The sequence below is a fragment of the Pantoea sp. ICBG 828 genome, from assembly GCF_002928355.1.
GTDB classification, from domain to species: Bacteria; Pseudomonadota; Gammaproteobacteria; order Enterobacterales; family Enterobacteriaceae; genus Pantoea; species Pantoea dispersa.
The window spans coordinates 1-57,671 of the sequence record NZ_POWN01000005.1 but is presented as its reverse complement, the minus strand read 5'-3'; the positions used below and the strand labels follow the sequence as shown (position 1 = coordinate 57,671).

At 58.7% G+C, this 57,671-nt stretch carries 42 protein-coding genes, 1 tRNA gene, 1 pseudogene and 1 riboswitch (1 of these 45 running past the window's edge); of the genes and pseudogenes, 24 read left to right on the top strand and 20 right to left on the bottom strand.

Annotated features, from left to right (window positions below; all coding sequences use genetic code 11):
• Window positions 1-994 carry the 3' portion of an alkyl hydroperoxide reductase subunit F gene (gene ahpF / locus C1Y43_RS13095; RefSeq protein WP_104188488.1) on the top strand. It extends 575 nt beyond the left edge of the window, so only the last 994 of its 1,569 coding nucleotides appear in the window; its start codon lies beyond the left edge, outside the window; it ends in the stop codon at window positions 992-994.
• A 52-nt stretch (window positions 995-1,046) separates the two neighbouring features.
• Here the strand turns inward: ahpF and C1Y43_RS13090 are convergent, their stop codons facing one another.
• Entirely contained in the window at window positions 1,047-1,244 is a 198-nt protein-coding gene (locus tag C1Y43_RS13090; RefSeq protein ID WP_021509295.1) for a hypothetical protein, read from the bottom strand.
• Between the two features lie 345 nt (window positions 1,245-1,589).
• Window positions 1,590-1,686: riboswitch (TPP riboswitch) on the top strand.
• A gap of 33 nt (window positions 1,687-1,719) precedes the next feature.
• Here C1Y43_RS13090 and thiM point away from each other — a divergent pair.
• The 3 genes from thiM (at window position 1,720) to fbaB (ending at window position 4,501) form a co-directional block, all read left to right on the top strand.
• Window positions 1,720-2,505, top strand: coding sequence for a hydroxyethylthiazole kinase (thiM, locus tag C1Y43_RS13085; protein WP_104188487.1), 786 nt, complete (start codon window positions 1,720-1,722; stop codon window positions 2,503-2,505).
• On the top strand, window positions 2,502-3,302 hold the full coding sequence (gene thiD / locus C1Y43_RS13080; RefSeq protein ID WP_104188485.1) for a bifunctional hydroxymethylpyrimidine kinase/phosphomethylpyrimidine kinase: 801 nt from the start codon (window positions 2,502-2,504) through the stop codon (window positions 3,300-3,302). Before thiM ends, thiD begins: the two co-directional genes overlap by 4 nt.
• A 146-nt stretch (window positions 3,303-3,448) precedes the next feature.
• Complete coding sequence (gene fbaB / locus C1Y43_RS13075) at window positions 3,449-4,501, top strand: class I fructose-bisphosphate aldolase (protein WP_058757271.1); 1,053 nt, start codon at window positions 3,449-3,451, stop codon at window positions 4,499-4,501.
• Window positions 4,502-4,719: 218 nt separating this feature from the next.
• Here the strand turns inward: fbaB and C1Y43_RS13070 are convergent, their stop codons facing one another.
• From C1Y43_RS13070 to C1Y43_RS13050, 5 genes are all read right to left on the bottom strand, one after another.
• Complete coding sequence (locus C1Y43_RS13070) at window positions 4,720-5,406, bottom strand: GntR family transcriptional regulator (RefSeq protein ID WP_021509299.1); 687 nt, start codon at window positions 5,404-5,406, stop codon at window positions 4,720-4,722.
• 99 nt (window positions 5,407-5,505) lie between these two features.
• Complete coding sequence (locus C1Y43_RS13065) at window positions 5,506-6,966, bottom strand: mannitol dehydrogenase family protein (RefSeq protein ID WP_104188483.1); 1,461 nt, start codon at window positions 6,964-6,966, stop codon at window positions 5,506-5,508.
• 52 nt (window positions 6,967-7,018) lie between these two features.
• Window positions 7,019-8,302: an MFS transporter gene (locus C1Y43_RS13060; protein ID WP_021509301.1), complete on the bottom strand. Its 1,284-nt coding sequence runs from the start codon at window positions 8,300-8,302 to the stop codon at window positions 7,019-7,021.
• Window positions 8,303-8,453: 151 nt separating this feature from the next.
• The gene (locus tag C1Y43_RS13055; RefSeq protein WP_104188481.1) at window positions 8,454-9,464 is read right to left on the bottom strand and encodes a Zn-dependent oxidoreductase; all 1,011 of its coding nucleotides are present in this window, start codon (window positions 9,462-9,464) and stop codon (window positions 8,454-8,456) included.
• Between the two features lie 297 nt (window positions 9,465-9,761).
• The gene (locus C1Y43_RS13050; protein ID WP_058757275.1) at window positions 9,762-10,307 is read right to left on the bottom strand and encodes a chorismate mutase; all 546 of its coding nucleotides are present in this window, start codon (window positions 10,305-10,307) and stop codon (window positions 9,762-9,764) included.
• Window positions 10,308-10,537: 230 nt separating this feature from the next.
• Here C1Y43_RS13050 and C1Y43_RS13045 point away from each other — a divergent pair, with 230 nt between their 5' ends.
• Genes C1Y43_RS13045 through C1Y43_RS13035 form a run of 3 tightly spaced genes read left to right on the top strand, consistent with a single transcriptional unit; the run spans window position 10,538 to window position 12,815 of the window.
• On the top strand, window positions 10,538-11,173 hold the full coding sequence (locus C1Y43_RS13045; RefSeq protein ID WP_104188479.1) for a hypothetical protein: 636 nt from the start codon (window positions 10,538-10,540) through the stop codon (window positions 11,171-11,173).
• 41 nt (window positions 11,174-11,214) lie between these two features.
• A complete protein-coding gene (locus C1Y43_RS13040) occupies window positions 11,215-12,045 on the top strand; it encodes a cytochrome b/b6 domain-containing protein (RefSeq protein WP_104188477.1) in 831 nt (276 codons plus the stop codon).
• Window positions 12,042-12,815, top strand: a complete 774-nt coding sequence (locus C1Y43_RS13035; protein ID WP_021509306.1) for a molybdopterin-binding protein — start codon at window positions 12,042-12,044, stop codon at window positions 12,813-12,815. Before C1Y43_RS13040 ends, C1Y43_RS13035 begins: the two co-directional genes overlap by 4 nt.
• 55 nt (window positions 12,816-12,870) lie before the next feature.
• Here the strand turns inward: C1Y43_RS13035 and C1Y43_RS13030 are convergent.
• A tRNA-Asn gene (locus C1Y43_RS13030) sits at window positions 12,871-12,946 on the bottom strand.
• A gap of 308 nt (window positions 12,947-13,254) precedes the next feature.
• Here C1Y43_RS13030 and C1Y43_RS13025 point away from each other — a divergent pair.
• The gene (locus tag C1Y43_RS13025; protein WP_104188475.1) at window positions 13,255-14,376 is read left to right on the top strand and encodes a Gfo/Idh/MocA family protein; all 1,122 of its coding nucleotides are present in this window, start codon (window positions 13,255-13,257) and stop codon (window positions 14,374-14,376) included.
• Between the two features lie 117 nt (window positions 14,377-14,493).
• Here C1Y43_RS13025 and yegS read toward each other — a convergent pair whose 3' ends face one another.
• The 8 genes from yegS to C1Y43_RS12985 all read right to left on the bottom strand — a co-directional run bounded on the left by yegS (window position 14,494) and on the right by C1Y43_RS12985 (window position 28,158).
• On the bottom strand, window positions 14,494-15,393 hold the full coding sequence (gene yegS, locus C1Y43_RS13020; RefSeq protein ID WP_058757280.1) for a lipid kinase YegS: 900 nt from the start codon (window positions 15,391-15,393) through the stop codon (window positions 14,494-14,496).
• Between the two features lie 228 nt (window positions 15,394-15,621).
• Complete coding sequence (gene yegQ / locus C1Y43_RS13015; protein WP_104188473.1) at window positions 15,622-16,992, bottom strand: tRNA 5-hydroxyuridine modification protein YegQ; 1,371 nt, start codon at window positions 16,990-16,992, stop codon at window positions 15,622-15,624.
• Window positions 16,993-17,131: 139 nt separating this feature from the next.
• A complete protein-coding gene (baeR, locus tag C1Y43_RS13010) occupies window positions 17,132-17,839 on the bottom strand; it encodes a two-component system response regulator BaeR (protein ID WP_031280058.1) in 708 nt (235 codons plus the stop codon).
• Between the two features lie 9 nt (window positions 17,840-17,848).
• Window positions 17,849-19,234, bottom strand: a complete 1,386-nt coding sequence (gene baeS, locus C1Y43_RS13005; protein WP_058757282.1) for a two-component system sensor histidine kinase BaeS — start codon at window positions 19,232-19,234, stop codon at window positions 17,849-17,851.
• Entirely contained in the window at window positions 19,231-20,637 is a 1,407-nt protein-coding gene (mdtD, locus tag C1Y43_RS13000; RefSeq protein ID WP_104188782.1) for a multidrug transporter subunit MdtD, read from the bottom strand. Before mdtD ends, baeS begins: the two co-directional genes overlap by 4 nt.
• A gap of 98 nt (window positions 20,638-20,735) precedes the next feature.
• The gene (gene mdtC, locus C1Y43_RS12995; RefSeq protein ID WP_021509313.1) at window positions 20,736-23,810 is read right to left on the bottom strand and encodes a multidrug efflux RND transporter permease subunit MdtC; all 3,075 of its coding nucleotides are present in this window, start codon (window positions 23,808-23,810) and stop codon (window positions 20,736-20,738) included.
• The gene (locus C1Y43_RS12990) at window positions 23,807-26,929 is read right to left on the bottom strand and encodes an MdtB/MuxB family multidrug efflux RND transporter permease subunit (protein WP_104188471.1); all 3,123 of its coding nucleotides are present in this window, start codon (window positions 26,927-26,929) and stop codon (window positions 23,807-23,809) included. Before C1Y43_RS12990 ends, mdtC begins: the two co-directional genes overlap by 4 nt.
• On the bottom strand, window positions 26,929-28,158 hold the full coding sequence (locus tag C1Y43_RS12985) for an MdtA/MuxA family multidrug efflux RND transporter periplasmic adaptor subunit (protein WP_058780348.1): 1,230 nt from the start codon (window positions 28,156-28,158) through the stop codon (window positions 26,929-26,931). The genes C1Y43_RS12990 and C1Y43_RS12985 overlap by 1 nt, the downstream gene beginning before the upstream one ends.
• Before the next feature lie 240 nt (window positions 28,159-28,398).
• Between C1Y43_RS12985 and C1Y43_RS12980 the strand changes: the two genes are divergently transcribed.
• Window positions 28,399-29,361 carry an aldo/keto reductase gene (locus C1Y43_RS12980; RefSeq protein WP_104188470.1) on the top strand — a complete coding sequence of 321 codons (963 nt, stop codon included), beginning with the start codon at window positions 28,399-28,401 and terminating at the stop codon, window positions 29,359-29,361.
• Window positions 29,362-29,582: 221 nt separating this feature from the next.
• Entirely contained in the window at window positions 29,583-30,917 is a 1,335-nt protein-coding gene (locus tag C1Y43_RS12975) for a carbohydrate porin (RefSeq protein WP_021509317.1), read from the top strand.
• A 115-nt stretch (window positions 30,918-31,032) separates the two neighbouring features.
• On the opposite strand, the gene yegD is transcribed toward C1Y43_RS12975, so the two are convergent.
• From yegD to C1Y43_RS12960, 3 genes are all read right to left on the bottom strand, one after another.
• Complete coding sequence (gene yegD, locus C1Y43_RS12970) at window positions 31,033-32,385, bottom strand: molecular chaperone (protein WP_104188468.1); 1,353 nt, start codon at window positions 32,383-32,385, stop codon at window positions 31,033-31,035.
• 75 nt (window positions 32,386-32,460) lie between these two features.
• Window positions 32,461-35,025, bottom strand: coding sequence for a diguanylate cyclase (locus C1Y43_RS12965; protein ID WP_104188466.1), 2,565 nt, complete (start codon window positions 35,023-35,025; stop codon window positions 32,461-32,463).
• A 343-nt stretch (window positions 35,026-35,368) separates the two neighbouring features.
• On the bottom strand, window positions 35,369-35,980 hold the full coding sequence (locus C1Y43_RS12960) for a phosphatase PAP2 family protein (protein ID WP_021509320.1): 612 nt from the start codon (window positions 35,978-35,980) through the stop codon (window positions 35,369-35,371).
• A gap of 229 nt (window positions 35,981-36,209) precedes the next feature.
• Here C1Y43_RS12960 and udk point away from each other — a divergent pair, with 229 nt between their 5' ends.
• The 3 genes from udk to asmA all read left to right on the top strand — a co-directional run bounded on the left by udk (window position 36,210) and on the right by asmA (window position 39,409).
• The gene (udk, locus tag C1Y43_RS12955) at window positions 36,210-36,848 is read left to right on the top strand and encodes a uridine kinase (protein ID WP_010615887.1); all 639 of its coding nucleotides are present in this window, start codon (window positions 36,210-36,212) and stop codon (window positions 36,846-36,848) included.
• A 120-nt stretch (window positions 36,849-36,968) separates the two neighbouring features.
• On the top strand, window positions 36,969-37,550 hold the full coding sequence (gene dcd / locus C1Y43_RS12950) for a dCTP deaminase (protein ID WP_021509321.1): 582 nt from the start codon (window positions 36,969-36,971) through the stop codon (window positions 37,548-37,550).
• Window positions 37,551-37,609: 59 nt separating this feature from the next.
• Entirely contained in the window at window positions 37,610-39,409 is a 1,800-nt protein-coding gene (gene asmA / locus C1Y43_RS12945) for an outer membrane assembly protein AsmA (protein WP_104188465.1), read from the top strand.
• Between the two features lie 199 nt (window positions 39,410-39,608).
• Here the strand turns inward: asmA and C1Y43_RS12940 are convergent, their stop codons facing one another.
• Entirely contained in the window at window positions 39,609-41,177 is a 1,569-nt protein-coding gene (locus C1Y43_RS12940) for a TerC family protein (protein WP_058769963.1), read from the bottom strand.
• 789 nt (window positions 41,178-41,966) lie between these two features.
• Here C1Y43_RS12940 and wbaP point away from each other — a divergent pair.
• The 11 genes from wbaP (at window position 41,967) to C1Y43_RS12885 (ending at window position 57,208) form a co-directional block, all read left to right on the top strand.
• Complete coding sequence (wbaP, locus tag C1Y43_RS12935; protein ID WP_058757291.1) at window positions 41,967-43,400, top strand: undecaprenyl-phosphate galactose phosphotransferase WbaP; 1,434 nt, start codon at window positions 41,967-41,969, stop codon at window positions 43,398-43,400.
• 299 nt (window positions 43,401-43,699) lie between these two features.
• A complete protein-coding gene (locus tag C1Y43_RS12930; protein ID WP_031280061.1) occupies window positions 43,700-44,830 on the top strand; it encodes a polysaccharide export protein in 1,131 nt (376 codons plus the stop codon).
• Between the two features lie 9 nt (window positions 44,831-44,839).
• Complete coding sequence (locus C1Y43_RS12925; RefSeq protein ID WP_021509326.1) at window positions 44,840-45,274, top strand: protein-tyrosine-phosphatase; 435 nt, start codon at window positions 44,840-44,842, stop codon at window positions 45,272-45,274.
• A gap of 12 nt (window positions 45,275-45,286) precedes the next feature.
• Window positions 45,287-47,464 (top strand): tyrosine-protein kinase Wzc, encoded by a 2,178-nt coding sequence (gene wzc, locus C1Y43_RS12920; RefSeq protein WP_021509327.1) that lies wholly within the window; start codon window positions 45,287-45,289, stop codon window positions 47,462-47,464.
• A gap of 397 nt (window positions 47,465-47,861) precedes the next feature.
• Window positions 47,862-48,779, top strand: a complete 918-nt coding sequence (locus C1Y43_RS12915; protein WP_058757292.1) for a glycosyltransferase family 2 protein — start codon at window positions 47,862-47,864, stop codon at window positions 48,777-48,779.
• Between the two features lie 70 nt (window positions 48,780-48,849).
• Complete coding sequence (locus C1Y43_RS12910) at window positions 48,850-49,602, top strand: glycosyltransferase family 2 protein (RefSeq protein WP_058769966.1); 753 nt, start codon at window positions 48,850-48,852, stop codon at window positions 49,600-49,602.
• A gap of 155 nt (window positions 49,603-49,757) precedes the next feature.
• On the top strand, window positions 49,758-50,792 hold the full coding sequence (locus tag C1Y43_RS12905) for a glycosyltransferase (protein ID WP_021509330.1): 1,035 nt from the start codon (window positions 49,758-49,760) through the stop codon (window positions 50,790-50,792).
• A gap of 69 nt (window positions 50,793-50,861) precedes the next feature.
• A complete protein-coding gene (locus C1Y43_RS12900; protein WP_104188463.1) occupies window positions 50,862-53,072 on the top strand; it encodes a phage tailspike protein in 2,211 nt (736 codons plus the stop codon).
• Window positions 53,073-53,381: 309 nt separating this feature from the next.
• Window positions 53,382-54,644 (top strand): colanic acid biosynthesis pyruvyl transferase WcaK, encoded by a 1,263-nt coding sequence (wcaK, locus tag C1Y43_RS12895; protein ID WP_058757295.1) that lies wholly within the window; start codon window positions 53,382-53,384, stop codon window positions 54,642-54,644.
• 3 nt (window positions 54,645-54,647) lie between these two features.
• Complete coding sequence (locus tag C1Y43_RS12890) at window positions 54,648-55,871, top strand: glycosyltransferase (protein ID WP_058769967.1); 1,224 nt, start codon at window positions 54,648-54,650, stop codon at window positions 55,869-55,871.
• Complete coding sequence (locus C1Y43_RS12885) at window positions 55,868-57,208, top strand: MOP flippase family protein (RefSeq protein ID WP_021509334.1); 1,341 nt, start codon at window positions 55,868-55,870, stop codon at window positions 57,206-57,208. The genes C1Y43_RS12890 and C1Y43_RS12885 overlap by 4 nt, the downstream gene beginning before the upstream one ends.
• Before the next feature lie 357 nt (window positions 57,209-57,565).
• Here C1Y43_RS12885 and C1Y43_RS12880 read toward each other — a convergent pair.
• Window positions 57,566-57,671, bottom strand: a pseudogene (locus C1Y43_RS12880) (IS110 family transposase); the annotation flags it as partial.

Below are 57,671 nucleotides of genomic sequence, written 5' to 3'. Positions count from 1 at the left end.
CGGTAAGGTAGACACCAACGCGGATAAGCGTGCGGCTGAAGAGCTGAACAAGCGTGATGCCTATGAAGTGCTGATCGTCGGCAGCGGCCCGGCGGGCGCTGCGGCGGCCATCTACTCGGCGCGTAAAGGCATCCGTACCGGCCTGATGGGCGAGCGCTTTGGCGGCCAGGTGCTGGACACCGTTGACATTGAAAACTACATCTCCGTGCCGAAAACCGAAGGGGCCAAGCTCGCCGGTTCCCTGCGTGCGCACGTTGATGACTATGACGTGGACGTGATCGACACCCAGAGCGCCATCAAGCTGATTCCGGCAGCCAAAGAGGGTGGCCTGCACGCCATCGAAACCGCTTCCGGCGCAGTGCTGAAATCACGCAGCATCATCATTGCTACCGGCGCACGCTGGCGCAACATGGGCGTTCCGGGCGAAGAGCAGTATCGCACCAAAGGTGTAACCTACTGCCCGCACTGTGACGGCCCGCTGTTTAAAGGCAAACGCACGGCGGTGATCGGCGGCGGTAACTCCGGCGTTGAAGCGGCCATCGATCTGGCCGGTATTGTCGAGCACGTCACGCTGCTGGAGTTCGCCAGCGAAATGCGCGCCGATAAAGTGCTGCAGGATAAACTGCGCAGCCTGAAAAACGTCGATGTGATCCTCAACGCGCAGACCACCGAAGTGAAAGGCGACGGCAGTAAAGTTACCGGTCTGACCTACATCGACCGCAATAACCAGACCAGCCACGAACTGGCGCTGAGCGGTATCTTCGTCCAGATTGGTCTGCTGCCTAACACCAACTGGCTGGAAGGCGCGGTAGAGCGCAACCGCATGGGCGAGATCCTGATCGACGCCAAAGGCGAAACCAGCCTGAAAGGCGTATTTGCCGCCGGCGACTGCACCACGGTGCCGTACAAGCAGATCATCATTGCCAGCGGGGAAGGGGCCAAAGCGTCACTGAGCGCGTTTGATTACCTGATCCGCACCAAACCGGCTGAATAAGTTTTGCGATAGCCACGCAAGCGCCCTGCAACCTGTGTTGCGGGGCTTTTTTTTATCCCAGCCAGCGACGCGCCTGTTCATCGCTGATATCGCGATAATAAATTTTATGGATGCGCTCGCCGCAGCGTTTGCATTCGGCTTCGAGGTACGTGGAGTACCGGTAACGGCCGCCGGGGGCAACGGCGCCTTGACGGGAAATGGTGATATTGTGCCAGTGGTGCGCGTGCGGAAGAAAACTGAATAAAGTCATTAGCGATTCCGGGTGAAGGTGAAACAGCGGTCTTCAAATCCGGAAGGGAATTAGGCCGTGTTACGCCGCCGGCCGGTTTGATATTAATCAAGTTGCGCGCTTTCTCCTCTTTATTTCCCGCCTACTGCCCCGGCAGATTAAATTAACTATCCTGATGAATTTTCGGTATTTTGGGGAAATTGATCTCCATCGATTTGTTTGTATTTTCCTGATGATCAAAAAATCATGAAAATTGATGGCGCACGTATTTTTGCTCATCGTTGTCCGGCAAATAAAGCGCACCTGCCGCAGGATTTACAACTTTAAGCTGACCCTTTATGCTGTGAAGGCACGTCTGACACGGACGTGCATGACTCGGGGTGCCCTTCTTTGTGAAGGCTGAGAAATACCCGTAATACCTGATCTGGATAATGCCAGCGTAGGGAAGTCAGATGCCTGACCGCATTCGCCTTCCTGATTGCCGGTTGGGAGCCTTATGACACAGCCTGACCCTCTTTCCCCGGCGCAACTCGCGCACTCTCTGCAACTGCTGCGGCAGCAGGCACCGCTGGTGCACTGTATGACCAACGACGTGGTGCAAACTTTTACCGCCAACGTGCTGCTGGCACTGCAGGCTTCGCCCGCGATGGTGATTGATGGCGATGAAGCGGCGCAGTTTGCCGGTTTTGCCGATGCGCTGCTGATTAACGTCGGCACCTTAACCCATGATCGCCGCGATGCGATGCTGGCGGCGGTACAGGCCGCTAACCAGGCCGGCACACCGTGGACGCTCGATCCGGTGGCGGTAGGCGCGCTAACCCTGCGTACGGAATTCTGTCAGCAGCTGCTGAGCCTGCGACCGGCGGCCATTCGCGGCAACGCTTCAGAGATTCTCGCCTTAGCCCACCAGGCCACGGGCGGACGCGGCGTGGATAGCGTGCACCAGGCCGATGCCGCACTGAACGCCGCGCAGCAGCTGGCGCAACGCTGCACGACTATCGTTGCGGTAACCGGCGAAGTCGATTACGTCACCGATGGCCGCCATACGCTGGCGATTCCCGGCGGCAGCCCGCTGATGACGCGCGTGGTCGGCACCGGTTGTGCGCTATCCGCCGTAGTCGCGGCGTGCAGCAGCCTGCCGGGCGAGCGTATCCAGCACGTGGCAGCGGCCTGCCGCTTGATGTCGCTGGCCGGTGAGCAGGCCGCGCGCAGCGTGGCAGGGCCGGGCAGCTTCGTCGCCGCTTTTCTCGATGCGCTGTGGACGCTGGAGGTGGCGGCATGAAACGCATCAATGCATTGACCATTGCCGGCACCGATCCCAGCGGTGGCGCGGGTATCCAGGCGGATCTGAAAGCCTTTTCCGCGCTCGGCGCGTACGGCACCAGCGTGATTACCGCGCTGGTGGCACAGAACACCCGCGGCGTGCAGTCGGTGTATCGCATCGAACCGGCATTTGTTGCGGCGCAGCTCGACTCGGTGCTGAACGACGTGCGCATTGACGCCGCGAAAATCGGTATGCTGGCGGAGACGGCGATCGTCGAGGTGGTGGCAGAGAAGCTGAAACGCGCCAGCCTGCCGTTTGTGGTGCTGGATACGGTGATGATTGCCAAAAGCGGCGATGCGCTGCTGTCGCCCGATGCGGTAGCCAGCATTCGTGAACGGCTGCTGCCGCAGGTATCGCTGATCACACCCAACCTGCCGGAAGCCGCGGCGCTGCTGGGTTGCCGCATGGCGCAGGACGAGGCGAGTATGCTGCAGCAGGGCGATGCGCTGCTGGAACTGGGCTGCGAAGCGGTGCTGATGAAGGGCGGTCATCTCAGCGATGCGGAAAGCCCGGACTGGCTGATCACCCGTGCCGGCCGCCAGCGCTTTACCGCACCGCGCGTTAACACCCGTCATACGCACGGCACCGGCTGTACGCTGTCGGCGGCGCTGGCGGCATTGCGACCGCGCCATGCGGACTGGGCGGGCACCGTAGCGGAGGCCAAGGCCTGGCTGCAGCAGGCGCTGCTGCACGCCGATTCGCTGGAGGTCGGCCACGGCATTGGGCCGGTGCATCATTTCCATCAGTGGTGGTAGGGCGTAACGCCAGATTGCCGTTTTTTCACTGCGTATCCGTCTGAAAAATGGAGTCAGCAATTTGCCAGCCTGGCGCGTTTCGGTCCAGGCTGTGGGGGCGAATCGGCAGGTGCCGGTTCTTTTCCAGCCATTTATCAGGAGCGAACATGACGGACATCGTACAGTTATTGGGTAAAGAGGCGGATACGCTTCTTCAACATCGCTGCATGACCATTCCAGCGGACAGCCTTTATTTGCCGGGCGCGGATTATGTCGATCGCGTGATGATTGATAACAATCGTTCTCCTGCGGTACTGCGCAATATGCAGACGCTCTACAACACCGGCCGTCTGGCGGGTACTGGCTATCTGTCGATTCTGCCGGTGGATCAGGGCGTGGAACACTCTGCTGGCGCCTCGTTCGCTGCCAATCCGGCCTATTTCGACCCGAAGAATATCGTCGAGCTGGCGATTGAAGCCGGCTGTAACTGTGTGGCATCAACCTATGGCGTGCTGGCCTCCGTGTCACGTCGCTACGCGCACCGCATCCCGTTTATGGTCAAGCTGAACCATAACGAAACCCTGAGCTATCCCACGCAGTATGACCAGACGCTCTACGCCAGCGTCGAGCAGGCGTTCAACATGGGCGCGGTTGCGGTCGGCGCCACCATCTATTTTGGTTCTGAGCAGTCGCGCCGGCAGATCGAGGAAATTGCAGCGGCCTTCGAGCGTGCGCACGAGCTGGGCATGGTGACGGTGCTGTGGGCCTATCTGCGCAACAACGATTTCAAGAAGGATGGGGTGGATTATCACGCCAGCGCCGATTTAACCGGTCAGGCTAACCATCTGGCGGCCACCATTGGTGCCGACATTGTGAAGCAGAAAATGGCGGAGAATAACGGCGGTTATAACGCGGTGAAGTTTGGCCACACCGATGAGCGCGTCTACAGCAAGCTGACCAGTGAGAATCCGATCGATCTGGTGCGCTACCAGCTGGCCAACTGCTACATGGGCCGCGCCGGGCTGATCAACTCCGGCGGTGCTTCAGCCGGTGCGACCGATGTGGCGGAGTCGGTGCGTACGGCGGTAATCAATAAACGCGCCGGCGGCATGGGGCTGATTCTCGGGCGCAAGGCGTTTAAGAAGTCGCTGAAAGAGGGCGTGGCGCTGATTAATGCGGTGCAGGATGTGTATCTGGCAAAGGATGTGACGATTGCCTGATGGTGTGAGGGGCGTTTTTTCACCTTCACCCTTACCCTCACCCTAACCCTCTCCCGCGAGCGGGAGAGGGGACTGTTTTGTGCGGTTTTTTAATGCGTTAATTCTCTGACAGCTTACTGGAACAGCTCCCTCTCCCGGTGGGAGAGGGCCGGGGTGAGGGCATCACACCGCACCGCATCAAACCGCACCGCACCCCACCGCAAGCTCACCCCACAGCACTACGGCCCTTCAAACCATTCGCTGTTGCGCTCGGCAATCGGCGTAATGGTCAGAATCATCTCCTGCAGATGTCGCCGCATCGCCTTCTCCGCCGCATCGGCATCTTGCGCTTTCAGCGCGGCAAATATCTCTTCGTGCTGCTGAATCAGGCTCTCCGGTGGCGACACTTCGCTCAGCGTCAGAAAGCGCACGCGGTCCATCGTCGCTTTAATGTTCTCCACCGTTTCCCACGCCAGCAGACAGTCAATGCCTTCGGCAATCAACCGGTGAAACTCATCGTCGAGCGCCAGAAACGCCTGGCTGTCGTGGCGTTCGGCTGCCAGACGCTGCAGCTGCAGATTGTGTTCCAGCGCCATCAGTCCGGTGGCAGCGATCTCCAGCGCGGCGCGACGAACCACGGCGATCTCCACCGCTTCACGGATGAAACGGCCGTCGGCCACGCGCTGGGCGGAGATTTTGCGCACGAAGGTGCCGCGCTGCGGCAGGACCTGCACCAGGCCGGCTTCCGCCAGTTTGATAAAGGCTTCCCGCACCGGCTGCCGCGACACGTTGAAGCGCGCCGACACTTCTTTCTCCGACAGCAGCGAGCCCGGATGGATCACGCAGGTCACGATATCCTTCCGCAGATAGCGATAAATCTGCTGATTTACCGGTTCGCTGGTGGTTATGGTATAGGCAATCGACATGCAGCAATATCCGTATTACGGCTGGCCGCCGCCAGCCCGATGAGAAAGCGTCAGTCTAATCAGCACGCTGCGTCTGCGCTACACATTTGTGCAGGCGGCTTAGCCTTCTGTGACCAGCGCCTGCACCGTGGCGCGTGCACCGCTAAGCCGCAGCTGCTGATACAGCTCAGTAAGCCGCGTAACAAACACCGTGTGATAACGCAAGTCGTCGCCGAACACCGCCTGCAGGCGCAGTAAGGCCTCAACGCGCTGCGGGCCATCCTCGCTATTGGCAACAATGCTGGCCAGCTGTGCGCTGAGCGGATCGCGAATCGCAATCGCCGCGTCCTGCTCATCGACGCCGCTGATATAGCGCATCCAGCCTGCCACGCCCAGCAGCAGATAATCACAGGCCGTCCCGTTACGCAGATGCCAGCGCACGCTATCCAGCAGGCGCTGTGGCAGCTTCTGCGTGCCGTCGGTGGCGATTTGATAAGTGCGATGTTTAATCGCCCGGTTTTCGTAACGGGCGATCAGCGAGTCGGCATAGGTGACCAAATTAACATCCTGCGTGCGCAGCGTGGGTGCCTGATCCTGCAGCATCAGCGCGCGCGCCGCCTGACGAAAATTGGCATCGGCCATGCAATCGCTGATGTGCTGATACCCGGCCAGATAGCCGAGATAAGCCAGGAACGAGTGGCTGCCGTTGAGCATGCGCAGCTTCATCTCTTCGTACGGCAGCACATCACGCACCAGCTCAGCACCGGCCTGTTCCCAGGCCGGGCGGCCGCTGACGAAGTTATCTTCAATCACCCACTGGAAAAAAGGTTCGGCCTCCACCGCCACCGGATCGCGACTGCCCAGCCGCGCTTCCAGCGTCGCGAAAGCTTCATCGGTCATCGCCGGTACGATGCGATCCACCATGGTTGAGGGAAAGGTGAGGTGGGTCTGAATGTAATCCGCCAGCGCCGGGCTGCGACGCTGCGCCAGCTGGGTTATCACATTGCGCGTAACGTGGCCGTTCTCCGGCATGTTGTCACACGACATCACGCTAAACGGCGGCAGATCGCGCTGGCGACGGCGTTCTATCGCCGCCAGGATCACGCCGGGCAGCGAGCGCGGCGCGTCAGGATGCGCCACATCGTGCACGATGTCCGGATGCGTCAGGTCGAGCTGGCCGCTCGACGGCAGCGAACAGTAGCCTTTTTCTGTGACCGTCATCGACACGATGGCAATTTCCGGCTGGCTCATCGCTTCAATCACCGCCTCAATACCGTCACTTTTCGCGTGGAGCGCCTGGGTAATTACGCCAACAATGCGCGTGTGCAGGCTGTCGTCGGCCATTTCGGTCACGCTGTACAGCAAATCCTGCTGGCGCAGAGCGGCGATCAGCGCGCCGCTGTTGAGATTCACTTCGCAGTAGCCCCAGTCGCTGCCGTGCTGCGCCAGTTGGTCAGTGGCCAGCGCCTGATGCGCGCGGTGAAAGGCACCAAAACCGATGTGCACCATACGGGTTTTCAGCTGGCTGCGGTCGTAACGGGGGCGCTGTACGTCAGCGGGAAGGCGATCGGGTTGTAACATGCATAATCCTTGTGGCAAACGGGGCGCGCGGCGCCCCGGCAGAGTCATTCGATTAAACGGAAACCGGTTTGTCGCTGGCTTTCGGGCTGCGAATCACAAACAGCACCAGCAGCGCACCAAGGGCCGCCACCACACCCGCCAGCACAAAGGCGCTGTCAAATTTGCCGGTGTGCTGCACGATGAAGCCGGTAACGATCGGGCCGATAATGCCGGACAGGCTGCCAATCAGGTGAATAAAGCCGCTGATGCTGCCGACGCGGCTCTTGTGCACCACATCCTGAATAATCGCCCAGTAAATGGCACCGGTGATGTAGAGGAAGAAGATGGAGATCGACATCATGATCACTGCCGAATTCACCTCTTTGATGGTGCCCGCCAGCGCCACACATATCGCTGCCGCCAGCAGCGACACTACCAGCACAATCTTGCGCGATAGCAGCAGCTTACCGGTGATATTAAAGATTTTATCGGAAATCCAGCCGCCCAGCGCCAGGCCAATGAAGCCGACAATCCACGGGATCATGGTCGTGATGCTCATGGCTTTGATATCCAGCCCGTGCGCCTGCACCAGATAGGCCGGGAACCAGCTCAGGAAGAAGAACAGAATGTAGTTGTAGCAGAAGAAGGCGAACGCGGTGACGAGGATAATCGGCTGACGCAGATAGTAGCCCATGCCGTGCGCTTTGCCGTCCGCGTCGATGATATCTGCCGGCTCTTCCGCTTTCAGTTTCTCTACCAGCGCGCGCTCCTGCGCAGAGACGCGCTTACTGCGCGCCGGATTGTCGGCGGCGAAGAAGAACCACAGCGCCATCCACACCAGACCAATCAGGCAGATCACCACAAACGCCGGACGCCAGCCGAAGGAGAGCGCCAGGTAGCCGACAATCGGCCCGGCGACCGCGCCGCCGAGCGGGGAACCGGCACTCAGCAGGCCCATGGCGGTGGCGGCCTGCTTTTTCGGAAACCAGCCATTGATGGCTTTGTTGGCCGAGGCGCAAATCGGACCTTCCGCCATGCCGAACAGTACGCGCAGAATCATCATCGACCAGAAACCGGTCGCCAGTGCGGTCATGCCGCAGAACAGCGACCACATGCCGACGGCGGTGCCGAGCACAATCGTCGGGCCGAATTTATCGGTGGCTAAACCGCCAATAAAATTGAACAGCGCATAGCCGAAGAAGAAGCTGCCGAAGATCAGGCCGAACTGCTCGGCATTGATCATCAGATCTTTTTCCACCAGCGGCACGGTGAGCGACAGGGCAATACGATCGAGGTAGTTGATCATATAAACCAGGAACAGCAGCAGTACGAGGGTCCAGCGTAGATTCTTCAGCATAGAAACTCCGTTTCCCTGTTCTTCTTCAGGCTGCAGCGTCACGGGGAGATGACCTTGATGACCGCGGCGCTGCGCCTGATTTATGCAGGGGATTATTGTTGTGGCCGGCGGGTACGCACCGGCATCAGGGACATCTGGTGTGGCGCATCATTCAATCCATTTGCAGGATCACTTTGCAGCAGGTGCGCGGGTCTTGTTCAAACAGCGTCATGGCGCGCTCGATCTGCGCCAGCGGGAAATAGTGGGTAACCAGTTTCTCCGGCTGGATCAGTCCCTGTTCCAGCCACGCAATCACCTGCGGGAAGCGGTTGCTGTTCAGGCGCGAGGTAAACAGCGACAACTCTTTACTGGTCAACGCCTGCTGCGTCAGGCTACACGGCTCAGCAGAAAACCCGAGCAGGCCGATGCGCGCCGCCGGCGAGGCCAGCGCAGCCGCTTCAGCGAGGATCGCCGGATGGCAGGCGGCGTCAATAATCAGCGTCGGCTGAACGCCTTCCAGCTGCGCCGCCAGCGGGATCTCGCTGTTGTTGAACAGGCGATCGGCACCGTTTTGCTGCGCCAGCGCCAGCCGCTCCGGCAGGCGGTCGACCACCAGCACCTGCTGTACGCCGTACACGCCTTTCAGCACCTGAATGGCGGTCAGCCCCATCGGACCGGCACCGTAAATCAGCGCCACATCCTGTGGCTGCGGTTTGAGGAACGCCGTGATATTCGCGGCAATGGTGAAGGGCTCAACCAGGCTGGCGAGTTGGTCGGGAATGCTCGCCGGCAGGCGATGGGCATTTTGGGCTGGCGCCACCGCATACTCGCTGAAGCCGCCGTCGCGGTGGACGCCAATCACCTGCAACGACTGACAGACATTGGGACGGCCAACGGAGCAGGGATAGCAGTGGCCGCAGCTCACCACCGGATCGACCGCCACGCGCTCGCCCAGCCGGCTGGCATCAACGTCCTGTCCGACCGCGTCAATCACGCCAAAGAACTCATGGCCGATCACGCGCGGATAGCGGGCAAATGGATTGTGACCGTGCCAGATGTGCACGTCAGAGCCACAGATGCTGGCAAATCTCACTTTTACCCGTACTTCATCAGCGGCGGGCTGTGGCAGCGCGCGCTCGGCCAGCAGCAGTTTACCCGGTTGTTCAATCACCACACTTTTCATCATTTACTCCTGGCTGGTGGTCTGAAGGCGCGGCGCACCAGCAATAACGCGACAGTAATGATGAAAAAATACGCGCAATAATACTACCATACAAGTTGCTGTTGCAGAGTTGTGAACGCAATCACAGAGCGGATGGGGCAGTTGGAAAGAGAAGTTTCAGAATGGCGTTTCGGTGCGCATCACTGCGCACCCTGTAAGGTCATTAGCCAGTTTGCAGGCTCGCCATTTATGGCAACCGGGAAAAACGCAGCAAAATGACAGGCCTGCTGCGATCGACGGCACGCTCGCCGCGCAACATTACGGCTGCCGTAACGTTACCGCGCTGAGCGTGCGCCACAATAGCTCTTTATCCTGCGATGACACGTTGCGCTGCTGAATGTCGCGCATAAATTCGGCCTTCTGCGGTGCCTGCAGCGTCGCGCCCTGTTTCAACTGCGCGGCAAGCTGCGTCAGAATCGCGTCGCTGTAATGACCAATGCTTTTGCGCACCTCATCCAGCGGACGCGGCTGCCAGTGCGGCTCCGGCGTCGCCAGCCAGTCGGCGCGATAGCGATACTGCACCGCTTTCGCCACGTCCATCTGTGCCTGAATAAACGGCTGCACAGTGGCATCGTCCAGACCCAGCTCACGCGCTTCCGCCAGGGCTTTGTCCAGCACCTTGCGCTCCTGACCCAAATCTTCAATCGGCTGATGATGCTGCGCTTTATAACCCGCCACATCCTTCATGTAAGACAAACGCGTGTTAATAAGCTGGCCCGGCGAAGGACTGCTGAGTTCTGCCGCGGCGGCGGAACAGCTGCAAATCAGCAGCGCTAACGTGGCCGATCGTAACTGCATTTCCATACTGATGCTCCCAATGTTCAACCCAGGCGCTGGATCTGCGCGAGGCTCAGGCTAAGACAAAATAATGACATGACAAAGTACGGGGTGAAAAATTATCTTGTTTTTTAATCTACCAACTAGTAGGTTTGTTTTCCAGCGCCTTTTGCCGCAATGTTATTGCGCTTTGGGTTGAATGATTTCTGGCACAGGGCTGCCGCTGAGGCAGCGCTTATCATCAAAAGGAACACTCCATGACGGTCTTATCACATTACAAACGCCTTTCACTGCTGATTGCCGGTTCACTGCTGGCCGGCGCCACGCTGTCGCCGGCGATGGCGGCAGAGATGGCGGGGCAAAAAGTGCAGGTACGTGGCGTTGTTGAATCGGTAAACGGGCAGCAGCTCACTATCAAGTCACGCGAAGGATCGGCGGTCAGCGTGGCCATGAAGCCAGGCGCGATGGTGTCCGCGGTGGCGAAGGCCAGCATCAGCGACATTAAAAAGGGCGATTACGTGGGCATTGCCTCGCTGCCGAAAGCGGGCGGCGGTGATGGCGCGCTCGAAGTGCTGATTTTCCCGGCGCAGCTGAAAGGTGCAGGCGAGGGCAACTTCAGCTGGGATCTGAAGCCGGGCAGCTCAATGACCAACGCCACAGTCGCCAATAGCGTCACCTCGGTGGACAACAGCGAAGTGACGGTGAGCTATCACGGCCACCAGAAAAAAATTGCTATTCCGGCCGGTACGCCGGTGGTGACGCTGGCCGCCGCTACCCCGGATGACCTGAAACCCGGCACCACGGTGTTTGTTCCTGCCGAGAAAGGCGCCGACGGTAAGCTCACCGCAGGCAATATCATTGTCGGCAAAAACGGCGTAGTGCCGCCGATGTAATCCGGCTCCAGCCAGGCCTCGCCTGGCTGGTAAGGGGCTCGATGATGCAACAGCCTTCACCTTCCCGCAGTAAAACGCTAATCCGTCGTCATTCACTGCTGGTGCGCGTGACGCACTGGGTCAACGCCCTGTGTTTTGCCGTTCTGCTGATGAGCGGACTGCAAATCTTTAATGCGCATCCGCGTCTGTATGTCGGCCTGTATGGCGCGGACCATGAGCAGCCGGTGTTTGAAATCGGCAATCGTCAGCAGCAGGGATTTGTCCGGCTCGGCTCGCTGCAACTGAATACCACCGGCGTGCTCGGTGTCTCGAAGCTGGAGGGCACGCTGACAGCGCGCGCCTTCCCCGGCTGGCTGACGCTGCCGTCGTGGCAGGATTTGGGAGCCGGTCGCCACTGGCACTTCTTTTTTGCCTGGCTGCTGCTGTTCAACGGCGTGATTTATCTGCTGCACGGTTTCTGGCACCGGCACTTTCGCCGCGATCTGTTGCCCGACCGTCAGCAGCTGGGCGCCCGTCATTTGTGGCAGGAGATTTGCGACCACGCCCGGCTGCGCTTTGCCCGCGGTGAAGCGGCGCGGCGCTATAACGCGCTGCAGAAACTCAGCTATCTGCTGGTGATCTTCGTACTGCTGCCGCTGATGCTGCTCAGTGGATTAACCCTGTCGCCAGCGCTGGATGCGGCACTGCCGTTTTTACCCGATCTGTTTGGCGGCCGTCCCACGGCGCGCACGGTGCACTTTATCACCGCCACGCTGCTGGTGCTGTTTGTGCTGGTGCATGTGGTGATGGTGCTGGTGTCAGGCGTGTTCAATAACCTGCGTTCGATGATCACCGGCCGTTACGCGATCGACAAAGAGGATACCCCATCATGAAAATCGAGCTGTCGCGTCGCCGCCTGCTGCTGGGCGCGCTGTCCGGCGCCGGCGCGGCGCTGCTGAGCGGTTGCGATCAACTGACGCAAAACGACACGGTCAGCGGCTGGCTCAATCAGACCGAGCGGCTGACGCGTGCCAGCCAGCGCCTGCTGGGCGGCCAGCGGCTGGCACCGGAGTTCAGCGAGGCCGATATTTCGCCGCTGTTCCGCGCCAACGGCACGCAAATGCCCGACTCCGACGAGTATGCGCGTTTGCTGGCGAACGGGTTTGCCGACTGGCGGCTGCGCGTCACCGGGCTGGTGCAACAGCCGCTGAGTTTATCGCTCAGCGATCTGCAGCGGTTCCCCAGTCGCACACAGATTACCCGGCACGACTGCGTGGAGGGCTGGAGCGCGATTGGCAAATGGCAGGGCGTACCGCTCGGACTGGTGCTGGATGCGGCGCGCCTGCGGCCAGGTGCCCGCTACGTGGTGTTCCTGTGTGCCGACGAGCTGGAGCAGACGCTGGACGGCAGCGGGCGCTATTACGAAAGTATCGATCTGCAGGATGCGTGGCATCCGCAAACGCTGCTGGCCTACCGTATGAACGATCAGCCGCTGCCGGTCGCGCACGGTGCGCCGCTGCGTCTCAGGGTCGAGCGCCAGCTCGGTTACAAGCACGCCAAGTATCTGATGGAAATTAAAGTGGTGGATTCGTTTGCCCAGCTGTGGGGCGGACGCGGCGGCTACTGGGAAGATCGCGGTTACGAGTGGTATGGCGGTATCTGAACGTCAGAACGCAGAAAAGCAAAAAGCCTGCTTTAAAAGCAGGCTTTTCTAAATCTGGCTCCTCTGACTGGACTCGAACCAGTGACATACGGATTAACAGTCCGCCGTTCTACCGACTGAACTACAGAGGAATCGTTTGGAACGGGGCGCATATTATCGGGCAGGCTGTGGCTTGTCAAAGCTCTTTTTCACAATTTTTTCTGACTGCTGAATAAAGCGTCAATTGCCCGGCGCGGGCCTGCGCAATGGCACGAATTAGCGCCAGCACCGCGCCTGATTGTGAGAGATGTCACCAATGCTATGCAAAATTACATTCTGATTTGTCGCTTCTGTCAGATACCTCGCATGTATGATCACAGATATTTCATTTCGCCGTTGTCGCCGCCCAAAACGAAACATATATTCCGGGAAACTCATCCCCGTGAACCGCAGGTGCAGCATGAACAAAGTCAGAATCGGTATGATTGGCAGTGGATATATTGGGCGTTGTCACGCGATTGCCTATGCGCAGGCACCCACGGTGTTCGCCCTGAAGGGCGAGATTGTGCGCGAGATGCTGGCAGAGGTGAATCCGGCGCTGGCGGCGCAGCAGGCGGCGACGTTTGGCTTTGCCCGTTCGACGGGCGACTGGCGCGAGCTGGTGCGCGATCCGCACATCGACGTAGTCGATATCTGCGCGCCCAATTTCCTGCACAAAGAGATGGCGCTGGAGGCGATTCGCCACGGCAAGCACGTCTACTCCGAAAAGCCACTGTCGCTCTCGGTGGCCGATGCCGAAGAGATGGTGCAGGCGGCGCAGCAGGCGGGAGTGAAAACCCTGGTGGGCTTCAACTACATGAAAAACCCCACCAGCCAGCTGGCGCGGGAGATTATCGCGCGCGGTGAGATCGGCGAAGTGGTGCACTTTTACGGCACCCATAACGAAGATTACCTGGCGCGCGCGGAGACGCCGCTCGACTGGCACTGCCAGAAAGCGCTGGCCGGTCTCGGCGCGCTTGGCGATCTGGCGGCGCATATCGTCAACATGGCGCACTATCTGGTCGGTGATATTGATGAGGTGAGCGGTGACATGATGACGGTGATCAAACAGCGACCAGATCCAAAGGCGCCGTCACGTCTGCTGCCGGTGGAAAACGAAGATCAGGCCAGCGCGCTGCTGCGCTTTAAAAATGGCGCGCACGGCGTGATTGAAACCTCGCGTATCGCCTGCGGTAGCAAGATGGGGCTGACTTATGTGGTGACCGGCACCAAAGGCACGCTGCGCTACACGCAGGAGCGCATGGCTGAGCTGGAACTGTATCTGCACGACGATCCGGCCGGCCGCCAGGGCTTTAAAACCATACTCACCGGTCCGGCGCACCCGGATTATGCCAGCTTCTGCGTCTCGGCTGGCCACGGCATCGGTTTTAACGATCAGAAAACGGTCGAGATTCGCGATCTGATCAACGGCATCGCCGCCGGCGATCGCATGTGGCCGGATTTTGCCGAAGGGCTGCAGGTGCAGAAGGTGCTGGAAGCGGTGGCGATTTCCGCCGTGGAGCGCCGCTGGATGAAGGTTTGATGCAGAGCGTCAGCCGCAGACGCACGTAACCGCTCGCCATCCCTACACGGTGCGTGCAGGGATGGCGAGCCTCACAGGGTGCGCGCGCACCGGGATAATGCAGTAATTTTCCAAAGATTACGCCAGCAACGCACACTGCGGCGGCAGGCGGCAGCTCAACGCGCCGGGCTGCACCTCAATCACAAACTCGCTGCCGGACAGCGGCTCGCCGTCGAGGTTAAAGGTCATCTCATGCGGTGAACGGATGGTCAGCGATGTCAGCTGTGCCGCGACAATGTTCGGGTTTTCGTCGTCGCGCGTCAGCGAGTGCAGCAGCGTCGGCAGCAGCTCCTGAGCGGTTACGATACTAAGATTGAGTTGTCCGTCATTGATCAGCGCTTCCGGACACAACCGCTGTCCGCCACCGGCCTGACGGCCATTGCCAATGCCAATCACCAGCGCGTCACCCTGCCAGTGAAAGCCCGGTCCGCTGATTTCGCAGCTGTCCGGCTTCAGCGCATCAACGCGCATCAGGCCATGAATAAAATAGGAGACGCCGCCCAGCGCCGATTTCAGTTTCTCCGGCGTTTCGGTGGTGATGCGCGTGCCAAAACCGCCGGTCGCCATGTTGATGAAGTAACGGTCGCCGTTCACCCGCGCCAGATCGATGGCCGTGGCTTTGCCCAGTACTGCCAGCCGCAGTGCCGCTTCCATTTCTGCCGGGATACCGGCGCTGGTAGCAAAATCGTTGGCGGTGCCAAGCGGTAAAATCCCCAGCACCGGCCGCTGCGCTGGCGGCAGGGCGGCCAGCGCGGTGGCAATCTCATTGATGGTGCCATCGCCGCCGCCAGCCACCACGGTTTCCGCCTGCAGCTGCAGCGCTTCCTGCACGTAGCGGTCACCGTCGCCTTTTTCCCAGGTCACGCGCACCGCCAGGTTAAAGCCTTCGTCGCGCAGGGTATTCACGGCGGCACGCAACTCTTCATTGCCTGCGCCTTTTCCATTCAGAATCAGCAAAGTGAGGGGTTTATTTTGCATTATCGCTTCCCTGATGAGTAAGACAGAGCTGTGGTTATAGCATAGCTGCGGCGGGAACTTTATCGGCGAACGATGAAAAAAGAAAACCCGCACGGGGGAGCCGGGCGGGTGAATGAGGTGGTTCCTGGTACTACCTGCTGTTTGTTGTTACTCGTTAGCAGCAGGCGCGATTCTAAAGCGCGGCGAAGCGGCGGTCTGTGATCCTGTTCTAACTTCGCCGTTTTCTTTTCATTTAGTGCGATTTTTACCGTGCGGATCGTAAGTGCTGTTACCGTCGGTAAAATTGCGCAGCAGCAGCGCATAGGCCAGATCGACCCCCTCCGGCACGCTGATCCAGACGCGATGACCATCTCCCGGAGCGACCTCAACCGCGGCACCCTTCTCATTCTGCATCGCCTGCAGCGTGCAGTTGAGATTGCCGTCCGGCGTCATGATCTCTACGCTATCGCCAAGCATGAACTTGTTCTTCACCGCCACCTGCGCCCACGTACCGCGCCGCTCACCAGTGAATTCACCGACAAACTGCTGACGCTCCGAAATGGAAAAACCCTGCTCGTAGTTTTGATAGCTGTCATGGGTGTGGCGACGCAAAAAACCTTCGGTATAGCCGCGGTGCGCCAGCCCTTCCAGCGTCTCCAGCAGTGCCGGATCGAAAGGTTTGCCGGCGGCCGCATCGTCGATTGCGCGGCGGTACACCTGCGCGGTGCGCGCACAGTAGTAGAACGATTTGGTGCGGCCCTCAATTTTCAGCGAATGCACGCCCATCTGGCTCAGGCGTTCGACGTGCGCCACCGCGCGCAGATCTTTCGAGTTCATGATGTAGGTGCCGTGCTCATCTTCGAACGCGCTCATCACCTCGCCTGGCTTCATCTTCTCTTCCAGCAGGAATACCCGGTCGGTGGGCTGACCGACGCCGAGCGTCGCGGGCTGCACTGCAACCGGCTGATGGAAGCCAACAATGTTGCCGACCTCATCCTGCTGGCCTTCGGCCACGTTATATTCCCAGCGGCAGGCGTTGGTACAGGTGCCCTGATTAGGATCGCGCTTATTCAGATAGCCAGAGAGCAGGCAGCGGCCGGAGTAGGCCATGCACAGCGCGCCGTGGACAAAGATTTCAATCTCCATCTCCGGCACCTGCTGGCGAATTTCGGCGATCTCCTCCAGCGACAGCTCGCGCGACAGAATCACGCGCGTCAGCCCCATCTGCTGCCAGAACTTCACCGTGGCCCAGTTCACCGCGTTAGCCTGCACCGACAGGTGAATCGGCATCTGCGGGAAGGCGTCGCGCACCAGCATGATCAGGCCGGGATCGGACATGATCAGCGCATCCGGCTGCATCTCGATAACCGGCGTCAGATCTCGGATAAAGGTTTTCAGCTTGGCGTTGTGCGGGGCAATGTTTACCACCACGTAAAACTTCTTGCCGAGCGCGTGCGCCTCGCTGATGCCTTTAGCGAGGTTTTCATGGGTGAATTCGTTGTTGCGCACGCGCAGGCTGTAGCGCGGCTGGCCGGCATACACCGCGTCGGCGCCGTAGGCAAAGGCATAACGCATATTTTTCAGCGTGCCTGCCGGCGAAAGCAGTTCGGGTTTAAGCATGGGAAGTTCTCACTGATGTCAGGTCAGCATGCCATCACGGATGGCACGTGCAGCGGCCGCGTCAGACGGCCCTGCAAAAGGTGGGGAATTGTAGGCAGGGCGACTCCCGATGTAAATTGACCTGGATCAATCTAAGCGGTTACAGCAGGCGGCCAACATCCGCTTCCCAGCGATATCCCATGCCGTACACGGCGCGAATAAACGGCTGTTCGGCATCAAGGTTCTCCAGCTTGCGCCGCAGGTTCTTGATGTGGCTGTCAATGGTGCGATCGGTGACCACGCGATAGTCGTCATACAGATGGTTCAGCAGTTGCTCGCGCGAAAACACTTTGCCCGGCTCCAGCGCCAGGGTTTTCAGCAGGCGGAACTCGGCGGGCGTCAGCTCCAGCGGCTGTTCGCGCCAGCTGGCCTGAAAACGCCCTTCGTCGATCAGCAGATGCGAGGCCAGCTGCGCCTCTTCTGGCGAACGTTTCACCCGGCGCAGAATGGTTTTCACCCGCGCCACTACTTCACGCGGGCTGAAGGGTTTGCAGATATAGTCGTCAGCGCCAATCTCCAGCCCGAGCAGGCGATCAATCTCTTCCGTGCGTGCGGTCACCATGATAATCGGCAGCTCAGAGAAGCGGCGGATTTCCCGACACAGCGTCAGGCCGTCACGGCCCGGCAGCATCAAATCCAGCAGCATCAGGTCTGGCGGCGTTTGTTGCACATAACTCAGTACCGCGTTGCCATCGGCGAGGTGGTGCGTGCGGTAGTTTGACGCCTGCAGATAATCAATCATCAGCTGCGCCAGTTTGGGTTCGTCTTCCACAACAAGAATCAGGGGATCGCTATTTTCCGTGCTCATAAAGGGTGTCTAGTGAGGAACATACGGCAAGTTTAGCGTGATTTTCAGCCCACCTAAATCAGAGTCGGCCGCATTAATGCTGCCGTCATGCGCCTCAACAATATTCTTGCAGATCGCCAGACCGAGCCCGGAGCCGCCGCTGGCGCGATTGCGCGAGCTTTCGGCGCGGAAGAAGCGCTCAAACAGCTGTGCCTGCTGCTGGCGCTCGACGCCCGGTGCGCTATCGGCAAACTGCAGCTGCCACTGCTCGCCGCTGAGCTGCATACTAAGCTGCACCGTGCCGCCGGCATCGGTGTAACGCAGGCTGTTTTCCAGCAGGTTAGTAAACAGCTGCATCAGCCGGTCCGGATCGCCAAAGCTGCTGGCCTGCGCCGGCAGCATCAGGCTGAGCGTCAACCCCCGGCTGCGATAGCGTTCGCCAAAACTGCCCGCCACCACCTCCAGCAGACTGACCAGATCCACCGGCTGTTTGCGGTAGGCGAGGGCGCCCGCGTCGGAGAGCGACAGCTGGTGCAGGTCTTCCACCAGCTGGGTCAGCAGCGCGACTTCGCTCTGCAGCGAACTGATGGCGTCGGGGGTCAGCTTGCGCACGCCATCCTGCATCGCCTCCAGCTCACCGCGCAAAATCGCCAGCGGCGTACGCAGCTCATGGGAAATATCGGCCATAAAGGCGCGCCGGTTGCTCTCGTTTTTCTCCAGCGAGCGCGCCAGCTGGTTGAAGTCACGCGCCAGCTGACCAATTTCGTCGCTGCTGCCAACCTCCACCCTAGTGGTAAATTTGCCCGCCGCCAGCTGATGGGTGCCGTCCACCAGCCGTTTCACCGGCGCCAGCAGGCCGCGCGCCAGCAGCCAGGTGACCAGCGCGGCCAGCAGCGTGGTGAGGCCGACAATCAGCCAGCTGGTCTGGCGCTGCTGATGGTCAAAGTTGATGTCGGTGCTGCGCGTCAGCCGCTCGGCGGGCGAGGCAATCACCCAGCCAACAATCTTGCCGTTGCTGGTGGTGATATTGCGGCGCGAGCCTTCCGGCGGCACCGGCGAGCGCGGGCCGGACAATATTTTGTACTGCTGATCGATAATCCAGAACTGGGTGCGCCAGCCGTGCGGCGGCAGCTGAGTGCCGCTGCCGGGATTCTGTTCCAGCGAGCGCAGAATGGTGAAGATCAGCCGATCGTTGTTACGCAGAAAATCCCAGCTACCGTGCTGTTCGTATTGATCGGCCAGCGCATCGCTCAGCAGCGTCAGGCGCTGCTCGTTGCCCTTTTTGATGTAATCGACAAAGCCATGCTCAAAGCTGAGGCGCACGCCCCAGTGCATGGTGATGATCACCAGCATGCAGGTGGAAAAAATCGCCATAAACAGTTTGGCGCTGATGCCGAGTTTTACCGGCTGCTTCATCCTTTTCTCCTGCCTCTCAGGTCCACGTTTTTACTCACATCGGCGGGTACGCGCCAGAACACCAGTGCCGGCAGCGCAATCACCAGCGCCATGCACAAATAGGTGTACATAAAGGTTTGATGGGTCGCGGCGCTGTCGCTCACCGCGCCATGGCCGAAAGCGCCGAGCAGCAGACCGGCCACGGTGACGCCGATACTCATCGACAGCTGCATGATCATCGACAGCAGGCTGTTGCCGCTCGAGGCCAGCTCATCCGGCAGCTCTTTCAGCGTCAGGGTATTCATGGACGAAAAGCGGATGGCATTGACCATGCCCTGCAACAGCAGCACCACGGGCAGCAGCCAGATCCAGCCGAGCAGCGCCACCACGGGAAACAGCAGCACCACCAGCGCCAGCGCCAGTGTGCCGCCCACCAGCGCGTTACGATAGCCAAACAGGTTCACGATGCGCACCACCACGCGTTTGATGCCCATGTTGCCCAGCACCATCGGGATCATCATCAGCCCGGCGTGGAACGGGCTAAAGCCGGGACCCACCTGCAGAAAAATCGGCGTCATAAACGGCAGCATGCCGCTGCCGATGCGGCCGGTAAAGCTGCCGAGCAGGCCGATGGCGTAAATGCGGTTATCAAACAGCTTCAGGCTAAACAGCGCGTTATCGTTGTTGCGACCGTGCATCAGGTAGAACAACAGGGAAAACACCCCCAGCAGAATCAGCAGGCACAGCAGCAGCGGTGAGCCGCCGGCGCTGCGCTGGCCGTCGAGTGCCAGCGTCAGCGTAGCCATGCCCACCGCCAGCAGCACAAAACCCAGGAAGTCAAAGCGTCGCGTCTGCATGGTGTAGTTCGGCATCAGCAGCAGCGTGGCGATGGCACCGATAATGCCGACCGGAATGTTGATCAGGAAGATCCAGTGCCAGCTGGCATACTCCACCAGAATGCCGCCCAGCGCCGGGCCGAGCAGCGGGCCAATCTGGCCGGGCAGGGTGACAAAGGTCATGGCTGACATGTACTGCTCACGCGGCACGATCTTCATCACCGTCAGCCGGCCGACCGGCACCATCATCGCGCCGCCGATGCCCTGTACCACGCGCGCCATCACCAGCTGGTCAAGTGACGTGGCGAAGGCACACAGCAGCGAACCGAGGCTAAACAGCACGATGGCGCAGAAGAAGATGTTGCGCACGCCAAAGCGGTCCGCCAGCCAGCCGCTGAGCGGCAGCGTGACCGCCACGGTGAGCACGTAGGAGACAATCACCGAATGCATATGCAGCGGGCTGACGTTGAGATCGTGGGCCATCGCCGGTATCGCGGTGTTCACGATCGTGGTATCCAGCGTCTGCATAAAAAAGCCGAAGGCCACAATCCACAGTTGCCAGCGGACAGTGGCGGTTTGTGCGTTCATGGTCATCCCGTGTTAACAGTTTCATCAGCCGCAGGTCGCGTAGCGGCGCGATTTATCGCGCGTTGAATTGCGCCGCTACGCTTAGTGCAGGTATGACGTTATGGCTCCGTTATCAACCGCGGCTGCTTTTTCCGACGGCGCAGTTTATCCATCATCAGGTACACCACCGGTGTGGTGTACAGCGTCAGCAGCTGGCTCATCACCAGCCCACCGGCAATGGTGATGCCCAGCGGCTGGCGCAGCTCCGCGCCGTCCCCGCTGGTCAGCACCAGCGGCAGCGCACCAAACAGCGCCGCCAGCGTGGTCATCAGAATCGGGCGGAAACGCAGCTGGCACGCCTGGAAAATGGCGTCGCGCGCCGACAGGTTGCCGTTGCGCTCCGCCTCCAGCGCGAAATCCACCATCATGATGGCGTTCTTTTTCACGATACCGATCAGCAGCAGGATGCCGATCAGCGCAATCAGGCTGAACGGCGTATTAAACAGCTGCAGCGCCAGCAGCGCGCCGACGCCCGCCGAGGGCAGGGTAGAGAGAATCGTCAGGGGATGCACGTAGCTCTCATACAGAATGCCGAGCACGATATACACCGCGGCAATCGCCGCCAGCATCAGCCACAGCTGGTTCGACTGCGAATCCTGAAATACCTGCGCGGTGCCGGCGAAGCTGCCGCGCACGCTGGACGGCACGCCAATCGCCGTAATGGTGCGGTCAATGGCCTCTGACGCCTGCGACAGCGAGACCCCTTCCGGCAGGTTAAACGAGATGGTCGAGGCCGCCGACAGCCCCTGATGGTTGACCGACAGCGGCGCGTTGGCCGGCTGCCATTTGGCAAACCAGCTGAGCGGAATCGCTTTGCCATCGCTGTTGATCACGAACATCTGATCCAGCGCGCTGACATCCTGGGTATAGCGCGGATCCACCTCCATCACCACTTTGTACTGATTCAGCGGCTGGTAGATGGTGGAGATTTGCCGCTGGCCGAAGGCGTTATTCAGCAGCGCATTGGCCGCCGACACGTCGATGCCGAGGCGCGCCATGCTTTCGCGATCGTAAGTCAGCGCCATTTCGCTGCCGTTGTCCTGCTGATCCGAATTCACATCGGCCAGCTCTGGCAGCGCGGCAAACGCCTGGCGGATTTTCGGCTCCCACTCACGTAAATCGGCGAGGTTATCCGACAGCAGGCTGTACTGATAGCTGGCGTTCGATTCGCGTCCGCCGACGCGAATATCCTGCACCGCATTGAGGTACAGGTTGGCACCCGGTTCTTTCGCCAGCTTCACGCGCAGGCGGGCGATCACTTCCTGCGCGCTTTCGCTGCGTTCTGACAGCGGCTTGAGTGACACAAACATCGAGCCGCTGTTGGTGCGCGAGCCGCCGGTGAAGCCGGTGACGTTATCGACCGCCGGGTCAGCCTTGATGATGTTCATGAAATCCTGCAGCTTGCCGCGCATCGCCTGAAACGAAATGCTCTGATCGGCGGAGATAAAGCCGTTGAGACGGCCGGTATCCTGCTCGGGCATAAAGGTTTTCGGGATGGCGATAAACAGCCAGATGGTCAGCCCGACGGTGCCGAGCAGCAGCAACAGCACCCAGATCGCGTGGTTCAGCACCCAGCCCAGCGAGCGCGCATAGCCCTGCTGCACCGCCAGCAGCACGCGGCCAAATCCGCGCGTGCGCGGCTGGCTGCGCTTCGCCTGCGGTTTCAGCAGATACGCGCACATCATCGGCGTCAGGGTAATGGAGATAAACAGCGAGATGAGAATCGCCACCGACAGCGTGATGGCAAACTCCGAGAAGAAGCGGCCAATAATACCACCAATCATCAGCAGCGGCAGGAACACCGCAATCAGCGACAGGCTCATCGACAGCACGGTAAAGCCCACCTCGCGCACCCCAGTGAGTGCCGCCTGCAGCGGCTTCATGCCGGCTTCGACGTGGCGCGCGATGTTCTCCAGCACCACAATGGCGTCATCCACCACAAAGCCGGTGGCGATGGTCAGCGCCATCAGCGACAGGTTATTCAGGCTGAAGCCGCACAGGTACATGGCGGCGAAGGTACCAATCAGCGATACCGGTACCGCCGCCGCCGGAATTAGCGTGGCGCGGCCGTCGCGCAGGAAGAAAAACACCACCAGAATTACCAGCGCCACGGCGATCACCAGCGACTGCTCCACTTCGTGCAGCGAGGCGCGGATAGTGGGCGAGCGGTCCTGGGCGATTTGCAGGTCGATAGCCGCCGGGATCACCTCATGCAGCTCCGGCATTTCCGCCCGGATGCGGTCGACGGTATCAATGATGTTGGCGTCCGGCGACTTGCGCACCACCAGCAGCACCGCCGGTTTGCCGTTGGTCATCCCGGCGTTGCGCACATCCTGCACCGAATCCTGCACGTTCGCCACATCGCTCAGCCGTACCGCTGCGCCGTTGTTGTAGTGCACCACCAGCGGCTGGTAGACGCTGGCGGTTTGCAGCTCATCGTTGGTCCGCACCTGCCAGCGCTGCTGGGTATCGTCGATGGCGCCCTGCGGACGGCGCTGGTTGGCGTTGCTGATGGCGGTGCGCACCGCATCCAGCGACACGCCCTGATTAAACAGCGCCTGCGGATTGAGGTCGACGCGCACCGCCGGCAGCGAACTGCCGCCTACCGTGACATCACCGACGCCATCAATCTGCGACAGCTTCTGTGCCAGTTGCGTCGACGCGTAATCATACAGCTGACCGGGATTATAAATATCCGAGGTCATGGTGAGGATCATGATCGGCGCATCGGACGGGTTGGCTTTGCGGTAGGTTGGACGATTGGGCATACCGGTCGGCAGCAGGCTCTGGGCGGCATTGATCGCCGCCTGCACGTCGCGCGCCGCGCCGTTGATATCGCGGTCGAAATCAAACACCAGGATGATGCGCGTGCTGCCCAGCGAGCTGGTGGAGGTCATTTCACTGACGCCGGCAATGCGCCCCAGCGAGCGCTCCAGCGGCGTGGCGACCGAGGCCGCCATGGTTTCCGGCGACGCGCCGGGTAGCGAGGCCGAGATCAGAATCACCGGGAAATCCAGCTGCGGCAGCGGCGCCACCGGCAGCAGACGGAAGCCAAGAATGCCCGCCAGCGCAATCGCCAGCGTCAGCAGCGTGGTGGCAACCGGCCGATGGATAAACAGGGCGAAAAACTTCACGACTGCGCCTCCGTGCCTTTCAGACGCCGGCGCGTGGCATGAGCAAGGCGATCAAACAGCAGATAGATCACCGGGGTGGTAAACAGCGTCAGCACCTGGCTCAGCACCAGGCCACCGACCATGGCGATGCCGAGCGGACGACGCAGTTCCGCGCCGACGCCGGTGCTGAGCATCAGCGGCAGCGCGCCAAGCAGCGCCGCCAGTGTGGTCATCAGAATCGGCCGGAAGCGCAGCAGACAGGCCTGATAGATCGCCTCACGCGGTGCCATGCCCTGTTCACGCTCGGCGGCCAGCGCGAAGTCGATCATCATGATGGCGTTCTTCTTCACGATGCCGATCAGCAAAATGATGCCGATGATGGCGATGATATCCAGCTCGTTGCCGCTCAGCATCAGCGCCAGCAGCGCGCCAACGCCGGCGGTGGGCAGCGTCGACAGAATGGTAATCGGGTGGATGAAGCTCTCATACAGCACGCCGAGCACAATATACATCGCCACTACCGCCGCGACGATCAGCCAGATGGTGCTGGTCAGCGCCGCTTCAAACGCCAGCGTGCTGCCCTGGAACTGCGTCATCATCTCTGCCGGCATGCCGACCTGATCTTCCGCCGTGGTGATCGCCTGCAGCGCATCGCCGAGCGAGTAGCCGTGCGCCACGTCAAACGAGAAGGTGGCCGACGGGAACTGGTCGAGATGATTAATGCTCAGCGCAGCGTGGCGCTCTTCGACTTGCGCGATGGCGCTGAGCGGCACGCTGCCGCCGTCGCTGCTGTTCAGGCGAATCGCGTCGAGGCTGGCGAGACCGGGGGTTTGCGTGTTGTCCTGCTCCAGCACCACGCGATACTGGTTGGCCTGGGTGTAAATCGTTGAGATCAGGCGCTGGCCAAAGGCGTTGTACAGCGCGTTATCAATGTCGGCCATGCTGATGCCAAGCCGGCTGGCGCTGTCGCGATCGACGCGCACAAAGGCTTCCAGCCCCTGATCCTGCCAGTCGCTGCTGACGTTGCGCAGCTGCGGCAGCGTATTGAGCTGTGCCAGCAGTTTCGGCACCCAGCTGCCCAGCGACTCCAGCGAACCCGACTGCAGGGTAAACTGGTATGGCGTGCGGCTCGCCTGGGTATCAATGGTTAGATCCTGTACCGGCTGCAGCCACAGCGACACGCCGGGCAGGCGATCGATCGCCTGCTGCAGCCGCTGCTGCACTGCCGGAATACGATCGTCACGCTGGTCCAGCGGTTTCAGGTTGATTTGCAGCCGCGCGCTGTTGAGCGCCGCGTTGGTGCCATCCACGCCGACGAACGAGGTCAGGCTCTGCACCGCCGGATCTTTCATAATGATCGACGCCACGTCGCGGGTGCGCTGCGCCATACTGGCGTAAGAGACCGACTGCGGCGCCTGCAGCGTGCCCTGAATGATGCCGTTGTCCTGCTGCGGGAAGAAGCCCTTCGGAATCACCACCCACAGCAGCACCGTCAGCAGCAGCGTGCCAAGCGCCACCGACAGCGTCAGCCACGGATGGCGCAGCACGCGCGTCAGCCAGCGGCCATAGCCGGCAATCACCTTATCGAACATCGCCTCGCTGGCGCGGGAGAAGCGGTTCTGCCTGCGCAGCGATTCGGCGCTCAGCATGCGCGCGCACATCATCGGCGTCAGCGTCAGCGAGACCACCGCCGAGATCAGAATCGCCACCGCCAGCGTTACGGCGAACTCGCGGAACAAACGGCCAATCACGTCGCCCATGAACAGCAGCGGAATCAGCACCGCGATCAGCGAGAAGGTGAGGGAGATAATGGTGAAGCCAATCTCACCGGCACCTTTCAGCGCGGCGGTCATCGGCTTTTCGCCTTTTTCGATGTAGCGCGAGATGTTCTCGATTACCACGATGGCGTCATCGACCACAAAGCCGGTGGCGATGGTCAGCGCCATCAGCGTCAGGTTATTGATCGAAAAGCCAAGGAAATACATGGCGGCAAAGGTGCCGACCAGCGACAGCGGCACCGCAACTGCCGGAATAATGGTGGCCGGGACATTGCGCAGAAACAGATAGATGATCATCACCACCAGTCCGATGGCCAGCATCAGCTCATGTTGAGTATCCGCTACTGAGGCGCGAATGTTGGTGGTGCGATCGGTGAGCAGTTTGACGTCAACCGACTTCGGCAGCGTGGCGGTCAGCGACGGCAGCAGCGCGCGGATGCTGTCAGCGGTGGCGATAATATTGGCACCCGGCTGGCGCTGCACGTTCAGCACAATCGCCGGCTCACGGTTGGCCCAGGCACCCAGCCAGCTGTTTTCTGCGCCCTGTTCAACCGTGGCGACGTCGCCCAGCCGCACCGGCGCGCCGTTGCTGTAGCTGACGATCAGCTTGCGGTAATCCTCCGCGGAGGTCATCTGGTCATTGGCCGACAGCGTGATGGAGCGCGTTGGACCATCAAGGCTGCCTTTCGCCGAATTGACGTTGGCGTTGCTGATGGCGGTGCGCACCGTCTCGCTGGTGAGGCCGAGGGCCGCCAGCGCCTGTGCGTTCATCTTCACCCGCACCGCCGGACGCTGGCCGCCGGAGAGCGTGACCAGACCGACGCCGGAGACCTGGGAAATCTTCTGCGCCACCCGCGTCTCCACCATATCCTGCACCTGCGTCAGCGGCATGCTGGTGGTGGTAACGGCCAGCGTCATGATTGGCGGATCGGCCGGATTGACTTTGCTGTACACCGGCGGATTCGGCAGATCGCCAGGCAGCAGGTTAGTGGCAGAGTTGATCGCCGCCTGCACTTCCTGTTCGGCAACGTCGAGCGCCAGCGTCAGCTGGAACTGCAGCGTAATCACCGAGGCACCGCCGGAGCTTTGCGACGCCATTTGCTTCAGGCCGGACATCTGCCCGAACTGACGCTCCAGCGGCGCGGTAATCGACGAGGTCACCACATCCGGGCTGGCGCCGGGATAGAGCGTGACGACCTGGATGGTCGGGTAATCGACTTCCGGCAGCGCGGAAACCGGCAGGAAGCGATAGCCCAGCACGCCGGCCAGCAAAATCGCGATCATCAGCAGCGTGGTGGCCACCGGGCGCAGAATAAACTGGCGTGACGGGCCGCCGCTGGCGTCGGGAGGCATCACCTGCATTATTGACGTTCTCCGCGAGCCGGTTGCGCCGCGCGCGTGCTGTGCGTGGCGGTACTCTGTGCGGCGACAATTTCCACCGTGGCGCCTTCGGTCAGGCGGTCGAGACCGTCGGTGACCACGCGCTGACCGGCCTGCAGCCCGGCATCAATCACCACTTTCTGGCTATCCTGCAGCCCGGCGGTGACGCGTTTCTTGCTCACTTTGTTATCGCTGTTCACCACCCAGACAAAGTGGCCGTCGTTGCTCATCTGCAGCGCGGCAGTCGGGATCACCACCGCGTTTTGCAGCGTATCCACCTTCAGCCGGGCATTAACAAACTGGTTGGGAAACAGGGCGTCGTCCTGATTGCTGAAGCGCGCCTTGAGTTTAATGGTGCCGGTGGTGACGTCGATCTGGTTATCAATGCTCAGCAGCGCACCTGTGGTCAGCAGGGTTTTATTGCTGCGATCCCAGGCTTCAACCGGCAGCGGCTGGCCGCTTTTCTGGGCTTTCAGGATCTGGCTGATGTTGTTCTCGGCAACGCTGAACACCACGTCAATCGGGTGCGTCTGGGTGATCACCACCAGACCATTGGTATCGCCGGCGGTAATGTAGTTGCCGACATCCACCTGCTTCAGCCCGACGCGTCCGGCAATCGGCGCGGTGATGCGGCTGTAGGTCAGATTGAGCTGCGCGCTGGCCACATTGCCTTCGTCGGCTTTGATGGTGCCGAGGGTTTCACTAACCAGCGAGCGCTGGGTATCCAGTTCCTGCTGCGACACCAGCGAGGTTTTCGCCAGTTTTTCATAACGGCTGAGGTCGCGGCGCGCATTAGCCAGCGTCGCCTGATCTTTGGCCAGCTGGCCCTGCGCCTGGGTGAGCGCTACCTGCCATGGTCGGGGATCGATTTCTGCCAGCAGCGCGCCGGCCTCCACCTGCTGACCTTCCGTGAAGTGCAGCGCCATCAGCTGGCCGTCGACCCGGCTGCGCACCGTGACGGTGTTAGCCGCGGTGACGGTGCCAAGTCCGCTAAGGTAATAGGGCACGCTTTCGGTGGTCGCCGTTGCGGCCTGCACCGGTGCCAGCGGACGGCGTCCGCCGCTATTGTTGCCACCGCGTCCGTGATGCGGCTGGCCATCAGCCTGGGTAGCCTGTGCAGGCTCGGCCGGATGCTGCCACCAGTAGTAAGCGCCCGCCAGCGCAGCCAGCACCACCACGCTAATCAGGCCTGTTTTTAATCGTTTATTCATTGCTCTGTGTGCTCTCCGGCGGTTTCGTTTTCCCCACATGCGCGCGCAAACGAACCGCGGCGCAAACGAAATGATTGTAGTCGCCCGGGTCGGGCAAAAATTGAAGGAATTAAGAATATCGCCCCGGGCACGCTAAGTATTCATATTCAGTAAATATTTTGGCAGCAATACGCATAAGCGTGACTTTTTCCTTTGCTAAGCTGAATGACAGACCAGTCTCGTTTCACTAAGGAGGATCACATGCGTCAACACAAAACCCGTCAGCTGGGCGACAGCGGTATCAGCGTGCCGCTGCTGACGTTTGGCGGCAACGTTTTTGGCTGGACGGTCGATGAAAAAACCTCGTTTTCACTGCTCGACGCGCTGGTGGAAAAGGGGCTGTTCTTCATTGATACCGCAGACGTCTACTCTCGCTGGGCGCCGGGCAACGCCGGCGGTGAATCGGAAACCATCATCGGTAAGTGGCTGAAAAAAAGCGGTAAGCGCGACAGTATCGTGCTCGCCACCAAGGTAGGCATGGAGCTGACGCCGGAGAAAACCGGGCTGAAACCGGCCTATATCCGCCAGGCCGTGGAAGATTCGCTGCGCCGCCTGCAGACGGATGTCATCGATCTCTACCAGGCGCACCGTGATGACGACAGCACGCCGCTGGTGGAGACGCTGAAAGCCTTCGACTCGCTGATCAAAGAGGGCAAAGTGCGGGCTATTGGTGCGTCCAACTACAGCGCGCAGCGCCTGCAGGAAGCGCTCGACATCAGTAAGCAGGAGGGACTGGCGCGCTATGAAACCCTGCAGCCGGAGTACAACCTGTACGATCGTCAGGAGTATGAAAGCGGACTGGAGCAGGTGGCGGTGACAAACGGTCTCGGCGTGATTAACTACTACTCGCTGGCCAGCGGTTTCCTGAGCGGGAAATACAAAAAGCCGGAAGACGCCAGCAAAAGCGCGCGCGGCCAGGGCATTGTAGAAAAATATCTCAACGAGCGCGGTAAGCGCATCATTGAAGCGCTGGAAGATGTCGCGGCCTCGCACGACGCCTCGGCTACACAGGTGGCGCTGGCGTGGCAGATTGCGCGACCGAGCATCACGGCACCGATTGTCAGTGCCACCTCGCTGCAGCAGCTGGATGAGCTGGTGAAAGCCACTGAGCTGGAGCTCAGCAAGCAGGAGATTGAAGAGCTGGCCAGCGCCAGCAAGCCGTAACGCGAAGCGGGACGCTGCGGCGTCCCGTCACGTAATAATTTTTTCGCCACGCAAAAAATGCCTTTTTCCTCCAGAACATATCCATTCATCGATCGCTGTCACAATTGCGTTAAGTCACTGTCACCTTTGCACTCACTGCGCACAGATTTGCAAAAACTGACATAACCTCAGCATTATTCTCTGCCCGTTCCTCTCCGGAAATTCACAGAAGAATAATCATCATGAACAGAAAAAAAGCAGTGCAGCATATGCCTCGCCTGGCAGCGGGCACCCTGATGTTTGCCATGTTGAGTGCGTCGGCGGTGGCAGCCGATGCGTTCAGCTACGATTCCCCCTACATGTTTGGCGACTGGGGCGGTAACCGAACGCAGCTGGAAAACGACGGCGTGAAGTTCGACGTTAACTACACCATGGAAAGTGCCTCGAACCTGGGCGGCGGTGCCGATACCAACACCTCGATGCGCTACAGCGATCAGTGGGCGTTTGGCCTGAATCTTGACCTGCAAAAACTGCTCGACTGGCAGGATGCGCAGTTCCAGATGACCATTACCGACCGTAACGGTCGCAACATCTCCGATCAGGTGGCAGACCGCCGTACCGGCATGCTGTCATCGGTGCAGGAAGTGTACGGACGTGGCCAGACCTGGCGTCTGACGCAGTTCTGGCTCAGCAAAGGGCTGTTTGATAACACTGTCAACCTGAAAGCCGGTCGCGTCACCGTCGGGGAAGATTTCGACAACTTCGACAGCAAGTTCCAGAACCTTGCATTCGGCAGCGGCCAGGCGGGTAACTGGCGCGGCGACCGCTGGTTTAACTGGCCGGTTTCCCAGTGGGGCGGCCGCGTGAAGGTTAACTTCACGCCGGAAGTGTTCTTCCAGGTGGGCTTCTACAACCAGAACAGTGCCAACTACGATCGCGGTGACGGTTTCCGTCTGGATACCAGCAACTCCGAAGGCAACCTGGTGCCGGTGGAACTGGGCTGGAAGCCGACCTTCGGGCCGGCCAACCTGCCGGGTAACTACCGCATTGGTTACTACTACTCGTCGGCCAACGGCGATAACTACGGCAGCTGGCGCGATGGCGCTTATCAGAGCAAGGATCACGCCTACGGCGGCTACGTGCTGTTACAGCAGCAGCTGACCGCGCAGGGCGGCGATGCCAGCCGGGGTCTGGGCGTGACGGTGCAGGCGGTGATGAACGATCACAAAACCTCGAAAACCGACAACTATCAGTCGATCAGCTTTACCTGGAAAGGGCCGTTTGATGCGCGTCCGCAGGATGAGATTGGCGTCGGCGCGGCGCGTATTCACGTTAACAGCGCGTATACCCGTTCGCTGCGTCAGCAGAATGATGCCAACGGCGAAACTGATTTCGACAGCCCAACTTATCTGCCGATTCAGGATGGTTCCGAGTACAACTACGAGGTTTATTACAATGCGCAGCTGACCAAATGGCTGCAGCTGCGTCCAAACCTGCAATACGTGGTGGCACCGGGTGCGGTGAGCGAAGTGAAAGATGCGTTTGTGGGTGGGATCAGTGCGAACGTGAATTTCTAATCTGGCAGAATGTGTGACTTTTCCCTCTCCCTTTGGGAGAGGGCAGGGTGAGGGGAAAATCGCACGGAGATGTCTGGCCCTCACCCTAACCCTCTCCCGCAAGCGGGAGAGGGAATTATCTGAACATCACTTCGGCCCAGCGGGCGAGGCCGGCGGTGACCGAGCCGAAATCATCGCCGCTGGCGATGGGCGTGTCGGGCAGTGCCTGCTGCAGCGCGGCGCGCAGGATCGGCGAACGGGCGCTACCGCCGGTGAGGTAAATCACCTCCGGACGGGTGTCACAACTGGCCAGCGCCAGCTGCACCTGCTCAAGAATGCGCGCCAGCGGCTGGTTGATCGCCTCTTCCAGTTGCGCGGCGCTGATCTCCGCCTGCAGCGTTTGCGCAATAAACGCCAGCGAGGCCGCAGTCTCGCGTTGATCGGAGAGCGCAATCTTGCTCTCTTCCGCCGCGCGCACCAGCCGGTAGCTCAGCTTCTGCTGCCATACTTTCAGCAGATGCGCGACTTTATCGCCCTGTTCGGCATCACGCACCAGATCGCGCAGCAGCTTACCGCTGGCGGCCGAGTAGAAGTCGCTTTGTGCCGGCACATCGTTAATCGCCACCGCGTTCCACCACGGCAGGGCGGGCAGGGCAGTGCCCTTCAGCGTGTTACCGCCCAGACCGAGCAGCGGCATCAGCGTTTTGAACGCCAGCATAATATCGAGATCGTTACCGCCGACGCGGCAGCCGCTGTGGCCAAGCAGGCTGGCACGGCGATCGGACTGATTACACCACTGCGGACCCATCAGCAGCATAGAGCAGTCGGTGGTTCCGCCGCCGATATCCACCACCAGCACGCGTGTCTCCTGCTGCAGCGTGGCTTCAAACTCCAGACCGGCGGCAACCGGCTCGAACTGAAACTCGACGTCGCGGAACCCGGCACGCTGTGCGGCACGCAGCAGAATGCCCTGCGCCTGCTGGTTGGCGTCTTCACCGCCCAGTCCCTGGAAGTTGATCGGCCGGCCAATCACGGCCTGGTCAATCGGTTGATCGAGCTGGGTTTCACCCTGCTGGCGAATGTGCAGCATCATGGCGCACACCAGATCTTCAAAGAAGGCGATCTGCTGGGGTTTCAGGCCGCTGGCGCCGAGGAACGACTTCGGCGATTTGACGAACCACACCTCTTCCGGATCGACCATATAATGCTGCAGCGCGGTCAGACCAAACTGTACGCTGGCAGGCGTTACCTCGATATCCTCTTCGCGGTTATAACGCAGCGCGCGCTGCAGCAGCGCGGTGCTTTCGCTGTCTGGCGTGGGGACCTGATGATGGCGGTGCAGCCATTCACTGATGGCTTCGCGCGTGGGCGCGCAAATCATGGAGGGAAGCAGGCGCTGACCGTTTTCCAGTGTCAGTAACCGCGGTGTGCCGCTATCCGTTACCGCGATGGAACAGTTAGCCGTGCCGTAGTCGAATCCGATAAACATTGTATCCCCCATGCCAGAAAAAAGGGGGCGACTTTAGCGCAGCCAACGCGGGCTGGCAATGGGCAGCGCCGCAGTTTATCCCTGAACTTCCTGGTAAACCTGATACTGGCCGCGCCCGGCGTGTTTGGCGCTGTAACAGGCGACATCGGCCTGCGACATCACCACATTGCTGATGCAGTTATGCTGATCGATTTGCGTGATACCGGCGCTGGCGCCGACGTGATACGGCCGGTCCTGCCACATAAAGGTAAAGTCATGCACCGCGCTGACGATGCCCTGCACCACCTCGCGCACCTGGTCAACATTGCTGTAGGGCAGCAGCAGGCCAAATTCGTCACCGCCGAGGCGCGCCAGCACATCGCTATTGCGCAGGTGCTGCTGCATGAGATCGGCCAGTGCGCGCAGCAACGCATCGCCAGCGGCATGGCCGGCGGTATCGTTGACCGCTTTAAACTTATCCAGATCGATAAACACCAGCACGTGCTCGCTGTGATGCGCGGCGGCGTCATTTACCAGTCGCTTCAGCTGCTGTTCAAAGCTGTGACGGTTCGGCAAACGCGTCAGCATATCGTGAGAGGCGCTGTAGCTCAGGCGTTTCATCATGCGGCGCGACTCGCTGACGTCATGAATGACCATTACGGCACCAATGTCGCTGCCGGTCAGGGTTTTCAGCGGCGTGATGCTGTAGTGAATCTCGACCTGGGCACCATCCGGGGTATGCAACACCAGCTCCTCTTCCAGGTCCGGTGTGGTTTTGCTGGCGGGCAGGCTGCACAACAACAGATTCTCCACGCGCGGCCCCTGCGCGCCACGCGTAATCGTCAGCAGTTCGCTCAGCGCCATGCCAGCCGCTTTCGCCTGCGGCCAGCCGCTCAGCGTCTCGGCCACCGGATTCATGAAGGTCACCCGCATCTCATCGTCAGTACAAATCACCGCTTCACCAATCGAGTCGAGGGTGATGGCCATGCGTTCCTTCTCCTGGAACAGCGCTTCATTCAGCGTGCGCAGCGAAGTGATGTCCTGACAAATGCCCAGCATGCGTTCGATCTGCCCATCCTTGCTGATGATGCTATTGGCCTCGGAGCGCACGTAGCGCACGCCCTGCGGCAGATTGATACGGTACTCCAGCTGGAAGGCGCTGCGGCGTTCAATCGCCTGCTGAATGGTGAGCGCGGCCGCTTCGCGTTCCTGAACATCGACCAGATGCAGCCACAGGTCGTAGCTCGGCACCCGGTGCGGTTCCAGCGCAAATAATTCGTACATGCGCTTGTCCCATAACATCTCGCCGTTTAGCAGGTTCCACTCCCACACGCCGATGCCGCCCGCTTCGTTGGCCAGCGTGATGCGCTCCATCAGTCGCTGGTTGACCTGCTCGCTCTGCTTCAGCTCGGAGATATCCACAATCTGCGCGATAAAGTAGAGCGGGTGCAGCTGCGCATCACGCACCATCGAGACCGTGAGGCGCGCCCAGACGATCTCGCCATCTTTGCGGAAATAGCGCTTCTCCAGGGTATACGTCAGGATCTCACCGGCGATCAGCCGCTCCAGCTGCTGCAGGTCGCTGTTGAGATCGTCCGGATGGGTGATCTGCTGGAAGGTGAGTTTTTTCAGCTCCTCCGCCGCGAAGCCCAGCGTGCGGCACAGCGACTGGTTGACCTGCTGCCAGCCGCCTTCCGGTGATACCAGCGCCATGCCGATGGCGGAATACTCCATGGCGTTGCGGAAGCGGGTTTCGCTTTCGCTAATGTGGTGCTTTTCACGCTGGAAGGCATCCATCACCAGCGACATTACGTGGCTCGGCAGCAGCACCAGCAGAAACGGCAGCCAGGTGCTGACCTGGCCGAGCAGCAGATCGTTGCGCGCCAGGTTGACCCAGTCGAGCGCCAGCAGCAGCGAGATAAAGCTGGCGTTGAGGAAAAACAGCAGAAAGGCTTCGAATTTGGGCAGGCGCACCGCGCACCAGAACAGAATCACCACGATGAAGGTAAACGGCCACGGCAGGAAACGCAGCGCCAGATAGCTGGCCAGCAGCGTGACGATTAGCGTGAGCAGCGTCTCCAGTTGACGTTCCGGCGTGATCAGCTGGCGCAGCGGTTTATCAGGCCACAGCAGCAGCACCGGACCGAAGGCCAGCACGCCAATCACTTCTGAGATCACCCAGGTGGAGAAAAACGGCAGCGAGGCGTGGCCGTCGACGTGCAGCATCCATAGCGCCACCACGCCGCCCAGCAGCGGCGCGGTCAGGCCCGCAGCCAGCGCAAAGCGTATCCAGTCGGCCAGTGAGTTGAGCGGGGCTTTGCGGTCGAGTAGCGCGCGCAGCATGAGTCCGCCGAGGATGGCCTGCACCATATTAAGGATGGCGAATTTGACATTGCTCAGGGCCGGGCCGATCACCAGCAGATTGGCCAGCGCCGTGCCGAGCACGCAGCTGGCAAGCAGCAGCGGTACCTGTCGCGAGGGGGCGCGGAACACCACGACGGTCATTAACGCGGTGGAGTACCAGAGCGGGGAAATGCGGCCGCTGACGACAATCAGTTCCAGACAGAACAGCGTCAGTAAAAATGCCAGCGCGCAAAGCAGCAGGGCGCTGAGCCACTTTTTTTGCGGATTATTCTGCGAGGTTACTATCTCAAGAGTCATGCACGAATCCAGCAGCGCGCATTGATTACTCGAAGAAAAATGCGCCAGTCAATCTCTTAATCCATGCTAGCACATCTGTCAGATATCTTTGTGCGGAAATGTTTTTTTGCGGCCTGCATCCAGGTGCGCATGAATGCGCACCCGACAAAAACGGTGAAATCTGCTGGCAGTATCGCGGCTGCTGGATCTGCAGCGATTCAGGTAAGGACACGACAAATTGCACAATTTTGTAGCGGCGCGATTTATCGCGCAATAAATTGCGCCGCTACCGTATGTGCAATCATTTATGAAACGTGTTCAAAACGTAATGGACAGACCTTACACCCTTTACCGCGCAACGCACTCAGCGGAACAAATCGGCGCGGGTGAAGGGCTTTTCCAGTCCGGCGAGGTCAGCGGAAAAACGCTCGAGGAACTGCTGGGTGGTGGCGACGCGGCCGTGGCCCATCAGCAACAGCGGAATCAGAAATGCCACCGCCACCTGCACCACGCTAAAACCCTTCAGCGCGGTGCGACGCTGGCTCAGCAGGAACGCGCTGCTCAGGGTAAAGCCCAGCATCAGTCCGGCCAGCACTTCACTCACCGAGTGCGCGTGGATCACCAGGCGCGATAATCCCACCATTAACGGAATCAGATAGCCGATACCGATGGTCAGGGCACGCCAGAACGTGGGCCAGCGGCCGGAAATCAGCCACATCATCACCGGCCACAGCGTCGCTGACATCGCGCTATGACCGCTGAACCCGGTAAAATTGTAGCGCGCGCTGCCAATGCCGAAGCCGAGAAACATAATCTTCGAGATGCTGACCAGCAGGCCCGCCAGGCCAAACGCCAGCAGCCAGTACCAGACGGTGCGACGGTTATCGCTTTTCCACGGCAGCACCAGTGCGATGATCACCGCAGTGGGGATCAGCAACATACTGTCGCCGAAATAGGTCAGGGTTCTCCAGCTCATACTTTTCCTTGCAACGACTATCGGGCTCCCGCCAGTCACACGGCGGGCAGAGAAACAGTGTATCGATTAAGCCGCTGGCTGCAAAACGGGATAGTCTGAAAAGGCGGCGCGCCGGTTTTCACTGGCATCAACCCGGTGAAATCCCTATAATTGCCGCCAACTAACCCTCTCAATCGGCCTGTTTTTGTGCAGACAGAAACCGGCTCCAGTTATCAGGTCTTAAAAAAGTATGACTGACAAGTCTCATCAGTGCGTGATCGTTGGCATTGCAGGTGCATCCGCATCCGGAAAAAGTCTTATTGCCAGCACGCTCTATCGTGAAATCCGTGACCAGGTCGGTGACGAGCATATCGGTGTGATCCCCGAAGATGCCTACTATAAAGATCAAAGCCACCTCACCATGGAAGAGAGGGTGAAAACCAACTACGACCATCCGAGCGCGATGGACCACGATTTGCTGCTGCAACATCTGCGCGCGCTGAAGGCTGGCGAAGATATCGACCTGCCGGTTTACAGCTACGTTGAGCACACCCGCACCGACGAGTGTATTCACCTGAAGCCGAAGAAAGTGATTATTCTGGAAGGGATTCTGCTGCTGACCGATGCACGGCTGCGCCAGGAGCTTAACTTCTCGATCTTCGTTGATACCCCGCTGGATATCTGCCTGATGCGCCGTATGAAGCGCGACGTCAACGAGCGCGGGCGCTCGATGGACTCGGTGATGAGCCAGTACCAAAAGACCGTGCGCCCGATGTTCCTGCAGTTTATTGAGCCTTCCAAGCAGTATGCCGACATCATTGTGCCGCGCGGTGGTAAAAACCGCATCGCCATTGATATCCTCAAGGCCAAAATTAACCAGTATCTTTGACGACGCCCGTCCGGTTCAGCGGGACCGGAACGGGACACCGTGCGTCCGGATGGACGTGACGCGAACGGTTTGTCACAACCTGACCACCTTTCGCTACACTTAAATCATGGAGTTTCTGCGATGAGATTATGCGATCGCGATATTGAAAGCTGGCTGGACAGCGGCAAGCTGGCTATCGATCCCCGTCCGCCGGTTGAGCGCATCAACGGTGCTACCGTGGATGTGCGCCTCGGTAACCAGTTCCGTACCTTTAGCGGCCACACCGCACCGTTTATCGATTTGAGTGGTCCAAAGCATGAAGTGAGCGCGGCGCTGGATCGCGTGATGAGCGATGAGATTGTGCTGCCGGAAGGCGAAGCGTTCTTTCTGCATCCGGGTGAACTGGCGCTGGCGGTGACGCTGGAATCCGTCACTATCCCCGATGATCTGGTGGGCTGGCTGGATGGCCGTTCATCACTGGCGCGCCTCGGGCTGATGGTGCACGTTACCGCGCACCGCATCGACCCGGGCTGGCAGGGCCGTATCGTGCTGGAGTTTTACAACTCCGGCAAGCTGCCGCTGGCGCTGCGTCCCGGCATGCTGATTGGTGCGCTAAGCTTTGAACCGCTGTCCGGACCGGCAGCGCGTCCTTACAATCGCCGCGAAGACGCCAAATATCGCGGGCAGCAGGGCGCCGACGCCAGCCGTATTGATAAAGACTAACGTTTCTCCTGGAGTGATTTCGCGCCAGCGGCCTGAAATCTGACGGTGATGAGGATGCAATGAGAAGACTGATAACCACGCTGGCCATCCTGTTAGTGGTGGTCGTAGCGGGCATGACGGCACTGGTGTTGCTGGTCAATCCCAACGACTTTCGTACCTATATGGTACAGCAGGTAAAACAGCGCAGTGGTTATCAGCTTGAAGTGAGCGGCGACCTGCGCTGGCACGTCTGGCCGCAGCTCAGCATTCTGGCGGGCCGCATGAGCCTGACCGCGCCCGGCGCCAGCCAGCCGATGGTCACCGCTGATAATATGCGCCTGGACGTCAATCTGTGGCCGCTGCTGTCGCATCAGTTGAGCGTCAGCCAGGTGATGCTGAAAAACGCGATTATTCGCGCCACGCCGGACAGCGCGGTGCAGAAACCGCAGGGCGCGCCGATTGAGCCGGGCGACAGTGAACCGGCCATCGCCGCCAGCAACGGCTGGACCTTTAACATCAGTAAACTGCGCATCGCCGATAGTCTGCTCATCTGGCAGCAGCCGGGCGGTGACGAGTACAACTTCCGCGATCTCAACCTCAATCTGAATCAGGACGATAACCGGCAGGCCAGCGTTGAGCTGGCGACACGCGTGTCGCGCAATCAGCGTAACCTCAGCCTGAACCTGAAGGGGCTGATGGACGTGGCGCACTATCCGCACCGTATCAGCGGCCAGCTGGATGAGCTGGAGTACACGCTGGACGGCGCGAACCTGCCGCCGCAGGGCATTAAAGGGACGCTGAGCGGGCAGGCGCAGTGGGATGGCGACCAGCAGCAGTTTGCGCTGAACAAGCTGCAGTTAACCGCGAACGACAGCGCGCTCGACGGCAGCGCTGAGGGCCGGCTGGCCCTGCCGCAGCAGCTCAACCTCGCGCTGCACGCGACCTCGCTCAATCTGGATAACCTGATGGCCAGCGCGCCCGCCAGCGATAACAGCACCACGCAGCAGGCTAACGTGATGCGCACGCCGGTGATTGCTGAGCCGCGCGCGCACAATAATGCCGACTCGCCGCTCAATAGCATGGATTTGCAGCTGACGCTCGACGCTGACAGCAGCGTGTGGCGCGGTCTGACGCTCAGCAATCTGCAAATTGACGCCCGCAATCAGCGCGGGCTGCTGACGCTCAACAAGCTGCAGGGCAAATTTGGTGACGGCCACTTTTCCATTCCCGGCTCGGTGGATATCCGTCAGCCGGTCACGCAGGTGGCGTTTCAGCCGGAGCTGAGCAGCATTGCCATCGCGCCGCTGCTTAAAGCGCTGGAACTGCCAGCTTCGCTGCAGGGCACGATCTCGCTCAAGGGCGACATCAGCGGTGCCGGGCTGAGCGTGGCAGAGGCGAAACAGAACTGGCAGGGCAATGCAGAACTGGAAGCCACTAATCTGCAGCTGGCGCAGCTGAATCTGCAGCAGATGGTGCGCCGCGCCGTGGCGCGCGTCAGCAATCGCGTCAGTAACGATCAGCCGGATGATCAGGGAATTGAACAGTTAAGCGGGCGCATCAGCCTGAAGCAGGGCAACGTCACGCTGCCGGATCTGCAGGGCGGCAGCAGCCGGCTGGCGCTGCAAACCCACGGCAACGTGGATGTGGTGAAGCAGCAGCTGGATGTCACCATTAATATGATTCTGCGCGGCTGGCAGGGCGACGACCGGCTGGCGAAAGTACTCAACGGCCAGCCGATTCCGCTGCGCATGTACGGCAGCTGGGGCAATCTGCAGTATTCGCTGCCGGTGGATGACGTGGTGCGCCAGCAGTTGCAGGGCGAAGCCAAAACGCGCCTCAATCAGTGGCTGGATAGCCAGAAGTCTGCACCGCGGCAATAAAAGGACCAGGGCGACGTTATCGGATTGTTCATCGCGCGATGATCCGCGCCGCGACCCCGTGTTGCACTGACGGGTAGCGGCGCAATTTATTGCGCAATGTACAACGGTGCGGATGTCAGGCCTGCGCGATAAATCGCGCCGCTACAAATCGCAACACAGGTGGCCGGACACGCATAATAAATCACGCGCCGGCACCGGGTTAAATAAATGGTGCGGGCGCGACCGGCACAATCTCGACTTTTTGCACCCGATGGTTCTCCACCTGCAGGGTGCGCAGCAGATAATCCCCGACGCGCAACTCCTCACCTTCGGCCGGCACGTGCTGCAGGCTATCCATCAGTAATCCCGCCAGCGTATGGTAATTGCGCCTCTCGTCGAGCGGCAGCGCCACGTATAGCGCTAAATCTTCCAGCGGCATATGGCCGTTGGCGATCCAGCCGCCATGCTCTGCGGGCTGAATATCGTAACGGGCATCAATCTCTTCCCCTTCATTGGGAAGGTTGCCGGCGATGGTCTCCATCACGTCGCTCAGCGTTACCACGCCTTCCACCGAACCAAACTCATCCACCACAAAGGCAAAATGGGTGCGCGCATGGCGAAACTGCTCCAGCGCCTGCAGCAGGGTGACGCGCTCGGGAAACACCAGCGGCTGGCGAATCAGCGCACGCAAATCCAGCGATTTACTGTGCAGCGACTGATGCAGCAGATCGATCACATGCACCACGCCCAGCGGCTCGCGTCCCTGTTCGGTGATTAGCAGGCGCGTATGCTGGTTGCGGTCGAGTTTATCCATGATCGACTGCGGGTCTTCGCTCAGATCGATGTGCTCGACGTCATGGCGTGACGTCATGATGCTGTTGATCTGGCGCTGACCCAGACCCAGCACGCGCATGATCATGCGCCGCTCCTGACGGTTAAACAGCGCTGCGCCCTGGTTATCACTCAGCAGCGATGCCGTGTCGGCATCCAGATCGGCGCGCTGCGCTTCACCGCGCAGAATGCGCAGCACGGCTTCGGCGGTGCGCTGGCGCAGCGGCCGTCCGGCGGTAAGAAAACGGCGGCGATTAAACAGCGCCAGCTGGTTAAAGATCTCAATCACAATCGAGAAGCCAATGGCCGCGTACAGATAGCCTTTGGGGATGACGAAGCCGAAACCCTCTGCCACCAGACTAAAGCCGATCATCAGCAGAAAACTCAGGCAGAGAATCACAATGGTAGGATGGCCGTTAACGAAGCGCGTCAGCGGCTTGCTGGCCAGCAGCATTAACAGGATGGCGATGGTCACGGCGATCATCATCACCGGCAGGTCGTTGACCATACCGACGGCGGTAATGACGGCATCAAGTGAAAAGATGGCGTCCAGCACCACGATTTGCGCCACCACCGGCCAGAATTTAGCACCGCTGTTATTTTGACCCGATTCCTCGTCGCTGCCCTCCAGTCGGGCGTTTAGTTCGGTGGTGGCTTTAAACAACAGGAAGATACCGCCGCCCAGCAGCAGCAGGTCGCGTGCGCTGAAGCTGTGCTGGAAGAGGGTGAACAGCGGTTGGGTCAGCGTAACCAGCCACGACAGCGACGCCAGCAGCACCAGCCGTGATATCAGCGCCAGCAGCAGACCGAACACTCGCGCGCGGTCGCGCAGCGTCGGCGGCAGCTTCTCCACCAGGATGGCGATGAAAACCAGGTTATCAATACCCAGCACCAGCTCAAGAACGATTAGCGTGACTAATCCTGCCCAGAGCGACGGATCGATGATCCACTCCCACATACTTTCATCACCATAATGTCTAAAAATGAGCTTAGTCTGATGATAGTTAATCGTCAGACAGGGTACAAATACGCCCCGGCCGCGCGGATGTCGCGGACTGGCGGCTTATTAGGATTAATCTTACCTTGTTCAGCCGGGCGATAAGTGAAAAGTATGGATAAACATCCTGTGTGGATGAAGACCACTATTTATTCTTATCCAGCGGCAAAAGCGTACATTTTTAATGCGACTAATCTGAAGACGGGTATCGAATTATTCTGAAATTTGGCGTGAAATTGCCTGGCGGGGCTGGCATCAATACTTATGGCTGGTAGTCTTTTTCCTAAAATAGTGCAGGGAAGACGGGGCCTACTTGTAAACAAGCCAGTAATAACTAGTATAGCAACGTGTTAGTAAATGTCTGCGCCAATGTTGTTAATAGCGCGCTGTTTAGCTTCTTAATGTTGTGAATTGTGATCGTGCACGGGTTAAGGCGGGTATTTCCCGGCATGGGGACAAAGCGCGGACAAAAAATAGGGTGTTGTAAGCGGTATTGGCAGCGACAGCCAAGGGCGGTAGCGTGCCTGATGTGGTTTTCACAGGTTAAGAATTGTCTGGCCTTGCGGCAAAAGGAAGTCAGACTAATCTGTTGGTATTTATCACAATTTTCTTGCTTAACTGGAAAGAGAATTGGCCTAAATGCCGGGGAGTTCGCCGCAGTTTGTCTCGCTGGTTTAGTTAGTGCATCGCTCATTAATTACTCAGGCTTAGGCGTTAGGGATTAAGGGAAATAAAATAAAAGAGTCAAATATGCGCGATAATGAATTTACATATAAAAGTCTTCTGACAAAAATTTTACTGGCGTGCTCGGATTTAATTTGTTTCAACGCGGCATTGTTTATTGCACTCGCGCTGATTAATTCGTTCGCCGATTCTCCACTGGCAGATATTTCTGAAAAAGACCTCAACTTAAAAATCGCCACCCATGTCTGTCTGTCCTTAATTTGTACAGGCTGGTTCTGGGTTCGCCTGCGTCATTATACCTATCGCAAACCCTTCTGGTTTGAGCTGAAAGAGATCTTTCGTACCATTCTCATTTTCTCTGTCATCGATTTGTCAATTTCAGCATTATCACAATGGCAGATGTCCCGTTTTGTCTGGGTATTAACGTGGATTTTAGCGCTGGTGTTGATTCCGCTGGCGCGCGCTATTTCCAAACGCGTACTGAATCATTTCGGTATGTGGAAAAAGCAAACCATTATTATTGGCAGCAACCGTAACGCGCAGGAAGCCTGGCAGGCGCTGCAGAGCGAAGAGGTGATGGGCTTTGATGTGATCGCCTTCTTCGACGTCGATGGCAGTTGCCCGCAGGCCAGCATCTCCGGTGTACCGGTGCTGCATAACGAGCAGGAGCTATGGCAGCTGACCAACAGCGAAACCCAGTTTATCGTTGCGGTTGAGTTTGAGCAGAGTCAGCACCGCGACCGCTGGCTGAAAATGCTGGCGATGCATAACTGTCGCTCGGTCTCGGTTATCCCGACGTTGCGCGGCGTACCGCTGTACGGCACCGATATGGCTTATATCTTCAGCCATGAAGTGATGATTCTGCGTGTGAATAACAACCTGGCGAAACGCACCTCGCGTGTCCTGAAGCGGGCATTCGATATCGTCGGCGCGCTCAGCATCATCATCGCGCTGTCACCTGCGCTGCTGGTACTCGGCTTCATGGTTGGCCGTGATGGCGGACCACCGATTTACGGTCACGAACGTGTGGGTCTCAATGGCCGCAAGTTCAAGTGCCTGAAGTTCCGCTCGATGGTAATTAACTCGAAAGAGGTGCTGGAGGAGGTGCTGCGCACCGACCCGGTAGCCCGCGCCGAGTGGGACAAAGATTTCAAACTGAAAAACGATCCACGTATTACCAAAGTCGGTCATTTCATCCGTAAAACCAGCCTGGATGAGCTACCGCAGCTGTGGAACGTCGTGCGCGGTGACATGAGCCTCGTTGGCCCGCGCCCGGTGATTGAAGATGAACTCTGCCGTTATGCCGGTGATGTTGATTATTACCTGATGGCAAAGCCAGGCATGACGGGATTGTGGCAGGTCAGCGGTCGTAACGACGTTGACTATGAGACGCGCGTCTATTTCGATTCGTGGTATGTCAAAAACTGGTCGCTGTGGAATGACATCGCGATTCTGTTTAAGACGGTCGGCGTGGTACTCAAACGCGACGGCGCTTATTGATAGACAGCAAGGGCAGGGGACGAAATAACGTTCCCGCCTGATAACTGCCGGTGCTGGGAGTGTCTGTAACTGATAACTGCCATTATCGAGCCCGAACAGAGCGGGTTATTAAGCCGCTTAACGATAACCCACTTTAATTGAAGTCGTCTGCAACCAGGATGACAACATAAACCAGGGAGCTAATGATAATGAACCTCAGTTTCAGTGTTTAATTCCTTGCCTTTATTTTTGTTAGACGCTTACACAGCGGCGTTTTCGCCTCTATCAATCATTAACTGATAGCGAAGAACCAGATGATAATGAAAACTAAATTGATACCGTTACTGGTATCCGCGACTTTCCTCTCCGGGTGCACCATCGAACCAGGTTCGCACCTTTCCACTAGCGGAAAAGATGTCATTGAGCAACAGGATAGCAATTTTGACATCGACAAATACGTTAACGTCTTCCCTCTGACGCCGCGTCTGGTTGAACAGATGCGTCCGAAGCCGCTGGTTGCTCAGGCTAACCCGCTGCTGCAGAACGAGATTCAAAGCTATCAATACCGCGTTGGCATCGGCGACGTACTGAACGTCACCGTATGGGATCACCCTGAGCTGACCACGCCGGCCGGTCAGTACCGTAGCGCCAGCGACACCGGTAACTGGGTGCAGGCAGACGGTACCATCTTCTATCCGTACATCGGTAAAGTGCGCGTTGCAGGCCGCACCGTGACGGAAATCCGCAGTGAAATCGCGCGTCGTCTGGCGCAGTTCATTGAAAGTCCGCAGGTGGATGTCAATGTGGCCGCGTTCCGTTCGCAGAAAGCCTACGTGACCGGTTCGGTCACCACCTCCGGCCAGCAGCCGATCACCAACGTGCCGCTGACCGTGCTGGATGCGGTGAACGCCGCGGGTGGCCTTGCCGCTGACGCCGACTGGCGCAACGTGGTGCTGACGCACAACGGCCGCGAGCAGCGCATCTCGCTGCAGGCGCTGATGCAAAACGGCGACCTGAGCCAGAACCATCTGCTCTATCCGGGCGATATTCTTTACGTACCGCGTAACGACGATCTGAAGATCTTCGTAATGGGCGAAGTGAAACAGCAGACCACGCTGAAGATGGACCGCAGCGGCATGACGCTGGCTGAAGCGCTGGGTAACGCACAGGGCATGGATCAAACCACCTCTGACGCCACCGGCGTATTCGTCATTCGTCCGATTCGCGGTGCTAACCGCACCAAGATCGCCAACATCTATCAGCTGAACACCAAAGATGCGGCGTCGATGGTGATGGGCACCGAATTCCAACTGGAGCCGTACGACATTGTCTACGTCACCGCAACACCAATCACCCGCTGGAACCGCGTGATTTCCGGACTGCTGCCGACCATCGTAGGTATCGACGATGCAAGCTCCGCAGCGCTGCGTTTCCGCAACTGGTCGGACTAAGGTTTTACCATGATTAAGTCAGTGTTAGTCGTCTGCGTCGGCAACATTTGCCGCTCCCCCACCGGGGAGCGTCTGTTTAAACGCGCACTTCCGCATACCCGTATCGCCTCTGCCGGTCTTGGTGCCCTGAAGGGCCATCCGGCGGATAAGACGGCCAGCGCCGTCGCCGCTGAACATGGCGTCTCGCTGGACGGTCATGAGGCTCAGCAGTTAACGGCCAGCATGTGCCGTGACTTTGACCTGATTCTGGTAATGGAGAAGCGCCACGTTGAGCAGGTGAATCGCATCGATCCGGCCGCGCGGGGGAAGACCATGCTGCTGGGCCACTGGCTTAACCAACAGGAAATTGCGGATCCGTACAAAAAAAGCCGTGAGGCCTTTGAAGAGGTTTACGGATTACTGGAAAACGCTACCCAGAAATGGGTTAACGTACTAAGCCGATAGTTGGGAATATCCATGAATATCAAAAACAAGGTTATGACTGCGCCAAAAGAAGATTCGAATGGATGGGATCTGGCGCATCTTGTGGGACAGCTGATCGATCATCGCTGGATCATCGTGGCGGTCACCGCTTTCTTTATGCTGATGGCAACGCTCTACACACTGTTTGCTACGCCAATCTATAGCGCGGACGCTATGGTGCAGGTGGAGCAGAAAAACACCGCCTCGGTGCTGAACGAATTACAGGATGTGATTCCGACCACGCCAGCATCAGACACCGAGATTCAGATCATCGAATCCCGCATGGTGATTGGTAAAACCGTTAACGACCTCGGTCTGGACACGGTCATTCAGCAAAACTACTTCCCGGTGATCGGTAAAGGTCTGTCGCGCCTGATGGGCAACAAGCCGGCGCAGATTGCCATTTCACGCCTGGAAATTCCGCGCAGCATCGACAAACGTACCGTTGAGCTGGAAGTCACCGGTCCGCAGACCTATACCGTGAGCAAAGACGGCGACGAGCTGTTCAAAGGCCGCGTCGGTCAGCTGGAGCAGCACGGCGACGTCACCATGCTGGTTAGCGGCATTCAGGCTGACGAAGGCACCAGCTTCAGCGTTACCAAGCTGAGCGACCTGCAGGCGATTAAAACTGTGCTGGGCGCGCTGACCGTCGCCGATAAAGGCAAAACCACCGGCGTGCTGGGCCTGGAGTTCCAGGATGAAGATCAGGAGCAGGCGAGCCGCGTGCTGAACCAGATCGTCAACAACTATCTGCTGCAGAACGTTGAGCGCAAGTCTGAGCAAGCGGAGAAGAGCCTCGAATTCCTGCGCACCCAGCTGCCTAACGTGCGTGCCAAACTAGACGATGCGGAAGACAAGCTGAACACCTTCCGTCGTCAGAACGAGTCGGTGGACATGTCGCTGGAAGCCAAATCGGCGCTCGACTCGTCCGTTAGCGTCCAGAGCCAGCTCAACGAGCTGACCTTCCGTGAAGCCGAAGTTTCCCAGCTGTTCACCAAAGACCACCCGACCTACCGCGCGCTGCTGGAAAAACGCAAAACGCTGGAAGCGGAACAGGCGCAGCTGAACAAGAAAATCTCGGCCATGCCGCAGACCCAGCAGGAGATTCTGCGTCTGACGCGTGATGTGCAGGCCGGTCAGGAAATCTACATGCAGCTGCTGAACCGTCAGCAGGAACTGGGCATCAGCAAGGCCAGCACCGTGGGTGATGTGCGCATCATCGACCGTGCTGAAACCAGCACCAGCCCGGTGGCACCGAAGAAACTGCTGATTATTGTCGCGGGCCTGATTGTGGGTCTGATGCTGTCGGTTGGTCTGGTGCTGCTGAAAGCGCTGTTCCACCACGGTATCGACAATCCGGAGCAGCTGGAAGAGCTGGGCATGAACGTCTATGCCAGCGTACCGCTCTCCGAGTGGCAGCGTAAGAAAGACACCGAAGCGCTGGCGCGACGCGGCAGCAAAGAGAAGTCGGATCCGCACAACACGCTGCTGGCGCTGGGTAACCCGACTGACCTCTCCATTGAAGCGATTCGTAGCCTGCGCACCAGCCTGCACTTCGCCATGATGGAAGCGAAAAACAATATCCTGATGATCACCGGTGCCAGCCCGGGTATTGGTAAAACCTTTATCTGTGCCAACCTGGCGACGCTGGTATCCAAAGCAGGTCAGCGCGTACTGTTCATCGATGGTGATATGCGTCGCGGCTATACCCACGAGCTGCTGGGTGCGGACAACAAGACCGGCCTGTCTAACGTACTGTCAGGCAAGAGCGAGTTCTCGCCGGCGATGATTCAGAAGGGCGTGTACGGTTTTGACTTCCTGCCGCGCGGTCAGGTGCCACCGAACCCGTCTGAGCTGCTGATGCATCGTCGCATGCAGGAGCTGCTGGACTGGGCAAGCAAGAACTATGACCTGGTGCTGATCGATACGCCGCCGATTCTGGCTGTGACCGACGCTTCCATCATCGGTAAGCTGGCCGGTACCTCGCTGATGGTGGCGCGTTTCGAAACCAACACCACCAAAGAGCTGGATGTCAGCTACAAGCGCTTCGCCCAAAACGGTATCGAGATTAAAGGCGTCATCCTCAACGCCGTGGTCCGTAAAGCGTCGAATGCCTATGGTTATGGCTACGACTATTACAACTACGAATACGGCAAAGAGAGCAAAAGCTAAGCACTATCGGGGGCGGATTTTCCGCCCCTTTTTATGGCGCGTCTCTGGCTAAGCGCCATGCCTTGTGCCTCTGCAAAACATGCGGATACACCGCAGAGTATTGTAGCGGCGCGATTTATCGCGCAATAAATTGCGCCGCTACGGAACGTGCGGTGATTAACCGCAGAAAACTGCGGCGGTGAAATTTATACCGCGAACATAATAACGATTTATTTTCGGTGCGTTTTGCACCACCCAACATACACACAGCACAATCTTAGGTATTTCCGTGACGGTACGAAAAGTCTTATTGAAAAAGAATACTAACGGCATGATTTTTCAGAACAAAGCCGATTCCTTTCTACAGGCCGCTCGCGTTACCGTTGAATCTGGAACAGCTGTTTAAGAGGTGCTGGCAATGCAGGACATCCGCTTCTCAATTGTAATTCCCGCTTATAACGCGTCGAAATCGATTGTCACGACGCTGGATTGCGTCAAAGCGCAAACCTATCGCAACTTTGAAGTCATCATCGTGGATGACAAATCCGCCGATGCCGCGGAACTGGCGCAGGTGGTGCGCGGCGAGCGCTATCAGGATCTGGACATCAAACTGGAGCTGTCTGAGGTCAAACTCAACGGCGCCGGCGCGCGCAACAAAGGTATTGAACTGGCGCAGGGCGACTTCATTAGCTTCCTCGACGCCGACGACGAGTGGCACGCGGACAAGCTACTGGAAGTGTGCGATACCATCCGCAAGCTGGAAGCGCAGGGTAAATCGCGCTATGTCATCTTCAGCCAGGTCAATATTCATCAGGACGGCAGCTTCCTCAAAGTGATGCCGATGCAGCCGCCGGGTAAAAACGAGACCGTGGCGGAGTACCTGTTTGGCTGTTACGGCTTTATCCAGACCAGTACCATCGTGCTGAAACGCGAAGATGCCGCCAGAATCCAGTTTGATGCGCGCTATATTCGCCATCAGGATTATGACTTCTGCATCCGCGCCGACCGCATGGGCTACGAATTTGTGATGATCGCCAAACCGCTGGCGACCTACCATCTGGTGACCAAATTTGGTTCCAAACACAAAGGCGAGTCGGTGAAGTACTCCTTCTTCTGGCTCGACACCATGAAGCCGCACCTGACGGCGCGCGATATCCATACCTACAAAGCGTTCAAGCTGCCGCTGCGCTACAAAATGGATGGCAATTCGCTGCTGGCCAGCGTCAGTTTTGCGCGCTACTTCTTCCTCACCAACCGTGATAACCGCGCTTACTTCATCAATCGCCTGGTCGATAAGCTGAAGTCGCGCTTCACGGGGCGAAGAGCGGTTTCCTGATCGATTTATGACTTTCACTTGCTCCCGCAGCGGGAGCATTTTTTCGGTTCCTGACACTCCGGGTATACAAATGACAAATCATGTTGGCACCATCGGTATCGTGATGCCGATGTATAACGCGCGCAACACCGTGCTGCGTGCGGTTGAGTCGATCGTGAATCAGACCTACAGCGACTGGCATCTCTACCTGGTCAATGATAAATCCACCGATGATTCACTCGCTTTTGTGCGCGAGCACTGCCAGGACGCGCGCATCACTATCCTCAGCAACGAGGTCAACCTCGGCGCGGCGGAAACGCGCAACGTGGGCCTGCGCGCGGCCAAAGAGGAGATCATTGCGTTTCTCGACAGCGATGACGAATGGCACGCGGAGAAACTGGCCGAACAGGCCGCGGCGCTGGCCGCCGGTGACGACTTCGTGATCACCCATTATCACTACAAAACCAAAACCGCCGATCACGACATCAATTACAACAAACCTTATCTGCAGCAGGAAAACTTCGTTAAGAAGCAGTATCGCGTCTGCTTCTCCTCGGTGTGTTTCCGTCGTCCGCCACAGGGCATCTTCTTCCAGCGTAAAGGCCATGAAGACTTCCTGTTCCTCTATGAGCTGTTCCTCCGCTACAAACAAGCCCGGGTGATCCAGAAGACGCTGGTCAACTACTACGAGCTGGGCGATTCGCTGTCGCGTAACAAAAATAAAGCGGCGAAATGGCACCTCGAATTATTAAGAATTATCTATAAAAACAATCCTTTAAAAATCTATTACTATTACGGCTGGTATATGGTGAATGGGGTTCTTTTCACCCTTAAACATCGCTAAGACCCTGTGTCCTTCGCACTGCCGCTACGTTGGCTGCGCACGTCCATCCCGGTCACTTACTTGAGTAACCTCCCGGGAATGAACGCACTTGCCGCCTTGCGGCAACGCAAATGACTTGGGTCTGGATTTGAGCAATTTGAGGTGAAAAGTATCAGATGAAAAAGATTGTTTTGGTTATTAAGGATGCCTACTCCTACGCAGGCACGGAGAATATCTGCAACTTCATGTCGGAGTGCCTCGGTGAAGAGCATGCCGTCACCATTTACTCGCTGGAAGGGCACGGCAAAACCTTTTACCCGTTTGAGCGGGTGAAAGAGATTGTCAGCTTCGAAGGCCACAGCAACCCGATTAAAAGTGCCGTGGCGCGCATCCATCAGGAGGGCTTCGACAGCGTATTCCTGATCAGTATGGGGCGCCTGAGCGTGATGTTTGCCTTCTGGAACCTGATGGCAATGAAGAAAAAAACCTTCAAAGCCTACGCCTGCGAGCACATCGCCATCAACTCGTTCAGCAAGCCGATCAAACTGCTGAAGTGGCTGCTGCTGCGCTACTACGACCAGGTGATCGTGCTGACTGACAAAGACCATCAGGTCTTCACCCGCTGGCATATCCCCAGCCAGCAAATTCCTAACCCGGTGGTGTACAAATCCTGGCAGCGCGAGACGCGCAGCCGTCAGGCGCTGGCGGTAGGCCGCCTCGATAACCAGAAGGGCTTTGACCTGCTGCTGGATATCTGGGCCGACTTCAGCAAAAAACACCCGGAGTGGAAGCTGGTGATCGCCGGTGACGGCGAACTGCGCCAGCAGCTGCACGATCAGGCCGCGGCGCTGGGCATCACCGGCAGCGTTAACTTTGTCGGCAAAGTCAGCAATATCAATGATTACTACCGCGACAGCGACATGGCGCTGATGACCTCACGTTATGAAGGACTGCCGCTGGTACTGCTGGAAGCCAAATCCTGGTCGCTGCCGGTGGTGGCCTATGACTGTCCGACCGGACCGCAGGAGATCATCAATCACGGCGAAGATGGCTTCCTGGTGCCAATGAACGACAAAGCCACTTTCCTGGCGCGCATGGAGCAGCTGGCCAGCGACGATCGCCTGTTCTTTGCTATGAGCGAAAAGACCAAAGAGACGGCGCTGAAGTTTGACGGTAATCAGATCAAACAGAGCTGGCTGGCGCTGGTGTAACCACTTTTATCGTGCCTCGGGGATACCTTTTCGGCCGCCATGCGGCCCCATGACCACGGGATTGTTAGCATGAAAAGAAGAGAAGTCTTGCAAACTGCAGCCTCCTCCATTGTTGCCGCGCTGTCGGTGAGCGCGTTTTCCAGTTACGCCGCCAAAAGTGGTCAGCCGGCGCTGAAAGCGGTTGATGCCTCCAGCGTCCCGCCGGGCGATGTGCCGATTCTGACGCCGGAAAACGTCTATACCATGCCACCGCAGTTCTGGCAGAACTTTGAGGGCAAACTGTGGATTGGCGCAGCAGGCAAAGATGCCAGCCAGGCCGGCAACCAGATTCCGGTGTATCTGCGCGACGCCAGCGGTAAGGTGTCCCAGGTGAGCCAGCCCATTGCGCTCAATAAAGGCAACTTTGCCCAGTTTATTCACGATAATGCCGCGTTAATCGCCAATCCCGCGCACTCGATGGTGGTGGAAGATAACCAGGGCAATACGCTGTTTTCCATCAGCGACGTGTCGCGCCCGAACGCCAGCAACTTCAGCCAGCGCCTGGCGCAGCCGAACGGATATCAGCTGATCGGCGAAATTCCGTCGGTGGAAGAGCTGCGTAAAACCCGACCGCTGTTTGCCGGGGCGAAAATCAAGCTGAAAAGCTGGCACGAAGGGCTGGAAGTGGGCGGCGGCGAGTTCGTCGGCGTGTATGGCGAAGGCGAAGATGATGGCGGCGTGATTTTCAGCGGCAACGGATTCTACTGGCGCCGCGTGGTGGAAGATTTCAACCGTCTGACGCTGTTTGACTTCGGCGCCATCGCCGACGGCAAAACCGATACGGCACCGGCGATCAAAGCCATGTATCAGTGGTCGCTCAAGGCTAACCAGCAGATCTGCGTACAGTTTCCGGCAGGCACCTTCTTCGTGACCGGCTGTGACTTTGGCGATCAACAGCAGCGCTTTTTCCGCATTTCCGGCGCGATGGTTAACTTCGGCTATTTCCCGGCGACCACGCTGGTTTCTGACGGTCGTTCCGAATTCCTGTTCCAGGTGAATGCGCGCTGGACCGAAATCTCCAACCTGATCTTCAACGGTCAGAACGACAAGCGGCCAAACAAACAGGGGCTGTTCCGCAACACCTGTCCGGGCGGTCAGTTCTTCCGCGGTGCCTGCCTGCGCTTCAACCGCGTCGGCGGCACCTCAATCAGCCTGCTGGATACGCTGGACTGCAAAATCGACCAGTGGTACGCCGACACCTGTACCGGTGACGTGATCAAAGCCAGCTGGTCCGGACAGAAGCAGGGTGCGTGGGACCACAGTACGGCGATTGAGCTGTCGAACTTCAACGCCCAGCGCTGTACCGGCGGCATGGTACTTAACCTGCCGCGCTGCAGCCAGTCGATCATTCATAACGGCTGGATTGAGCACAGCGAGCACCCCGGCGATATCTCGAACGGTCAGTGGATCATTGATGCGCTGAGCCTGGAAGATTGTAAAAACCCGCTGAACGCGCGCAATTCCCGCCTCAACATGCGCCAGACCAATCTGCAGTCTGGCAGCTGGATCGATAACTCGCTGGAAGGCGAGCGCTGGCTGAATATCTGGGAGATGGGCTCAACGCGGGTGGAGTCTTACGGCGTGGCCATCGACGGCAGCCTGAAATACAACTACATCACGTCGCGTTTCCGTCTGACCAACAACACCAATCAGGCCACCTGGTTCGAGCTGGGTAATTTTTACTCGCCAACCGTGGGTGACAGCTGGGAGATCGAGCTGTTTGGTCAGTCGCAGTTCAGCAACGGCAGCGACAAACAGCCGCTGCTCGACGTGATGGGCGGTAAACAGACCGGCGGTCGCGCGGTGATTCATCTGCAGCGCAAAACCAGCAAGGCGGAAGCCAGCTGGTCCGCGGAAGGCAGTTCGCCGGTGCTGGAGGTGCGCGTCGATGCGCGCAGCGATACCGATAGCAAAGTGTTCGTCAAACTGGCGGGCTGGACGCCGACGGCGGTGGTGCTGATTAAGAGCACCGCCAAAGACCGTTTCCTCACCGGCCGCTGTGCGCGCGTTGACGCCACCATGGCGCAGGGCAGTCCGACCAGCGGCAGCCAGCCGGCCCCGCAGCGGTTTAGCCTGCACAACGGTAAAGCCGGCATCGGCGGCAACGAGCAGGGCGATTTGCTGCTGGCGTCGCGCGCGCTCAAGGCCGAAGAGGTGGATACGCGCCAGCCGAAGGGGTTTGTTTCAGTGGTGATCAACGGCGAGCAGGTGGCGCTGCCGTATTTTGCGCTGAAGTCGTGAGGATTTAACGCAGGTAACGGTGCAATTTATCGCGGAGGCCACAACGGCATCGAGCCAGGACGGGCAAAGCGCAATAAATTGCGCCGCTACGGTTTGTGCAGAGGTGATTTCTGCACTGACCCTTTGCACAGTCTGTAGCGGCGCGATTTATCGCGCATGTAACACCTGTCGCAGGTATCAATTACGTCACAACAGGCAGTCGTTAATTTCGGGCCGCTGGCCCATTAGCAGTTTTTTCTTACAGAGTTCACTTAGCCAGTATGGAACTGGCGGCTTGTAAAAAATTACAAAAATTTATCTGGAGTTTTTATGAAGATTTTATTGGTGGGTAACCATACCTGTGGAAATCGTGGGGATGGCGCGATTTTACGTGGACTGATTGATTCATTGCAGGCCGCGCGTGGGGATCTGGATATCGATGTCATCAGCCGCTATCCAACCAGCTCCGGATATTTACTGCAGCAGCACATCCAGCAGGATTCGCTGTTTCTGCACAACAGTAAGGCGCCAAAAGGGCTGGTCAGCAGCCTGAAGCGCAAAGTCGCCAACCGTCTGATGCCGGACATCATGATGGCGCACCTCGGCAAAGGCGGCGTGTATAAATCCTTCTCGGTGCCGCCGCATCTGGCGGAATTCACCCGCAGCCTGGCGAAATATGACGCCATCATTCAGGTCGGTGGCTCGTTCTTCGTCGATCTGTACGGCGTTACCCAGTTTGATCACGCGCTGTGCGCGCTGATGGCGAAGAAGCCGCTGCACATGATCGGTCACTCGGTGGGCCCGTTCGAAAACCCGCGCGTCAATGCGCTGGCAAACTTTGTTTTTGACCGCGTCGACAGCCTGGTGCTGCGCGAAGAGGTCAGCCTCGATCGCCTGAAGCAGGATGGCGTGACCACCAGCCGGGTGAAGAAGGGCGTGGACACCGCGTTCCTGGTGCAGGCGCGCGAGGTGGAAAATCCGAGCCACAACCTGCTGCACTGGCAGAACATCATTCAGTCGCGCAAAACCATCGCCATCACCGTGCGTGAGCTGGCACCGTTCGACAAACGTCTTGGCGTCACGCAGAAAGAGTACGAAGCCGCGTTTGGCCGGGTGATCAACGCCATGATCGCCGAAGGTTATCAGGTGGTGGCGTTCTCCACCTGTACCGGCATCGACAGCTATGCCAAAGATGACCGTATGGTGGCGCTGACGCTGCGCGACCACGTTGAGCAGCCGGAGCACTACCATGTGATCATGGACGAGTTCAACGACCTGGAACTCGGCATCCTGCTCAGCCACTGCCATCTCACCATCGGCACGCGCCTGCACTCAGCAATCATCTCCATGAATTTCGGCACGCCAGCCGTGGCCATCAACTACGAGCACAAATCGCTCGGCGTGATGAACCAGCTGGGTCTGCCGCAGATGGCCACCGACGTGCAGAGCCTGATGGACGGCTCGCTGATCGACAAAGTGCAGACGGTGCTGGCGGACTACGACAACGTGAAGCAAAAAGTGAATACCGCGGTGGCGCAGGAGCGTGAAATCGGCAACCGCATCACCGAAGAAATTCTCAACGTCCTGGGGTAAGTGATGAAGCTAACCTTTTTCACCATGCGTTTTCCGGTTGCCTCTGAGACGTTTGTCCTCAATCAGGTGACGCATTTCATCGATGCCGGCTATGACGTCGAGATCATCTCGGTGTTTCCGGGCGACATGATCAACCGTCATGCCGCGTTCGATGAGTACAATCTGGCGGCGAAAACCCACTATCTGCTGCCGGAAGAGAAGGTATCAAACCTCGACAAACTGACCCAGCGCATCGGTCTGATGCTGCCGAAAATCGCCAAACCGGCGCTGCTGAAGTCGCTCAACGTTGGCCGCTACGGTGCGCAGGCGAAAAAACTGCTGCTGCCAGCCATTGTCGCTAATGCCCGGCAGACCTTTACCGCCGATGTGTTCCTGGTGCACTTCGGCTATGCCGGTGCGCTGGCGAATAAACTGCGCGAGCTGGGGGTACTGAAGGGCAAGCAGGCGACGGTGTTCCACGGCGCGGACATCTCGCGTCGCCACATTCTCGAAGAGCACAAACTGGATTACATCAACCTGTTCAGACAGAGCGAACTGATGCTGCCGATCAGCCATCTGTGGGAGAACAAGCTGATTGAGATGGGCTGTCCGCGCGAGAAAGTTCACGTCACGCGTATGGGCATCGAGCCGGAGAAGTTTAACTTCCAGCCACGCGACGCGTTCCACAAACCGCTGCGCATTGTTTCGGTGGCGCGTCTGACCGAGAAAAAAGGGCTGGACGTGGCGGTCAAAGCCAGTGAAATCCTGCGCGATAACGGCGGTCAGTTCCAGTTCACCATCATTGGTAACGGCGAGCAGGACGGCATGATGCGCGAGCACATCGCGCGTGCCGGCCTGGAAGATATGGTGACCATGCCGGGCTTCAAGCCGCAGGAGGAGATTCGTCAGGCGCTGAGCGAGGCCGACATCTTCCTGCTGCCGTCGAAAACCGCCGCCGATGGCGATATGGAAGGCATTCCGGTGGCGCTGATGGAAGCGATGGCGGTCGGCCTGCCGGTGGTGTCCACCTACCACAGCGGCATCCCGGAGCTGATTCAGAATAACGTCAGCGGCTGGCTGGTATCGGAAAATGATGCCGACGAGCTGGCGGACACGCTGCTGCGCCTGTCGCGCGGCGACGTTGACGTTGCACCGGTGGTGGCCGCAGCGCGCCATAAAGTGGAAACCGAGTTCAATCAGCACATCGCTTACGGTGAGCTGGCGAAAATTCTGGAGCGCATGGTGTGAGTGGATTAAAAAAACAGGCGGTGTGGCTGTTTGGCAGCACCTGCTTTGCCGCGCTGCTGCAGGTGCTGCAGCTGGCGGTGCTGGCGCGCAAGCTGGAAGCGCACGAGCTGGGTTTGCTGGCGATCATCAACGCCATTCTGGCGGTGGCTACCGTGCTGCAGGACATGGGCATGAGCAGCTACATCGTGCATCGTCAGGAGATTACACGTCGTGAGCAGAGCACTATTTACTGGGTTAACGTCTCGCTGAGCTTCTGTACCGGTTTAATCATGCTGGCCATCGCCTGGCCGGTGGCGTGGTTCTACCATCTGCCGGAGCTGACGGCGCTGATTATGCTCACCAGCCTCAACTTCCTCGTGCTCGGTCACCTGTCGCAGTATCAGGCGCACTATGTGAAAACCAAACGCATGGTGACGCTGGCGAAGATTGAGATGGGCACCAAGCTGTTTGCCTTCCTGTGTACGGTGGCGATGCTCTATTTCACCTCGCTGACGGTAGCGGCGGCGATTCTCGGGCTGTTCATCAACGCCTTCACGCGCATTCTCTGCATGATCTACTTTGGCGAGAAGTCGTGGCGGCCAACGTGGGAGTTCGACGGCAAAACCTTTGTCAGCGCGGTGCGTTACGGTATCTATCAGTTGGGTTCGCAGACCATTAACCAGCTGCGCACTCAGGCCGATGCGCTGATCGTCGGTAAAGTGATGGGTGCCGAGATGCTGGGGATTTACTCGCTGGCGAAAGAGCTGATTCTGCAGCCGCTGAAGCTGGTGTCGCCGGTGATTAACCGCCTGGCGCTGCCGCGCTTCGCCGAGAAGCAGCACGATCCCGAGCAGCTGAAAAAACTGTTCCTCAAGGGCACCTTCGTCATCATGCTGTTCAGCAGCGCGATGTACCTGGCGATTGGTATTCTCTCTCCGGTGATTGTGCGTGTGCTGTATGGCGCTTCGCATGAGCAGGTGTATCACCTGATCCCGCTGATGCTGCTGTTCGGTATGCTGCGCCCGATGGGCGGCCTGACCGGCGCGATCTCCCAGGCGAACGGACGTACCAACGTCGAGTTCTACTGGAATATCGTCGCCAGCCTGGTGGTGGTAGTGGTGCTGGCCACTACGTGGATCTGGCCGAACGTGATTTATGTGGCGCTGACGCTGTCGATTTCACAGGTGCTGATCTCCGCCTTCGCGCATCCGTTCTTCATCAAACCGGTGATTGGCATCCGCTTTATGCCGTATGCGCGCCAGTGGGTGTCGGTGTCGGTGGTGTTTGTCGGCCTGATGCTGCTGGTGAATCATTTCAACCTGTTCGTGATGCCCGAGTGGTTTGAGGGCTGGCTGTAAGCGGTGATGACGGGGGCGGTCGTTGGCAACGGCGACCGCCCGCCATCATCAAATGTGATCGGTGACTGACGTGTAGCTGCCGGTGCGCATTAATGCGCACCCTACAAAAACCTGCTGTGATCCCGTAGGGGCGCCATTCATGGCGACCTTTAAAATCAGATGTGATCGGTGACTGATGTGCAGCTGCCGGTGCGCATCAATGCGCACCCTACAAATACCTGCTGTGATCTCGCAGGGGCGCCATTCATGGCGACCTTTAAAATCAGATGTGATCGGTGACTGACGTGCAGTTGCCGGTGCGCATCAATGCGCACCCTACAAAAACCTGCTGTGATCCTGTAGATACCGTCTTGCCGGTTACCTGGCAAGACATATTTCGGCATCGAACGGACGACCCGATTTCAGCACGCCATAAGCCAGCTGCAGCAGCTTCTTCATCGCCGCGCACACCACGACTTTTCCC

What these genes read in the sequence shown, in the direction of transcription:
- C1Y43_RS13090 (WP_021509295.1), bottom strand. Translation starts at nt 1,244, where the DNA reads ATGACTTTATTCAGTTTTCTTCCGCACGCGCACCACTGGCACAATATC.
- thiM (WP_104188487.1), top strand. Translation starts at nt 1,720, where the DNA reads ATGACACAGCCTGACCCTCTTTCCCCGGCGCAACTCGCGCACTCTCTG.
- thiD (WP_104188485.1), top strand. Translation starts at nt 2,502, where the DNA reads ATGAAACGCATCAATGCATTGACCATTGCCGGCACCGATCCCAGCGGT.
- fbaB (WP_058757271.1), top strand. Translation starts at nt 3,449, where the DNA reads ATGACGGACATCGTACAGTTATTGGGTAAAGAGGCGGATACGCTTCTT.
- C1Y43_RS13070 (WP_021509299.1), bottom strand. Translation starts at nt 5,406, where the DNA reads ATGTCGATTGCCTATACCATAACCACCAGCGAACCGGTAAATCAGCAG.
- C1Y43_RS13065 (WP_104188483.1), bottom strand. Translation starts at nt 6,966, where the DNA reads ATGTTACAACCCGATCGCCTTCCCGCTGACGTACAGCGCCCCCGTTAC.
- C1Y43_RS13060 (WP_021509301.1), bottom strand. Translation starts at nt 8,302, where the DNA reads ATGCTGAAGAATCTACGCTGGACCCTCGTACTGCTGCTGTTCCTGGTT.
- C1Y43_RS13055 (WP_104188481.1), bottom strand. Translation starts at nt 9,464, where the DNA reads ATGAAAAGTGTGGTGATTGAACAACCGGGTAAACTGCTGCTGGCCGAG.
- C1Y43_RS13050 (WP_058757275.1), bottom strand. Translation starts at nt 10,307, where the DNA reads ATGGAAATGCAGTTACGATCGGCCACGTTAGCGCTGCTGATTTGCAGC.
- C1Y43_RS13045 (WP_104188479.1), top strand. Translation starts at nt 10,538, where the DNA reads ATGACGGTCTTATCACATTACAAACGCCTTTCACTGCTGATTGCCGGT.
- C1Y43_RS13040 (WP_104188477.1), top strand. Translation starts at nt 11,215, where the DNA reads ATGATGCAACAGCCTTCACCTTCCCGCAGTAAAACGCTAATCCGTCGT.
- C1Y43_RS13035 (WP_021509306.1), top strand. Translation starts at nt 12,042, where the DNA reads ATGAAAATCGAGCTGTCGCGTCGCCGCCTGCTGCTGGGCGCGCTGTCC.
- C1Y43_RS13025 (WP_104188475.1), top strand. Translation starts at nt 13,255, where the DNA reads ATGAACAAAGTCAGAATCGGTATGATTGGCAGTGGATATATTGGGCGT.
- yegS (WP_058757280.1), bottom strand. Translation starts at nt 15,393, where the DNA reads ATGCAAAATAAACCCCTCACTTTGCTGATTCTGAATGGAAAAGGCGCA.
- yegQ (WP_104188473.1), bottom strand. Translation starts at nt 16,992, where the DNA reads ATGCTTAAACCCGAACTGCTTTCGCCGGCAGGCACGCTGAAAAATATG.
- baeR (WP_031280058.1), bottom strand. Translation starts at nt 17,839, where the DNA reads ATGAGCACGGAAAATAGCGATCCCCTGATTCTTGTTGTGGAAGACGAA.
- baeS (WP_058757282.1), bottom strand. Translation starts at nt 19,234, where the DNA reads ATGAAGCAGCCGGTAAAACTCGGCATCAGCGCCAAACTGTTTATGGCG.
- mdtD (WP_104188782.1), bottom strand. Translation starts at nt 20,637, where the DNA reads ATGAACGCACAAACCGCCACTGTCCGCTGGCAACTGTGGATTGTGGCC.
- C1Y43_RS12990 (WP_104188471.1), bottom strand. Translation starts at nt 26,929, where the DNA reads ATGCAGGTGATGCCTCCCGACGCCAGCGGCGGCCCGTCACGCCAGTTT.
- C1Y43_RS12985 (WP_058780348.1), bottom strand. Translation starts at nt 28,158, where the DNA reads ATGAATAAACGATTAAAAACAGGCCTGATTAGCGTGGTGGTGCTGGCT.
- C1Y43_RS12980 (WP_104188470.1), top strand. Translation starts at nt 28,399, where the DNA reads ATGCGTCAACACAAAACCCGTCAGCTGGGCGACAGCGGTATCAGCGTG.
- C1Y43_RS12975 (WP_021509317.1), top strand. Translation starts at nt 29,583, where the DNA reads ATGAACAGAAAAAAAGCAGTGCAGCATATGCCTCGCCTGGCAGCGGGC.
- yegD (WP_104188468.1), bottom strand. Translation starts at nt 32,385, where the DNA reads ATGTTTATCGGATTCGACTACGGCACGGCTAACTGTTCCATCGCGGTA.
- C1Y43_RS12965 (WP_104188466.1), bottom strand. Translation starts at nt 35,025, where the DNA reads ATGACTCTTGAGATAGTAACCTCGCAGAATAATCCGCAAAAAAAGTGG.
- C1Y43_RS12960 (WP_021509320.1), bottom strand. Translation starts at nt 35,980, where the DNA reads ATGAGCTGGAGAACCCTGACCTATTTCGGCGACAGTATGTTGCTGATC.
- udk (WP_010615887.1), top strand. Translation starts at nt 36,210, where the DNA reads ATGACTGACAAGTCTCATCAGTGCGTGATCGTTGGCATTGCAGGTGCA.
- dcd (WP_021509321.1), top strand. Translation starts at nt 36,969, where the DNA reads ATGAGATTATGCGATCGCGATATTGAAAGCTGGCTGGACAGCGGCAAG.
- asmA (WP_104188465.1), top strand. Translation starts at nt 37,610, where the DNA reads ATGAGAAGACTGATAACCACGCTGGCCATCCTGTTAGTGGTGGTCGTA.
- C1Y43_RS12940 (WP_058769963.1), bottom strand. Translation starts at nt 41,177, where the DNA reads ATGTGGGAGTGGATCATCGATCCGTCGCTCTGGGCAGGATTAGTCACG.
- wbaP (WP_058757291.1), top strand. Translation starts at nt 41,967, where the DNA reads ATGCGCGATAATGAATTTACATATAAAAGTCTTCTGACAAAAATTTTA.
- C1Y43_RS12930 (WP_031280061.1), top strand. Translation starts at nt 43,700, where the DNA reads ATGAAAACTAAATTGATACCGTTACTGGTATCCGCGACTTTCCTCTCC.
- C1Y43_RS12925 (WP_021509326.1), top strand. Translation starts at nt 44,840, where the DNA reads ATGATTAAGTCAGTGTTAGTCGTCTGCGTCGGCAACATTTGCCGCTCC.
- wzc (WP_021509327.1), top strand. Translation starts at nt 45,287, where the DNA reads ATGAATATCAAAAACAAGGTTATGACTGCGCCAAAAGAAGATTCGAAT.
- C1Y43_RS12915 (WP_058757292.1), top strand. Translation starts at nt 47,862, where the DNA reads ATGCAGGACATCCGCTTCTCAATTGTAATTCCCGCTTATAACGCGTCG.
- C1Y43_RS12910 (WP_058769966.1), top strand. Translation starts at nt 48,850, where the DNA reads ATGACAAATCATGTTGGCACCATCGGTATCGTGATGCCGATGTATAAC.
- C1Y43_RS12905 (WP_021509330.1), top strand. Translation starts at nt 49,758, where the DNA reads ATGAAAAAGATTGTTTTGGTTATTAAGGATGCCTACTCCTACGCAGGC.
- C1Y43_RS12900 (WP_104188463.1), top strand. Translation starts at nt 50,862, where the DNA reads ATGAAAAGAAGAGAAGTCTTGCAAACTGCAGCCTCCTCCATTGTTGCC.
- wcaK (WP_058757295.1), top strand. Translation starts at nt 53,382, where the DNA reads ATGAAGATTTTATTGGTGGGTAACCATACCTGTGGAAATCGTGGGGAT.
- C1Y43_RS12890 (WP_058769967.1), top strand. Translation starts at nt 54,648, where the DNA reads ATGAAGCTAACCTTTTTCACCATGCGTTTTCCGGTTGCCTCTGAGACG.